The sequence below is a fragment of the Actinomadura sp. B10D3 genome (assembly GCF_039871695.1).
GTDB classification, from domain to species: Bacteria; Actinomycetota; Actinomycetes; order Streptosporangiales; family Streptosporangiaceae; genus Spirillospora; species Spirillospora madurae.
The window spans coordinates 1-57,671 of sequence record NZ_JBDPLY010000019.1; the positions used below are offsets into that span (position 1 = coordinate 1).

Sequence of the window (57,671 nt, forward strand, 5' to 3'; positions counted from 1 at the left end):
ACGACCCCATCTCGGTCGGCGTCACCTGCGCCGACCACCGGTCCAGCCCCTCACCGACCTCGGCCATCCGCCGCGGCGGCAGCTCCTCGCCGTCCGGCGTCCGCAGCACCACCGCCGCACCCAGCATTTCGTGTCCCTCGCGGAACACCGTCGCCGACACCTCGACGGTCTCGCCCACCACCGCCTTGGCCGGCCACCGTCCGCACCCCACCACCGGCGCCTCATCCAGGATCGGAATGCGACCGAGCCTCGGAATGCCGGTCGAACTGGACGTTCCGGACTCGACGTGCATGTGCCACCCCTACCCGTTCGAGACATACAAAACGTGCATGCCCGGGATCCGGCGGGTCCCGTCCTTCGACCGCCGGTAACTTTGCGCTGCACGCCGGTCACCGCTGGTCTGCGGAAGGTCGAGATTGGGCAAACGCTCGCCCGCGGGCCTCGGCCGGGCCTGCGCGGAGGCGGCGGGCGAGGCGGCGGGAGCCCGTGCGGGGACGGGGTTTGCGCGGTTTCCCGGGCGCGACGGCGGCCGGTCCGCGAGGTGAGGGTGTGGTCCCCCGCCGTCGCGCGCACGGCCCCGCACCGCATAGCGTGACGTTGCGTGAAGGCAATCCGACGATTCACGGTCCGCACGGTCCTTCCCGAGCCGCTGCGGCAGCTTGAGGAGCTCGTCCTCAACCTGCGCTGGTCCTGGCACCACGAGACGCTCGACCTGTTCCGCGCCGTGGACCCGGCGCTGTGGAGGGCCGTCCACCACGACCCGGTCCGGCTGCTCGGCGAGGTCGCCCCGGAGCGGCTGGAGCGGCTCGCGGAGGACCGGCGGTTCCTGCGCCGCCTCCAGGACACCGCGGAGGACCTGCACGAGTACCTGACGGCGCCCCGCTGGTACCAGAAGCGCTTCACAGGCGGCGACGCGCCGGCGTGCATCGCCTACTTCTCACCCGAGTACGGGATCACCGCCGCGCTGCCGCAGTACTCCGGCGGCCTCGGCATCCTCGCCGGCGACCACCTGAAGACCGCGAGCGACCTCGGCGTCCCGATCCTCGGCGTCGGGCTCCTGTACCGCCACGGCTACTTCTCCCAGTCGCTGTCGCCGGACGGCTGGCAGCTGGAGCGCTACCCGCCGATCGACCCGAACGGGCTGCCGCTCACGCTGCTCCGCGAGCGGGACGGCTCCCCGGTCCGCGTCGCCATCGGCCTCCCGAAGGGGAACGAGCTGCGCGCGCAGGTGTGGATCGCGCACGTCGGACGCGTCCCGCAGCTGCTGCTCGACTCCGACGTCGAGGAGAACGACCAGTCCGCGCGGGACGTCACCGACCGGCTGTACGGCGGCGGCGGCGACCACCGGCTGCTCCAGGAGATGCTGCTCGGCATCGGCGGCGTGCGCGCGATCCGCGCGTACTGCCGCATCACCGGGCATCCCGGGCCGGAGGTCTTCCACACCAACGAGGGCCACGCCGGCTTCCTCGGCCTCGAACGCATCCGCGAGCTCGTGTCGGAGTCCGGCCTGACGTTCGACGAGGCGCTGGAGGCGACCCGGGCGGGCACCGTGTTCACCACGCACACCCCCGTCCCGGCCGGGATCGACCGGTTCCCCCGCGATCTGATCAGCCGCTACTTCGGCGGCGCCAACGAGGAGGAGCAGGTCCCGCTGGACCGGGTCCTCGCGCTCGGCACCGAGGACTACCCCGGCGGCGACCGCACCGTGTTCAACATGGCCGTGATGGGCATGCGGCTCGCGCAGCGCGTCAACGGCGTCAGCGAGCTGCACGGCGAGGTCAGCCGGGAGATGTTCGGGGGGCTGTGGGGCGGGTTCGACACCTCCGAGGTCCCGATCGGCTCCATCACCAACGGGGTGCACGCCGGGACGTGGGTCGCCCGCGAGGTGCTGGAGTTCACCGCGCGGGAGCTGCCGACGGTGATGGAGTCCGGGCGCGGCTGGGAGGGCGTCCGGAACGTCTCCGGGGCCGAGATCTGGCGGATGCGCGGCCTGCTGCGCCGCCGCCTCGTGCTGGACGCCCGGCGCCGCCTGCGCGAGTCGTGGCGGCAGCGCGGCGCCAGCGAGGCCGAGATCTCCTGGATCGACGAGGCCCTCGACCCCGACGTGCTGACGATCGGGTTCGCGCGGCGCGTCCCGTCCTACAAGCGGCTCACGCTGATGATGTCCGACGAGGACCGGCTCCGCTCGATCCTGCTGAACCCCGAGCGGCCGGTGCAGATCGTCATCGCGGGGAAGGCGCACCCGGCGGACGAGGGCGGCAAGCGGCTCATCCAGGACATCGTGCGGTTCGCCGGGTCCGAGGACGTCCGGCACCGGATCGTGTTCCTGCCCGACTACGACATGGCGCTCGGGCAGCTGATGGTGCAGGGCTGCGACGTGTGGATGAACAACCCGCTGCGCCCGCTGGAGGCGTGCGGCACGTCCGGGATGAAGGCGGCGCTGAACGGCGGGCTGAACCTGTCGATCCGCGACGGCTGGTGGGACGAGTGGTACGACGGCCAGAACGGCTGGGCGATCCCGTCCGCCGACGGCCTCGCGAGCCCCGACCGGCGGGACGAGCTGGAGGCCGCCGCCCTGTACGAGCTGATCGAGGACCACGTGTCCGTCACGTTCTACGACCGGGACTCCTCCGACCTCCCGCGCCGCTGGCTGGAGATGGTGAAGCACACCATCGCCACCCTCGGCCCGAAGGTGCTCGCGTCCCGGATGCTGCGCGACTACGTCGAGGACCTCTACGCCCCGGCCGCCGCGTCCGAGCGGGCCATGGTGGCCGACAAGTTCGCGGGCGCCCGGGAGCTGGCGGCGTGGAAGCGGCGGGTCCGCGCGGCGTGGCCGCGCGTCGCCGTCGAGCACGTCGAGTCCAACGGGGAAGAGAGCCCCCAGGTGGGGACGCGGCTGGCGGTCCGCGTCGTCGTCGACCTCGGGGGCCTCGACCCGGAGGACGTGGCCGTGGAGGTCGCCTACGGCCGGGTGGACGACACCGACGCGCTCGTCGAGCCGTCCTACCTGGACCTGGAGGAGGACGGGCCCGTGGAGAACGGGCGGCGCCGCTACACCGGCGAGGTCCCCCTCGGGCGCAGCGGCGCCTTCGGCTACAGCGTCCGCGTGGTGCCGGGCCATCCGATGCTGCCGGGGCGCGCCGAGCTGGGCCTGGTCGCGCTGCCGCCCGCACCGCAGGGCATGACGAACGGCGACCTGCGCTAGGCCGCGGTCGCGCCGGGCTCCTCGTGCTCGTCCTCGTCGGCCGGCGGGTCGGCCGTCTGCCAGGCCGCGACGACGAGGGGCAGGAGGGCGTGCGTCACGAGCAGGGCGAACAGGATCAGGAAGAGCGCGGCGCCGGGGATCTGCGAGTCGCGGCCGTCGCGGTCGGCGACCGACACCACCAGCAGCACGGCGATCATCACGGCCGTCGTGGCCCGGTGCGCGGTGGCGAAGGCGCGGAGCCGCGCGATGAGCTGGCGCTCGTCGAGCTCCCGCTCGCGCTTGGACGTCAGCCCGCGGGTCACCGCGATCAGCTGGCCGGCCAGCGGGACGCCGACCACCACCAGCACGCCCAGGATCACGAAGTTGGTGATCATCGCGGTGTCGCTGGGCGCCAGCGCCCACGAGACCGCGGCGTCCACCCAGAACAGGCCCAGCGTGACCGCGCCCGCCCCCGCCAGGATCCGGCGTGGGCGCCGGCGGGCGTAACGGGCGGGCAGCCGGCGCTCCAGCTCCTCGTCCAGGGCCGCCAGGCGGTCCGCGCGCCTGCGGCGGGAGCGCTCCAGCCATCCTGCTGCGTCGTTCGTCATGGCGTGTCTCCGATCCTCGGGAACGGTTTCAGGGAGAAGACGACTTCGACCGGCACCTCGAAGTACTCGGCGATCCGCAGGGCGAGGTGCAGGCTGGGGCTGTACTCGCCGCGCTCCAGGTAGCCGACCGTCTGGTAGTGCACTCCGAGGGCGGCGGCCAGGTCGCGGCGCGAGATGCCGCGTTCGGCCCGCAGCACCGTGATCCGGTTGTGGACGATCTCCTTGTCGGCGGGCACCGGGTCGCTCTTGCGGGTCACCGCCCGGCCCTCCGCGTCGCCCGCGGGCTCATCCGACGCCCTGCCACTGTACGGGCTCTTGCATATCTCGTCGCATCCTTGCCTCGAGTGATAGTAGAAGTACTACACATCGTCGCAGTCATGCAAGTGGGTGGATCCTGGCAGGATGGGCACGTGCGACTAGGGAAGCGACGTCCACGGCCGGTTCCGCGGCTGCCGCAGGGGCGCACGGCGGACGCGCTCCTGGCCGGCGGCTGCTTCGCCGTCCTGGCCGTGATGACGCTCGTCTCGACGCATACGGGCCCGCCCACGCGGATGCCGCTCTACAGCTGGGCGCTGCTGGCCGCCACCTGCGGGGCCCTGTACTTCCGCCGGTCCCATCCCGTCGTGGTGGCGGCCGTCACCCTCACCGCCTGCGCCGTCTACTACCCGGTCACCGATCCCGACGGGCCCGCCCTGATCACGTTCGTCATCGCCCTGTACACGGCGGCGGCCGAGGGCCACCTCGTGGCCGCCGCGGCGCTCGCGGGCGTCTCGGTCGTGGCGACCGTGGCCGCCGACCGGCGCGACGACGTCAACCATCTCGCGGACGCCGCCGGGTTCCTGCTCGTCGGATGGTTCGTCGCGGTCGTCGCGATCGGCGGCGTCGTCCGCAACCGCCGGGCCTACCTGCGCGAGGCGGAGGAGGGCGCCCGGATCGCCGAGCGCGGGCGCGAGGCCGAGGCCCGCCGCCGCGCCATCGAGGAGCGGCTGCGCATCGCCCGCGAGCTGCACGACATCCTCGGCCACAACATCTCGCTGATCAACGTGCAGGCCACCGCCGCGCTGCACGGGCTGCGCCGCGAGCCGGAACGCGCCGAGGACGCCCTCACCGCGATCAAGCAGGCCAGCAAGGACACCCTCCGGGAGATGCGCGCCACCCTCGGCGTCCTGCGCCAGGTCGACGAGGCCGCCCCGGTCGCGCCCGCGCCCGGCCTCGCCCGCCTGGACGAGCTCACCGGCCGGATCGCGGCCGCCGGGATCGGGATCCGCACCGAGGTCGAGGGCGACCCGCGCCCGCTGCCCGCCGAGGCCGACCTCGCCGCCTACCGCATCGTCCAGGAGGCCCTCACCAACGTGACCCGTCACGCCGACGCGAGTTCCGTCCTCGTCCGCATCGGGTACGGCGACGGCGCCGTGACCGTCAGCGTGGAGAACGACGGTGCGCACAAGGACAGGGCCGCCGCCGCGCCGTCGGCGGACGGCAGCGGCATCCGCGGCATGCGCGACCGGGCCACGGCCCTCGGCGGCACCCTCGACGCGTCCCCGCGCCCGGACGGCGGGTTCATGGTCCGCGCCCACCTGCCGCTCTAGCCGTCATCATCCCCGGCGAGGGCCTCGTAGACCGGGGCCAGGACGTCCGGCAGGGGGCGGCGGCGGATCCTGACCGGCGGGGGAGTGGCCACCTGGAGGACGAACCCGGGCGGGACGGGCGGAGCGGGCGGACGGTCGCGCAGCCGGGCCAGGCCGGTCGGCGGCGTCCAGAAACCGGCGGCGGTGAGGGGCTCGTCCTCGATGTCGAGGGGGTCGGGCTCGGTCGCCGTCCCGCGCCGCAGAGCCGCCAGGAGCTGGTCGCGTCCCCTCCCGTTCCACTGGAGGATGAGGAACGGGTCGTCGTCGAACGCCTCGGCCAGCAGGTACAGGACGGCCGCCGCGTGCTTGCACGGGTCGCCCCAGTCGGGGCAGTCGCACATCAGGTGCAGGTCGGAGGCCGAGCCGGGGAACAGGGTGAGGCCCATCTCGGCGAACACCCACTCGATCTCCGGGGGCATCTCCCCGGCGAGCAGCCGCGCCCGGAACACCGCGCGGGACGCCAGCTCCTTCTCCACGGCGCGCCAGTCGTCCGCGCCGATCGCGTCGATGGTGAGCGCCACCTCGTACGGGTCGGGCGCCGAGCCGTGCACCTTCGCGGTCACCTCGTACGGCTCGACCTTCAGGTCGACCACGGTGCCCTTGCGGGCGTAGGTCCGGCCGCGCTGGAGGCGGCCCGGGTCGGCGAACGACTCGACGAGGTCGATGAAGCGCCGCGACCACCACTGCGTTCCGATCGAGCCGCGCTTGGTGCGGGCCCGGATGCCCTCACCCGTCCGCTCGGACATCAGTCGCTCACCGCCTCGGGCGACAGCCGCAGGACGTCGCGCAGCTCGGCGACCGACAGCTCGGTCAGCCACTCCTCGCCGGTGCCGACGATCGACTCGGCGAGCGCCTTCTTGCGTTCGATCATCTCGTCGACGCGCTCCTCCATCGTCCCGACGCAGATGAACTTGCGGACCTGGACGTTGCGGGTCTGGCCGATGCGGAACGCGCGGTCGGTCGCCTGGTCCTCGACGGCCGGGTTCCACCAGCGGTCGACGTGCACGACGTGGTTCGCGGCCGTCAGCGTCAGGCCCGTCCCGGCCGCCTTGAGGGACAGCAGGAAGACCGACGGCTCGTCGTCCCCCTGGAACCGCTGGACCAGGTCGTCGCGCTGCTGCTTGGACGTCCCCCCGTGCAGCCACAGCACCGGGCGTTCGAGCCGCGCCGCGAGATAGGGCCGGAGCATCGAGCCGAACTCGGCGTACTGGGTGAAGACCAGCGCCTTCTCGCCCTGCTCCAGGACCTCGGCGCAGATCTCCTCCAGCCGTTCGAGCTTGCCGGAGCGGCCGGGGAGGCGCGAGCCGTCCTTGAGGAGCTGCGCCGGGTGGTTGCAGACCTGCTTGAGCTTGGCCATCGTCGCCAGGACGAGCCCGCGCCGCTGCGTCTCGTCGGCCTCGGCGATCTGCCGGAGCATGTCGTCCACGGTCGCCTGGTAGAGCGACGCCTGCTCGGTGGTGAGGTTGCAGTAGACCTTGATCTCCTGCTTCTCCGGCAGGTCGGAGATGATCGACCGGTCGGTCTTGAGGCGGCGCAGGATGAACGGCTGCGTCGCCCGCTTCAGCGCCAGCGCCGCCTGCTCGTCGCCCTCCCGCTCGATCGGAATCGCGAACCGCCGCCGGAACTCGGCGCGCGGCCCGAGCAGCCCCGGGTTCGCGAACTCCATGATCGACCACAGCTCGGTCAGATGGTTCTCCACCGGCGTGCCCGTGAGCGCGATCCGGCTCCGCGCCGGGATGCTCCGCACCGCCCTGGCCTGCCGCGTCCCGCTGTTCTTCAGCGCCTGCGCCTCGTCGCAGACGACGCGCCCCCACTCGATCGCCGCGAGCATCTCGGCGTCGCGCGTGGCCGTCCCGTAGGTGGTCAGCACCAGGTCGGCGCCCGCCACGGCCTCGGCGAGGTCCTCGCCGCGATGCCGCCCCGTCCCGTGGTGGACGTAGACGCGCAGCTTCGGCGTGAACCGCGCCGCCTCCCGCTGCCAGCTCCCCACCAGCGACATCGGCAGGATCGCGAGGGTCGGGGCCGGACGCGCGCCGTTCTCCCGCTCGTGCACCAGCAGCGAGAGCACGGAGATCGTCTTGCCGAGGCCCATGTCGTCCGCCAGCAGCGCGCCGAGCCCCAGGCCGTCCATGAAGGCCAGCCAGGCCAGGCCCCGCTCCTGGTAGGGGCGCAGTTCGGCGTCCAGCTCGTCCGGAGTGCGCATGGGGGTGAGGCGGCGGTCGGCCTCGCCGGACAGCAGGTCGCCGAGGGGGCCGCCCGCGTCGACGCCGGTGAGCGGGAGGGTGTCGTCGCCCGCGTGGACGATCGCGCGGATCGCCTCGGCGGCGGTCATGCGCCCCCGGCGCGGGTTGCGCAGGAAGTCGAGCGCGGCTTCGAGTTGCTCCTCGTCCAGCTCGACCCACCGGCCGCGCAGCCGGACGAGCGGGGTCTTCAGGCGGGCCAGCTCTTCGAGCTCGGCCTCGTCGATGCTCTCGTCGCCGATGGCCAGGTCCCACCGGAAGTCGACCATGGCCTTCAGGTCGAAGCCCGACGGCGCGGCGGCGCCGGAGGACGCTTCGGGATCTTCGGGGCGGGCCGTCAGCTTCATGCCGAGCTTCGCCTTGCCCGCCCACTGGGGGAGCAGGACGCCGAACCCCGCGGCGGCGAGCATCGCTGCCGTCTGGCGGAGGAACCGGAACGCCCCCGCGGTGTCGAGCAGCAGCTCGGTGGGCGACGGACCGTCCAATGCGGGTGCCAGGTCGGGGAACAGGCGCAGCGCGCGGCCGAGCCCGCCGAGGAGGGTCTCCTCGGCGTCCGGGATCGAGGTCGCCTCACCGCCCCAGACCATGGACGCCGGGACGTAGAGGCTCGGGTCGTCGGTGCCCTGGAGGGCGAACTCGACCCGCCAGGAGCCGTCGTCCGGTTCCTGATCGCCGTCCCCGGACTCCTCGTCCTCGAACTTCTCCGCCCCCGGCTCGGCGAGGCGGAAGCAGACGCGCAGCGGGCCGGACGGTCGGCGCGCCGCGGCGGCCCAGGCGTCCAGCTCGGCGATCAGGTCGTCCGGGTCGTCGCGGGGTTCGCGGGCGACCGCGGCGGACGGGCCGGTCAGCGCCATCACCCAGCGTTCCGCGAGCGGCAGCCGGTCGGGCTCCTTGCGCCGCGACACCAGCAGGGGATGCGGCACCACGCCCCGGACGGCGGTGTCGACCAGCCCGGACAGCGCCTCGCGCAGCACCTCCGCGGCGGGACGCCCGCCGCCGGCCGCGCGGCACGCGGCGGGCATCGCGCGGGCCAGCGCCCGGAACCGCGCGGGGTCGTCGATCACCGGACGCCAGCGGGCGACGAGGTCGCCGTCCTCGCGCAGGAGGGCCGGGAGGACGTGACCGCGCCCGGTGAGGCTCACCGCCTCGTCCGCGAGCATGCACAGGAACCGCAGGTCGGTGCCCGGGACCACGTCGGCGCTGTGCTCGGCGGCCTGGAGCAGCGCCATCGCGGGGAACGGTTCGAGGACGAGCGCCGGGACCCGCCACGGCCGCAGCTCGGGCTCGTCCGCCACCGGCTGCGGGCCCAGCTCGGCGGACGGCAGCGGGCCGCCGCCCAGGGTCGGCAGCGACATCGCCAGCTCGACGCGGAACGCCGTGCGGACGAGCGGCTCGTAGGACGTCCCCGAGAAGTCGCAGGTCGCGAACGGGTGGACATCCGGAGAAGGCTCGTGCGGGCCGGTGCGTTCGGCCCACAGGCAGAGCGCACCGCCATGCCAGGTGGCGTGGGCGACGAGCATGGTCCCCGAAGCTACCAGCAGCCCCTGACGTTCCCCGGCACCACAGCGGTCGCGCCGCCCGGCACCGGCCACTCGGGCGGCTCCGCGCCGCACTCGCCCCGCCCGGCCGCGGACGCGTCCCGGCCCTCTGGTTAGGCTCGGGAGGTCCGCCGCCGAGTGTGCACAGGAGGAACGCCGTGGGCGAGTTCGTACGGGTCGAGGTCGAGGACGGGGTCGCGACGATCAGGCTGGACCGCCCGAAGATGAACGCCCTGAACGCCCAGATGCAGCGGGAGCTGATCGACGCCGCCCGGGAGGTCACGCAGGACGAGGCGGTCGCCGCCGTCGTGCTGTACGGGGGCGAGCGGGTCTTCGCGGCGGGCGCGGACATCAAGGAGATGGCCCCGATGTCGTACGCCGAGATGTCGGCGGGGCACTCGCGGCTGCTGCAGGACTTCGCCAAGGCGCTCGCCGGGATCCCGAAGCCGGTCATCGCCGCGATCACCGGATACGCGCTCGGCGGGGGCCTGGAGGTGGCGCTGACCGCCGACTTCCGCGTCGCCGGCGAGGGCGCGAAGGTCGGGCAGCCGGAGATCCAGCTCGGCATCATCCCCGGCGCGGGCGGCACGCAGCGGCTGGCCCGGCTGATCGGCCCGGCGCGGGCCAAGGACCTGATCTTCTCCGGCCGGCACGTCGCCGCGCAGGAGGCGCTCGCGATGGGCCTCGTCGACCGGGTCGTCCCGGACGACGCCGTCTACACCGCCGCCAAGGAGTGGGCGGCCACGTTCGTCGGCGGCCCCGCGATCGCGCTGCGCGCCGCCAAGCAGGCCGTCGACCGCGGCATGGAGGCCGACCTCGACACCGGGCTGGAGATCGAGCGGACGCAGTTCGCCGCCCTGTTCGCCACCGAGGACCAGGCGGCCGGCATGAAGAGCTTCATGGAGGAAGGCCCCGGCAAGGCGAAGTTCACGGGCCGCTGACCGCGGCGATGTTCACGGGCCGCTGACCGCGGCGCGGTTCACCGGCCGCTGAGCGCGGTGGGGGGCGCGGGCGGGCCGTCCGCGCGGTCCTGCGCGTCCAGCACCTCGTCGGCGTAGCGCTCGGTCCAGCGGCCGAGGGCGGACAGGGGTTCCAGCAGCCCGCGTCCCGGGCCGGTCAGCGCGTACTCGACGCGCGGCGGCGCCTCGGCGTAGCGGTGGCGGGTGACCAGCCCGTTCCGTTCGAGGTGGCGCAGTGTCCCGGTCAGCACCTTGTGGCTGATGCCGCCGATCCGCTCCTGGATCTCGCTCGGCCTCAGCGGGCCGCGCCGCAGCGTCCAGACCACGACTCCCGTCCAGGTGCCGGACAGCAGGTCGAGGCCGAGCCGCGTCTGGCAGTCGGCGAGGAATTCGTGTTCGTCCATGGATCCGACCGCCATCCTGCCTCTCCCGATACGCACCGGATGGTGCGCGACGGCCCGCCTAGCGTCCCGTCCGAAGGTAATCGAACGGGAGGACGACATGCGGATCGGAGTCTTGGGCGCGGGCGCCATGGCGGACGCGCTCGCCACGCAGTGGGCGCGCAAGGGGCATGAGGTGCGGATCGGGGCGCGGACGCCGGCGAAGGCGGTCGCGCTGGCCGGGCGGATCGGGCACGGCGCGTCCGGCGGGACGCTGCGGGAGGCGGCGGAGTTCGGGGACGTGGTCCTCCTCGCCGTCTGGCACGAGGGCGTCCCGGACGTGCTGCGCCAGGCGGGCCCGCTGGAGAGGCGGGTACTGATCGACTGCACCAACCCGATGGAGCCGCCGTTCGAGCGGCTCAAGACCGGCGACGGGCCGTCGGCCGCGCGCCGCATAGCGGACGCCACCGGAGCACGGGTCGTCAAGGCGTTCACCATGTGCCACGAGAGCGTGTGGCGCATGGCGCCGCCGGTGTTCGGCGGGCGCCCGCTCGGCGTCCCGCTGTGCGGGGACGACGAGGAGGCGCTGGCCCTGGTCCGGGCGCTCGTGACCGACCTCGGCTGCGCGCCGATGGACGGCGGCGGCCTGGCGAGGGCCGGCCTCCTGGAGGCGGCCACCGCGTTCGTGGTCGGGCTGTGGGTCGCGGGCGAGGACCCGGCGGCCATGCTGCCGCCGCCCGAGGCCGCCGCCGGCGCACCGCGCCGCACGTCGGAACCGGCGCACTAAACCGTTATTCATGTTTTTGAGTGTGCTGCCCGGGGTTGTGAAGAACGACGGATAGCATCTCCCGCCATGCGACACGCGTACCGGACCGCGCTCGTGACGGGCGCGTCCAGCGGCATCGGGGAGAGCTTCGCCCGCCTCCTGGCCGCCCGCGGCGCCGACCTGGTGATCGTGGCGCGCCGGGCCGAGCTGCTGGACGGGCTGGCCCGCGAGCTGGTCGAGCGGTACCGGGTCGCCGTGGAGGTGCTGGCGGCCGACCTCGCCGACCCCGGGCAGCGCGCCGAGGTCGAGGGGCGGCTGCGCTCCGAGCCGGTCGAACTGCTGGTCAACAACGCCGGGTACGGCGCCTTCGGAGCGTTCGCCGACGTCCCGCTCGACGAGCATCTCGCGCAGATCGAGCTGAACGTCGCCGCGCTGGTGCGGCTCACCCACGCCGTCCTGCCGGGGATGGTCGCGCGGGGCCGGGGCGGAGTGCTGAACGTCGCGTCCATGTCGGGTTTCGCGCCGTCGCCGGGCAGCGCGACCTACGGCGCGACGAAGGCGTACGTCGCGTCCTTCTCCGAGAGCCTGCACTCCGAGGTCGCGGGACGGGGCGTTCATGTCACGGCGCTGTGCCCCGGGTTCACCCGCACGGAGGACGACGTCCCGCCGAGCCTCATGTGGCTGCGCCGCGACGATGTGGCGCGCGCGGGCCTGGAGGCGGTGTCGGCCGGACGCGCACTCTGCGTGCCGGGCGTCCAGTACAAGGCCGCGCTGCCCGCGCTGAAGCTGGTGCCGAGGCCGCTGCTCAGAGCCGCGGTGAACCGCATGTGGCAACAGGCGGCCGGAACCCGGTGACGAAGGGTCACCCACCGTCTTGTGCTCAGGTCTACAAAAGTTCCCGCGCGTTGCTTGTAACGGGGGTTACTTGACGGGGGTACCGAGGAGTGGCGACGATCGAACCTACGCTTGAGTAGGTTGTGAGTACGGCCTGCTGGGCGCCCTTCCGAGCCCGCCCGCGCGGCGGGGAACGTCCGGCAGAACCACGTCGTCCAGTGAAGGAACCGCATGTCCGTGACCCCCGAAGAGAAGTTCCAGACCGGCCTCATGCTCGACCTGGAGCCTGTGGTCGAGAAGGAACTGAACCGGCACCTGTCCATGGCCAAGGAATGGTTCCCGCACCAGTACGTCCCCTGGAGCCAGGGGACCGACTTCGACGGCCCGCTCGACGGCGAGGCGTGGTCTCTGGAGCAGTCGAAGCTGAGCCTGGAGGCGCGCGAGTCGCTCATCGTCAACCTCCTCACCGAGGACAACCTCCCCGGCTACCACCGCGCCATCGCCACCGTGTTCGGCCGAGAGGGCGCCTGGGGCACCTGGGTCAACCGCTGGACGGCGGAGGAGAACCGGCACGGCATCGTCCTGCGCGACTACCTGACGGTGACCCGCGCGGTCGACCCGATCGCACTGGAGCGCGCCCGCATGCACCACATGGAGGCCGGCTACGAGGCCGACCACGGCGACTCGTTCCTGCACGGGACGGCGTACGTGTCGTTCCAGGAGCTCGCCACCCGCGTGTCGCACCGCAACACCGGCCGGGCGTCCGGCGACCCCGTCTGCGAGCAGATGATGACCCGCATCGCCGCCGACGAGAACCTCCACATGATCTTTTACCGGAACCTGATGGCTGCCGCGCTGGAGGCCAGCCCGAACGAGACGATGCGGGCGATCACCGACGTGGTGACGACGTTCCACATGCCCGGGCACAGCATCGACGGGTTCATGCGCAAGTCCGTCGTCATCGCCAACGCCGGCATCTACGACCTGCGCCTGCACCATGACGACGTGCTCGTCCCGGTGCTGCGCAAGTGGGGCGTGTTCGACCGCACCGACCTGAGTGGCGACGGCGAGAAGGCCCGCGAGGAGCTCGTGGAGTTCCTGGAGCAGGTCGACGCCTCCGCCACCAAGTTCGAGACCCGCCGTGAGGAGCGCCGCGCCCGCCAGGCGGCCCGCAAGGGCTGAGCCCCGGGCCCTGCCCGCGGGCCGAAGGACGGGAACGCGAGGTCGTTTTCCGGCGTCAAAAGGAGCATGGGGACGCATCGGCGACTGGGCGGGTATCGGTTGCTGGACGAGATCGGCCGGGGGAGCACGGCCGTGGTGTACCTGGCCATGGACGCCCACGGCCGCGAGGTCGCGGTCAAGGAACTGATTCCGGAGCTGACGGGGGAGCCGGAGGCGATCAGCCGGCTGGCGCGGGAGATGTCGGCGCAGGCGCGGGTGCGCAGCGCCTACGTCGCCCGGCTGCTGGACGGCGCCGTCTCGGCGGAGCGACCGCACGTGGTCATGCAGTACGTGCCGGGCTGCCCGCTGAGCGATCTGGTGCCGGCGTACGGGCCGCTGCGCGGCGACCGGCTCGTCCGGTTCGCGCGGCGGCTGGCGCTCGCGCTCGGGGACGTCCACGACGCGGGCGTGCTGCACCGCGACGTGTCGCCCGGCAACGTGATGGTGATGGGCGACCGGCCGACGCTGATCGACTTCGGCATCGCGCACGAGTCGGGCGCCGAGCAGCTCACCAAGCGCGGGCTGGTCGTGGGGACGCCCGCCTACCTGGCGCCCGAGCTGATCGAGGGGGAGCGCGCCACCACCGCGTCGGACGTGTTCTCGTGGGCGGCGACGGTCGCGTACGCGGCGACGGGGCGGCCGCCGTTCGGCCGGGGCTCGCTGCACGGGGTGTGCTTCCGGATCCTGCGAGGTCAGGCCGACATCGACGGGGTCCCGTCCCCGCTGGCCGGGTTCCTGCGGGCGGCGTTCGCCCGCGTCCCGTCCGAGCGGCCGCCCGCGCGGTGGTTCGCGGGCGCCCTCGCCACGAAGCGCGACGGGGTGGCGGCCTGATGCCCGCTCGAACCGCCCCGGCCCGATCCGCGAGGGTAGGGTTTCGGAAACGATGAAGGGAGCTGTCACGTCCGGGGACCGAATCGGCCACTACAGCGTGCTCCAGACCCTGGGGGAAGGGGGCATGGGCGTCGTCTACCTCGGCGCCGACCCCGAGGGGCGCAACGTGGCCATCAAGGTGCTGCGGCCCGCGGTCGCGGGCGACGCCACGGCGCGTCGCCGGCTCGCCCGCGAGGTCGACTCGATGCGCAGAGTGCACAGCCCGCACGTCGCGGAGATCCTCGACGCCGACGTGACCGCCGACCGCCCCTACATCGTGACCCAGTACGTCCCCGGCCGGACGCTCGAGGAGATCGTCGAGGAGTCCGGGCCGATCTACGGGCAGGGCCTGCAGCGGCTCGCCGTGGGGCTGGCGGCGGCGCTGTCGGCCATCCACGGCGCCGGGATCGTGCACCGCGACATGAAGCCCGGCAACGTGATGCTGGTGGACGGCGAGCCCGTCGTGATCGACTTCGGCATCGCGCAGGCCGCCGACGCCACCCGGCTCACCGCGACCGGCATGGTCATCGGCACCCCCGGCTACCTCGCCCCCGAGATCATCGAGGGTGAGGACGCGGGCCCGCCCTCGGACGTGCACGCCTGGGCGGGGACGGTCGCCTACGCCGCGACCGGCCGCCCGCCGTTCGGCTCCGGCACCTTCGAGTCGATCTTCTACAAGATCATGCAGGGCACGCCCGACCTGGACGGCGTGCCCGACGCGATGCTGCCCGTGCTGCGGTCGGCGATGGCGCGGCACCCGGCCGAGCGCCCGACCGCGGTCAGCCTGGTGCAGCTCACCCGGCGGATCCACCTCGAAGCGACGATCACCGACCAGACCCGCGTCGACCGGCACTACCCGTCGCCGGGCACGTCGCAGCCGGTGGACGACCCCGCCGCCGACCACTCCCGGCAGTTCTCGATGCCGGTGCCGAACCCGCAGGACTCCGCGCAGCCGCCGGCGCCCGCGCAGGGCGGAACGGCGATCCCGGCGCCCGCGCCCGTCCCGGCGCAGCCGAAGGACTTCGTGGGGCAGCTGCCGCCCGCCGCGCCGCCGCCCGTCCCGCCGCCCGCGCCCGCGCCGTTCAAGGCCGGGGAGCAGTTCGCGCAGCGCGGCTACGCGCAGCCGCAGCAGCAGGGCCAGCAACAGCAGGGCCAGCAGCAGGGCCCGCAGCAGCAGGGCCCGTACCAACAGGGCGGATACCCGCCGCAGTACGCGCCCCCGCCGAACCAGCCCCCGCCGGGCGCGCTCCAGCGCGGCCCCTACGACCCGCAGGCGCAGGACGCGCAGCGGCGCGTCGCCGACCAGGCCCGCGCCGACCGCGAGCGCGCCGACCGGGAGCGGCGCAAGCCGTACGGCTGGTACCGGGTGCTCAGCTTCCTCGTCCTGGTCGCGCTGCTCGGCTTCGCCAACACCGCGCCGCTGCTCGCGCTCGGCGTCACCGTCGCCGGGGTGCTCGTCCTGCGCATGGCCGACAAGGCGGCCAAGGGGATGGAGGGCCGGCAGACGCGGCGCGGCCCCCGCACGGGCGACGCGGTCGCGGCCGCGTTCCGGACGCCGCTGCACCTGCCGGGCGCGTTAATGTCCACCGTCCTGTGGACGTCGCTCAGCGTTTTCGCGGGCGTGATCCTGCTCGGCGTGCTGATCTTCGCCAAGCCCGACATGACCGCCTCGAAGGCCATCGCGTACTCGGCCATGGCGGTGATCGGGCTGCTGTGCCTCGCGCCGGGCAGCGGCGCGCCCCGCCGGCAGCTCGCCCGCATCTGGGGCGCGCTGCTTCCGAGGGCCGAGGCGGCCCTCGCGGGCGCGCTGATCCTCGGCATCTTCGCCACGGTGCTGGTGGTGATGTCGCAGAAGCAGCCGCCCGACACGACGCCCGTGGACGGCATGAGCCAGAGCCTGGAGGGCCTGCGCAACGACGTCCGCGACCTCGTCACCCGCATCCCCGGCGCCTGACGGCCCCATCCGTTCCGGACGGGCCCGGCCGGGCGCCGTCGCTGGGTAGGGTGGCGACCCTTATGAGCGGTGAGACGAGCCACCAGGCGTACATCGGCCCGTACCGGCTGCTGTCCAGGCTGGGCGGCGGCACCGGTGACGTCCATCGCGCCACGGGGCCCGACGGCGGCGACGTGGCGATCAGGATGCTCCCGGAAGGCGCCGCACCCGACGTGGAGCGCATGCGCGAGGTGATCAGCCCGCACGTGGTGGACGTTCTGGACGGCGAACCCGCCGGCCCCCGCCCGTACGTCGTGACCCGGTTCGTGCCCGGCAGGCCGCTCGGGGAGACGATCGCCGCCCGGGGACCGATGTCGGGGGACGCGCTGCGCCTGCTGGCCCTCGGGCTGGCCCGGGCGCTCGCCGCCATCCACCGGGCCGGTCTCGCGCACGGCGGGCTCGGGCCGGAGACGGTCCTGGTCGTGGACGACGCGCCCGTGGTCGTCGACATCGCACTGACCGCCGGCGCCGGCCCCGCGGACGACGTCCGGGCGTGGGCCGCGACGGTGACCTTCGCGGCGACCGGCCGTCCCGATGCCCCGGCCGGATCACTGCCGGCCGCGCTAGGCCCGCTGGTGGCCGCCGCAACGCATCCCGACCCGCAGGCACGCCCAGCGGCGGGGGAGCTGGCGGAAGCGGCGTCCCGCCTGGACCTCCCACCCGCCTCCGACCCCCGTCCCGCCACGCCGCCGTCCCACCAGGCCCCGTCCCCGCCCGCCCCCACGAACGTCGCCCCGCCCACGGAGGTCGCGCGTGGGCGTGAGAGCGCGGTGGTGCGGGGGTGGGCCCGGCTGCTGGCGGCCATGGTCGCGGTGATCGGGGTCGGCGTGGTGGTCATGGCGCCGATCGCGGGGCTGGTCCTGACGCTCGCCGCGGTGACGCTGCTGCGCGTTGCGGGCACGGCGGCGCGCGGCTGGGCGTGGGCGTTCGGGCGGACGCTGCTGACCGTCCCCTACGCGGCGGTGTTCGCGGTCGCGGTCCCGCTGTGCCTCGCGGCGGCGTCGGTGGCCGGCGTCCAGGTCGACCCGCTCGCCGCCTGCGCGTTCGGGGCCGGGGCCGGCGCGGCGGCGCTGTGGACGGCGCCGGGCGTGAGCGCCCCGGTGCGGCGGCTGGAGCGGATGTTCCTGCCCGTGGCGCGGCGGCCGCGGGCCGTCGCCGCCGTGGCGCGGCGGCCGCGGGCCGTCGCCGCCGCGGCCCTGGGGCTCGGCGTGCTGTGCCTGCTCGCGGGCGTCGGCGCCGTCTCGCTGACGCCGAGCTTCTCCCCGATGTACGGGCTCCAGCAGACGCTGGAGAGCGCGGTCCACCGGTTCCAGCACGCCGTCGACCGGTGGTGAGGCGATTTTGCCATGAGGCTACCCACGAGTAACATGGGGATGCACGGCCGAAATCAGGGACCCGGCTCCGAAGCACGTTCGGGTGTTTGGCAGGCTGTGACCACGAAAGCGCATGTCCGCGTCGACCCGTCATGGGCGGCGCCCCTCTGCCGCTTACCTCAGCGGCCAACTGAGTGCAGGGAGGTCGGCCACCGGCCATGAACATCGTCGTCCTGGTGAAGCAGGTTCCCGATACGGAGAGCCCGCGCAAGCTGAAGTCCGATGACAGCACGCTGGACCGCGCCGCGGCGGACGGTGTGATCAACGAGCTCGATGAGTACGCGATTGAAGAGGCGCTGCGCATCAAGGAGGCCCACGGCGGCGAGGTGACCGTCCTGACCATGGGCCCCGACAAGGCCACCGACTCCATCCGCAAGTCGCTGGCCATGGGCGCCGACAAGGCCGTCCACCTCAACGACGAGGGCCTCGCCGGCTCCGACGCGCTGCAGACCTCCTACGCGATCCAGCAGGCGCTCGGCCGCACGGGGTTCGACCTGGTGGTCCTCGGCTCGGAGTCCACCGACGCGCGCACCGGCGTGCTCGCCGCGATGCTCGCCGAGCGGCTCGGCGTCCCGCAGCTGTCGCTCGCCAACAAGGTCGAGATCGACGGGACGTCCATCACGGTGCAGCGGCAGACCGACTACGGCTTCGACCGCGTCGAGGCGAGCCTGCCCGCGGTCGTGTCGGTCGTGGAGAAGATCAACGAGCCGCGCTACCCCTCCTTCAAGGGGATCATGGCGGCCAAGAAGAAGCCGGTCGAGACGCTCGGCCTCGGGGACGCCGGAATCGACGCCTCCCAGGTCGGCCTGGCGAACGCCGCGACCGAGGTGGTCGACTTCGCCGAGGCGCCGCCGCGCGCCAAGGGCGAGATCGTCACCGACGAGGGCGACGGCGGCGCGAAGATCGCCGAGTTCCTCGCGTCGAAGAAGTTCGTCTGAGCGGGGAAGGGGATTAGGAACCGATGGCTGAGATTCTCGTCCTCGTCGACCATGTCGACGGTGAGGTCAAGAAGGTCACGCTCGAACTGCTGACGCTCGCGAACCGGCTCGGCGAGGCCGCCGCCGTGTGGGTCGGGCCCGGCTACGAGAACGCCAGGGACAGGCTCGGCGAGTACGGCGCCGGCAAGGTCTACGTGGCCGCCGACGAGGAGCTGACCGCCTACGTCGTCGCCCCGAAGGCCGCGCTGCTCGCCCAGCTGGTGAAGGAGAAGTCCCCGGGCGCGGTGCTCGTCGCCGCGACCGCCGAGGGCAAGGAGATCGCCGGCCGCCTGGCGGTCAAGACCGGCTCCGGCGTGCTCACCGACGTGGTGGACGTCGCCGACGGGTTCGTCGGCGAGCACTCCATCTTCGGCGGCGGGATCATCGCGCACGCCCGGGTGAAGACCGGCACGCCGATCATCGCCGTCCGGCCGAACTCGGTCGCCCCCGAGGCGTCCGCGGCCACCCCGGCCGAGGAGCAGGTGTCGGTCGCGCTGTCCGACGCCGACAAGGGCGCGAAGATCGTGGAGAAGGTCGTCCAGGAGAAGGGCGAGCGCCCCGACCTGACCGAGGCCGCGATCGTGGTCTCCGGCGGCCGCGGCGTCGGCGGCGCCGAGAACTTCTCGATCATCGAGGGGCTGGCCGACTCGCTCGGCGCGGCCGTCGGCGCCTCCCGCGCCGCGACCGACGCCGGCTGGTACCCGCACTCGTTCCAGGTCGGCCAGACCGGCAAGACCGTGTCGCCGCAGCTGTACATCGCGGTCGGCATCTCCGGCGCCATCCAGCACCGGGCCGGCATGCAGACCTCGAAGACCATCGTCGCCATCAACAAGGACCCCGAGGCGCCGATCTTCGAGCTCGTCGACTACGGCGTCGTGGGCGACCTCTTCCAGGTCGCGCCGCAGCTCACCGAGGAGATCGACAAGCGCAAGTGATCTCCCGCGCACGGCCCCGGCGACGCCCGTCGCCGGGGCCGCCGCATGCTACGAGCGCTTCGGCCGCGGGTACGGGACGGCCTTGAGCAGTGCGGGCTTCACCATGTCGCGCACCTCGGCGTAGGGGACGACCGTGTCGAGCAGCCCGCACGCGGACTCGTAGCCCAGGATCGCGCCGTAGAAGGCCACCCGCAGTCCCGTGGGGGTGAGGGCCATGGTGACCTCGCCGGACTTGACGAACCTCGACGGATCGTCGGTGCCGCGCACGACGACCGCGCCGGGCGAGGGGGTCCGGGGGCCGCAGTAGGAGCCCTCCGGCAGATGCGCCTTGATCTTCGTGTCCAGCGGCTTGAGGCCCTGGTCGGTCGGGACGCGGAACAGGTCGAGCGGCCGGTAGGCCGCGCCCGTCCGCAGGTCGACGGTCGCGGCCTGCGACTGGTCCCAGCCGGATCCGCGCTCGCCTCGCAGCACGACCGTGTACCAGACCGACAGCAGCCGGTCGTTGCGCATGAGGATCTGCGGGGTCACGACGTCGGTGTAGGCGCCCGACCCGATGTCCCGCAGGCCGTTGCGGGCCTTCGCCCAGCGCTGTTCGAGCGGCGCCCGGAGGGCCTGGTTGATCTTCTTGGTGAGCGCCGGGTCCCCGCCGGAGACGCGCACGATGCGGCCCTGCGCCTGGAACGTCTTGCCGCCGCCGATGCTCTGCGGCGGCTCGCTGAACGCGGCCAGCCGCGCCACGATCGGCTTGGGCGCCTCGTCCGCCGTGGCCACGTAGACCGCCGCGCCGCCGCCCACGGCCACCGCGGCGGCGCCGCCCGCGACGGCCACCGCCCCCTTGGCGCCGAGCGTGCCGATGACGCCCTTGCCCGCCGCGCCCGCCGCCGTGCCCGCGCCGCCCGCGCCTCCGGCCCCGGCGGCTCCGCCCGCCCCGGCGGCGCCCGCTGCGCCCGCGGCACCGGCGGCGCTCGCCGACGCGCCGCCCGAGCCGAGGCCGAGCGCGGTCAGCGGGAACAGCATGGACAGCGCGGCGGCCGTCCCGGCGAGCGTGCGGACGCCGCGCCCCTCCCAGTCGGTCCCGTACGCGCCCGCCGCGACCGACTCCAGCTCGGCGACGAAGGCGGCGGCGCCCATCGGGCGGTCCCAGGGGTTCTTGGCCAGCCCCCGCTCGATCAGCGGCCGGAGGGGTTCCGGGACGTCCTGGACCGGGATCGGCGCCGTGAGATGGCGGCCCATCAGCCCGACGGGGTCGTCGGCCGTGTACGGGCGGCGCCCGGTCACGCACTCGTAGAACACGCACGCCGCCGCGTACACGTCGGTCGCGGGGGAGGCGGGCTCGTCCCGCCACTGCTCGGGCGCCATGTAGACGGGCGTCCCCGATCGCCCCGACGCGCCCGCGTCCACCGCGATGCCGAAGTCGATCAGCTTGCTCAGCCCGTCGCCGCGCACGATCACGTTCGCGGGCTTGTAGTCGCGGTGGACGATGCCGAGGCCGTGCGCGGCGGCCAGGCCGAGCAGCGAGCCCTTGAGCAGCGCCAGCGCCGCCTCCGGCGCCAGCGGGCCCCGCTCGGCGAGCACCTCCTTCAGCGGCGCCCCGTCCACCGCCTCCATGACGATCGCCGCGCCGTCCGGCGTCTCGACCAGCCCGAACAGCTGGGCGACGAACGGGTTGCGGAGCCGGCTGAGCAGATCGGCCTCGCCGCGGAACCGCTCCCGGAACCCGGCGTCCCCGAGCAGCGCCTCGGCGAGGTACTTGATCGCCGCCGGACGCCCGGTGGCGTCGTGCCGGGCGAGGACGACCCGGCCCTGCGCGCCCTCGCCGAGCAGCTTCAGCTCGCTGTACCCCGGAACCCGCCATCCGCCCATGAATCCGCCCCCAGCGCCAACCGATGGTCCGAAGGGGTTATATCGGATCAGGCGTCAGGCGGCGACCGGCGCGGGCCGGGTGTCGCCGGGATCCGCGGCCCCGGCCTCCGCCGGGGCCTCGGCCGGGGCCGGGACGGCGGCCCTGGCCGGGCGCAACGGGACGAAGCGGGCGCCGGTGGCGATGACCAGAGCGAGCACGACGACGGTGCCCACGCCGATGCGCAGGGACGTGGCGTCCGAGAGGAAGCCGACCACCACCGGGCCGAGCAGCAGCCCGCCGTAGCCCATCGCGCCGACCTGGGCGACGGCCGCGGCCGGGCGGTCCGGCGCCGCGGTGCCCGCCAGCGAGATCGTCGTCGGGACGATCGTGCAGACCACGAGGCCCGTCACGAAGAACCCGGCGATCGCGACCGGCGGGACCGGTGCCAGCACGACGACCGTCATGCCGGCCGCGGTGCCGAGCCCCGCGCCGATCATCAGCCGGCGGGTGCCGACGTACATCCGGATCCGGTCGCCGGCCAGCCGCCCGAGCAGCATCGCAAGCTCGAACACCGGGTAGCCGGCCGCGGCGACGGCCTCGGTGGCGCCCATCTCCTCGTGCAGGAGCAGCCCGCTCCAGTCGGCGATCGACCCCTCGGTCATGAACGCGATGAACCCGAGGGCGCCGATGAGGTAGACGGCGGCCGGCATGCGGCGCGCGCGGCGCCCGGTCCCGGACGCGGCGGGCGCCGGCGGGTCGGGCAGGTAGGTGCGGCCGAGCGCGAGGGCCGCGGGCAGCGACAGCAGCGCGGCGGCCAGCACGGTCCCGGTGAACCCGAGCCCGGCCGCGGCCGTGAGGACGCCGAACATGCCGCCGCTCATCGCGCCCGCGCACCACCCGGCGTGCATGCCGCTCAGGACGGGCCGCCGGTATCGCTGCTCGACGACGCTGCCCTGCGCGTTCATGGCGATGTCGGTGATCCCGAACGTCATGCCGAACAGCGCGACGGCGGCGAGCAGCAGGCCGTAGGACGGGGCGAGGGCGACGGCCGCGTAGGACAGCGCCGTCAGCGGCAGCGCCGCACGCAGGGCGGCGCGGCTGCCGGCCCGCGCCATCAGGCCGCGCAGCGCCTGCATGGCCGCGATCGCACCGACGCCCCAGACGAGGACGACGATGCCCATCTCGCCCTCGCTCGTCCCGAACTTGCCGGCCAGTGCGGGCATGCGGGCCACCCACACTCCGGTCAGCAGGCCTGCCAGCGCGAAGGTCAGAGACGTCCCCCAGCGGGCACGCGACAGCATCGTTCACCTCTCTCCAGGCTCGGCGGGGCGGCGCCCCGATCGTGTGACGGACGTCATGGAACGGTCCAGACCCGTGCGAGTCCGGACCGTCGAACAGTGCGGTGGGGGCGCGGGGCCCCGGCGTCAGCGCTCCAGCAGGCCCAGCAGCCGCTGCTTCAGCGCGTCGAGCCGCCCGGCGTCGTACAGCCCGGGATCATGGCTGACCACCTCCCAGAGACCTTCGGCCGCCAGCCGGACGACCATCGCCATGCCCGGGTCGGGGTCGTCCCCGGAGTCGCGGCCGTGCCAGCGCCGCATCGCCTCGTTCAGCGGCTCGGCCTGCTCCGGGTCGGCGGCGGCGGCCGTGATGGCCGACCATCGCCGGTACGCGCGGGCCTCCCCGGTCAGGATCTCGAAGGTGGCCTCGACGTACGCCCGGGTGTAGGCGCCCGGTGCGCCCTCCCCGGAGGAGTTCATGTAGGAGGCGATCAAGTCGTCGAACTCCTCGATGACCCGCGCCACCATCGCCCGGACGAGCGCCTCCTTGGTGGGGAAGTGGTAGAGCAGCCCGCCCTTGCTCACGCCGGCGCGCTCGGCGACGGCGGTGAGCGTCAGCGCCTGCGTCCCCTGCTCCGAGAGCACGGATTCGGCGGCGTCGAGGAGGGCTTGCTTCTTCATGGCGGCTCCACTGTACCGGCTGGACGGTATAGAGGCCAACCGCAGGTCAACGTGAGGTATTCCACGCAGGCGCGGCGGGTGCCGGGCCGCCGGCCGGGCGCTGCCGGGGCAACCCTCCGGGCGCCCGAAGGGAACACCCGCCGCGCGGCTAATGTTGAGCGCGTGGTGACCTACCTCGACCATGCGGCCACGACCCCGATGCTGCCCGAGGCCATCGAGGCGATGACCGCAGAACTGCACGAACTCGGGAACCCGTCCTCGCTGCACGCGGTCGGACGGCGGGCGCGCCGCGTCGTCGAGGAGTCCCGCGAGATCATCGCCGAGGCGTTCGACGCCCGCCCGAGCGAGGTCGTGTTCACCTCCGGAGGCACCGAGGCCGACAACCTCGCCGTCAAGGGCCTGTACTGGGCGCGCCGCGCCGCCGACCCGTCCCGCACCCGCGTGCTGGCCGGCGCCGTCGAGCACCACGCCGTCCTCGACGCGGTGCAGTGGCTCGCCGACCATGAGGGCGCCCGGGTCGAGTGGGTCCCGGTGGACGGGCTCGGCCGGGTGACCCCCGAGGCGCTCGACGCGGCGCTCGGCTCCGGCGACGACGTGGCGCTCGCCACCGTGATGTGGGCGAACAACGAGGTGGGCACCGTCCAGCCCGTCGCCGAACTCGCCGCCGCCGCCCGGGAGCGGGGCGTTCCGCTGCACACCGACGCCGTCCAGGCCGCCGCGCAGCTGCCCGTCGGGTTCGCGGCGAGCGGGGCGCAGGCCCTCACCATCACCGGCCACAAGCTCGGCGGCCCCCTCGGCGTCGGCGCGCTGCTGCTGGCCAAGCCGAAGCCGCCGGTCTCCCTGGATCCGGTGCCGCTGCTGCACGGCGGCGGCCAGGAGCGCGACGTGCGGTCCGGGACGCTCGACACCCCCGCCATCGCCGGGTTCGCCGCCGCCGTCCAGGCCACGGTCGCGCGCCGGGAGGCCGAGGCGCGCCGCCTCGCCGAGCTGCGCGACCAGCTGATCGACGCCGTCCGCGCCGCGGTGCCCGAGGCCGTCCTGAACGGCGACCCCGACGACCGGCTGCCCGGCAACGCGCACTTCTCCTTCCCCGGCTGCGAGGGCGACGCCCTGCTCATGCTGCTGGACGCGCGCGGCATCGCCTGCTCGACCGGCTCGGCGTGCTCGGCGGGCGTGTCGCAGCCCAGCCACGTCCTGACCGCCATGGCCGCGAGCCCCGAGCGGGCCCGCGGCTCGCTGCGCTTCTCGCTCGGCCACAGCAGCACCGAGGCCGACGTCAAGGCCCTCGCGGACGCGATCGGCCCGGTCGTCGAGCGCGCCCGCCGCGCCGGTCTCAGCTGATCTGCCGTGGTTTGACCGTCCCTTGAACGGGGACAGCGTGGCCGTGGCAACGGACGTGAGCGACGGAATCAAGCAGGCGGCGGGACATCCCTGGTTCCACCACATGTCGCGCGTGGGGCTGGTCGCGCGCGGCGCCCTCTACCTCCTGATCGGCTGGCTGGCCCTCCAGGTCGCCTTCGGCGGCGGGCAGGAGGCCGACCGGAAGGGCGCGCTGCAGGAGGTCGCCGAGAAACCCGGCGGCGGCGTCATCGTCTGGCTGATGGCGGTGGGCTTCGCCGCCCTCGCTCTCTGGCAGTGCGCCGAGGCCGTGTACGGGCGTCCCGTCCCGGACGGCGACAAGCCCACCAAGCGCCTCGCGTCCGCCGCGCGCGGCGTCGTCTACACGGCCGGGTTCGCGGCGACCCTCGCGTTCGCGTTCGGCTACCAGGGCCGGTCGAGCGACCAGCAGTCCAAGACCATCACGGCGCGGCTGATGGGCGAGCCCGGCGGCCGGTGGCTCGTCCTGGCGGTCGCGGCGGGCTTCGTGGTGTGGGGCGGCGTCGTGATCGTGCAGGCCGTCCGCCGCACGTTCATGGAGGAGCTCCGGAGGGGCGAGATGGGCCGCGTCGCGCGCCGCTCCGTCCAGCCGCTCGGGGTCGTCGGCAACGGCGCCCGCGGCCTCGTCGGGGCCGCCGTCGGCGCGTTCCTCGCCTACGCGGCCATCACCTTCCAGCCGGACAAGGCCCAGGGCCTCGACGGCACCCTGCGCGAGTTCGCCGACACCCCCGCGGGCCCCTGGGGCCTGGTCGCGGTGGCCTTCGGCGTCCTCACCTTCGGCCTCTACAGCTTCTGCGAGGCCCGCTACCGCAAGGTCGACACGACCCGTCAGGGCTGGTAGGGCGCGAGGGCCTTCCAGCCGGGGTCACTGGTCGAGGCGACCTTGGCCTTGCCCTCCGGCCATCCCGCGGCGAGCTGGTCGAGCTCGGAGATGACGCCGGAGTCGGGGTCGGCGTACAGATGGAAGACGCGCAGCCCGTCGCCCGTCTCCTGGACGGCGAGGACCGCCCGGTCGCCGAGCTTGGTCAGCTTCTTCTCGAAGGCGCGCAGGGCGCCCGCCGACGGTTCGACGGGGAGCCGGTCGGGATTGCTGTTGGCGTACGGGACGGTGATCGCCACATGCAGGTCGCAGAGCGGGTAGTCCTGCCGGTGCAGCGGGAACCGGGCGCCGAGCCGGGCGGGATGGCCGCGCGGGGTGCGGCCCTCGCCGGTCAGCCAGGCGGGCTCGGCGAACGGCTCGGCCACCTGCTCGACCACCGCGGCGAGCATCGACGGCGGCAGCGCGTCGATCGGCGCCTCCGTCGCGATGGTGACCTCGCCCACCCAGCGGGCCACGTCGTCCTCGCCGAGCGCCCAGTGCAGGACGTTCAACGCCACCTGGAGCTGCTGCTCCTCGGCGACGAACAGGAAGTCGGGGTGGTAGGCGGTGATGTGCACGCGGGCGCGGTCGGCGTCGGCGCGCATGCCGAGCCGGACGTACTCCAGGTCGAACTCGTGGTCGCCGAGGACGAGGTCCTGGGAGAGCATCTCCGGGTCGGGCTGGCGCGCCGGGTGGAAGGTCCACCCGCCCGCCGCCGCCCCGGCCGGCGCGGCGCGCGCCCAGCGCTCGGTCAGGCCGCGCAGCTCGGGGTCGCCGCCGCCGGTCACGGTCAGCGACGGGGACCGGTCGTCGGCGCCGCCGATCTCCCACTGCAGCCCGGGGTGGATCTTGTGGACGCGGTGGGACAGCTCGCCGATCGTGTCCGCGGACAGGCCCTCGCCCGGCACGATGGCCTCGCCCGGCACGGTGGCCTCGTCCGACACGGTGGCCTCGTCCGACACGGTGGCCTCGCCCGGCGCGGCCTCCTCCGGACCGGCGGCCAGCGACGCCTCGATCGTCGGGCGGGCCTGCGCCCACCACTCCCAGAATTCGCTGATGGCGGGCGGTACGACGGCGGACGCCTCGCGCGGACGGCGGAAGATTCCCATAGCGGCCCCAATCGTACGCGGAAATGACGCCGGGGGACCGGGCCACGCCGCGTACGCTCGAAGGACTATGACTCTGCGCGTTCTTGCCGCCATGTCCGGCGGCGTCGACTCCGCCGTGGCCGCCGCCCGCGCCGCCGAGGCCGGGCACGACGTCACCGGCGTCCACATGGCCCTGTCCAGCAACCCCCGGTCCTACCGGACGGGCGCGCGGGGGTGCTGCACCCTGGAGGACTCCCGGGACGCGCGCCGCGCCGCCGACGTGATCGGCATCCCGTTCTACGTGTGGGACCTCGCCGAGCGCTTCCACCGGGACGTGGTGGAGGACTTCGTCAGCGAGTACGCGGCGGGCCGCACCCCGAACCCGTGCCTGCGCTGCAACGAGAAGATCAAGTTCGCCGCGCTGCTGGACCGCGCGATGGCGCTCGGCTTCGACGCCGTCTGCACCGGCCACTACGCGCGGCTGGACGCCTCCGGCCCGGTCCCCGTCCTGCGCCGCGGCGTCGACGCGGGCAAGGACCAGTCGTACGTGCTCGCCGTGTGCACGCCCGAGCAGCTCGCGCACGCGCTGTTCCCGCTCGGCGACACCGCCAAGGCCGACATCCGGCGGGAGGCCGAGCGGCGGGGCCTCCAGGTCGCCGACAAGCCCGACAGCCACGACATCTGCTTCATCGCCGACGGCGACACGCGCGGCTTCCTGGCCGAGCGGCTCGGGTCGGCGCCCGGCCCCATCGTCGACACCGACGGCAACGAGGTCGGCGAGCACGACGGCGCCTACGCCTACACGATCGGCCAGCGCAAGGGCCTGCGCCTCGGCACGCCCGCGCCGGACGGGCGCCCGCGCTACGTCCTCGACATCTCGCCGGTGTCGAACACCGTGACGGTGGGGCCTCGGGAGTCGCTGGACGTCCACGAGATCACCGGCGAGCGTCCGGTCTGGCTGAGCGAGCCGCCCGGCGGCCCGTTCGGCTGCCAGGTCCAGCTCCGCGCGCACGGCGAGGTCTACGACTGCACGGCCGAGCAGGTCGGCGACGAGCTCCGCATCACCCTGGCCGCCCCCGCCCGCGGCGTGGCGCCGGGGCAGGCGGCCGTCCTCTACAGCGGCGACCGCGTCCTCGCGTCTTCAACGATCGCCGACACCACCTGCGTCAGGGCCTGACGAGGGGTGAACGCGGCGCGATCACTCGGCCTTCGATCTCGTCTTGCAGACCCCGACCTCGACTGTCGACGACCGTTGACGTTGCGATCGCGTGCGAAGCCGGGTTCGAGCTTGCGAGAACCTGATCGCGCAGCGAGCCTCTAGGCGAGCCGGAGCGATGCAGCGATCGCCGTAGTGCCCGCCGAAGGAGGACCCCCAGGGCCCGACGCCAAGGGCGCTACAGTAAGCACAGTGAAGTTCGGTATCTCGACCTTTGTGACGGATGACGGGATCGCCCCGGGGGCGCTCGGGCGGGCGCTGGAGGAGCGCGGGTTCGAGTCGCTGTACCTGGCCGAGCACACGCACATCCCGGTGAAGCGGGAGACGCCGTGGCCGGGCGGGGCCGAGCTGCCGCGGCACTACTACCGGACCCTCGACCCGTTCGTCGCGCTGACCGCCGCCGCGGCGACGACGGAGCGTCTGCGCGTCGGGACGGGCATCGCGCTGGTCGTCCAGCGGGACCCGATCCTGCTGGCCAAGGAGGTCGCCTCGCTCGACCTGGTCTCCGGCGGGCGGGCCGCGCTCGGCGTCGGCGCGGGCTGGAACCGGGAGGAGATGCGCAACCACGGCACCGACCCCACGACCCGGATGCGCCTGCTTCGCGAGCGGGTGCTGGCCGTCAAGGAGCTGTGGACGAAGGACGAGGCGGAGTTCCACGGCGAGTTCGTCGACTTCGACCCGGTGTTCTCCTACCCCAAGCCCGTCCAGGATCCGCATCCTCCCGTGCTGGTCGGCGGGGCGGGCCCGACGACGTTCGACCGGGTCGTGGAGTTCGGCGACGCCTGGATGCCGATCTACGGGCGCGGCACCGACCGGCTCGCGGCGCAGATCGCCGAGCTGCGCGAGCGGGCCGGCCGGCGCGTGCCGGTCACGGTCTTCGCGACGCCGCCGAAGCGGGAGGCGGTCGCCGGCCTGGAGGAGGCGGGCGTCGACGAGGTGCTGTTCAACCTGCCGACCGAGCCCGAGGACGACACGCTCCGCGTCCTGGACCGGCTCGCGGAACTGGCGTGATCGCGCGCCGATAGGGTTCTGCGCGTGACCGACTACCCCTGGCAGCCCGGGACGGCGACCGGCGTCGGGTCGTATCCCGGCGAGGACCCGGCCGAGGCGCTGCGGATCGTCCTCGGCGAGCTGCCCGGCCTGCCGCACCTGCCGGAACTGCCCGCGCGCGGCCCCGGCGCGGACCTGGCGGGCCGGACGGCCGGGCTGCTGATCGACATGCCGGTGCACCTGGAGCCGTCGGGCTGGCGGTTCTCCGACCGCCCGGGGCGCGACACCCTCCGCTCGCGCGACCACCTGGCCCGGGACCTGGACGTCCTGGAGGAGGTCGCGGGCGGCCACGACGGGCCGTTCAAGATCCAGGTGTGCGGGCCGTGGACGCTGGCGGCGTCGATCGAGCTGCGGCACGGCGACCGGGCGCTCAAGGACCCGGGCGCCGTCCGCGACCTGGCCGCGTCCCTTGCCGAGGGCGTCGCCGCGCACGTCGCCGGCGTCCGGCGCCGGCTGCCCGCCGCGACGATCGTCCTGCAGCTGGACGAGCCGGGCCTGCCCGCCGTCCTCGCCGGGACGGTCCCGACCGCCAGCGGCTTCTCCCGGCTCCGGGCGATCGAGGAACCGGTCGCCGAGGAGACGCTGCGCAGGGTCATCGAGGCGGCGGAGGCGTACCCCGTCGTCCACTGCTGCGCCCGGGACGTCCCGTACGGGCTGCTGCGCGGGGCGGGCGCGAAGGCCATCTCCGTCGATCTGCGGATGGTGCCGAGACGCGACGACGACGCGGTGGGGGAGGCGATCGACGCGGGCACGGGCCTGTTCCTCGGCGCGGTTCCGGCGACCGACGCCGCCCTGCCGTCCCTCCGGGCGACCGCCGAGCCGGTGCAGGACCTCTGGCGGCGGCTCGGTTTCCCGGCCGCGCACCTGGGGCGGCAGGTCGTGATCACGCCCGCGTGCGGGATGGCGGGGGCGTCGCCGCGGTACGTCCGCCAGGCGCTGGAACGCTGCCGGGAGACGGCCGGGATGCTTTACGAAGCGGCCGACTGAGCGGGGTGTGGCGGGCGGTCGTATTGTCGGCCCCGTTGGCGACAATGGGGGCATGACCATGAGCGACGTTCCCGCCGAGGCGCGGCAGCGGCACCTGGAGCTGAGCGAGGAGCTGGAGGACGCCAACTACCGGTACTACGTCCTCGACCAGCCGACGCTCAGCGATGCCGACTACGACCGGCGGATGCGGGAGATCCGCGAGCTGGAGGAGCGGTACCCCGAGCTCGTCACCCCCGACTCGCCGACGCAGAAGGTCGGCGCGCCGATCGTCACCGACTTCGCGACCGTCCAGCACCTGGAGCGGATGCAGAGCCTCGACAACGCGATGAGCGCCGACGAGCTCCGCGCGTGGGACGAGCGGGTGGTCAAGGAGGTCGGCACGGTCGCCGGCTACCTGTGCGAGCCCAAGATCGACGGCCTGGCGATCGCGCTGACGTACGAGAAGGGGCGGCTGGTCCGCGCGGTCACCCGCGGCGACGGGCGCACCGGCGAGGACGTCACGAACAACGTCCGCACGATCTCCGACGTCCCCGGCAGGCTGTCCGGCGACGGCTGGCCGGACGTGCTGGAGGTCCGCGGCGAGGTCTTCCTCCCCGTCGAGGGGTTCGAGCAGGTCAACGCGGCGCAGGTCGAGGCCGGCAAGGACCCGTTCGCCAACCCGCGCAACGCCGCGGCCGGGTCGCTGCGGCAGAAGGACCCGCGGGTCACCGCGCACCGGCCGCTCGGCATGCTCGTCCACGGGTTCGGCGCGTGGCGCGGCGGGAAGCAGCCGGAGAGCCAGTCGGGCGCGTACGAGCTGATGCGCGGCTGGGGCCTGCCGGTCAGCGACCGCTACAAGGTCGTCGACGGGCTGGACGCCGTCCAGGAGTACATCGCCGAGTACGGCGAGAACCGGCACGGCACCGCCTACGAGATCGACGGCGTCGTCGTCAAGGTCGACCAGTTCTCGCTGCAGCGGCGGCTCGGCTCGACCAGCCGGGCGCCGCGCTGGGCGATCGCGTGGAAGTACCCGCCCGAGGAGGTCAACACCAAGCTCCTCGACATCAAGGTCGGCGTGGGACGCACCGGGCGCATCACCCCGTACGGCGTGATGGAGCCGGTGAAGGTCGCCGGGTCCACGGTCGACCGGGCGACGCTGCACAACGCGGGCGAGGTCGAGCGCAAGGGCGTGCTGGTCGGCGACACGGTCGTGCTGCGCAAGGCCGGCGACGTCATCCCGGAGATCGTCGCGCCGGTCACCGCGCTGCGGGACGGCTCCGAGCGCGAGTTCCAGATGCCCTCCCACTGCCCCGAGTGCGGCACCGAACTGGCGTACGAGAAGGAGGGCGACGCCGACATCCGGTGCCCGAACGCGCAGTACTGCCCCGGGCAGCTGCGCGAGCGGGTGTACTTCGTCGCGAGCCGCAACGCCCTCGACATCGAGGCGCTCGGCTACGTCGGGGCGACCGCGCTCACGCAGCCGCTGGAGCCGGCCGACCCGCCGGTCAAGAACGAGGGCGACCTGTTCCACCTGACCGTCGAGCAGCTCCTGCCGATCCGCAGCGTCGTGCTCGACCCCAAGACCGGCACCGCCAAGATCGATCCCAAGACCGGCGAGCCCAAGATCGTCTCGTTCTTCGCCACCAAGGACGGCGAGCCGAAGAAGACGGTCGAGATCCTCTTCGACGAGCTGGAGAAGGCCAAGCGGCAGCCGCTGTGGCGGGTGCTGGTGGCCCTGTCGATCCGGCACGTGGGGCCGTCCGCCGCGCGCGACCTCGCCCGCGAGATGCGCTCGATGGACGCGATCGCGGAGGCGACCGAGGAGGAGCTCGCCGCGGTCGACGGCGTCGGGCCGACGATCGCCGCGTCGATCAAGAACTGGTTCGCCGTCGACTGGCACCGGGAGATCGTCGACAAGTGGCGGGCCGCGGGCGTCCGGATGGAGGACGAGGGCGCCGCGGGCCCGCGCCCGCTGGAGGGCGTCAGCGTGGTGATCACCGGCTCCCTGGAGGGGTACAGCCGGGACTCGGCGACCGAGGCGGTGCAGCGCCTCGGCGGCAAGGTGTCCGGGTCGGTGTCGAAGAAGACGGGCTTCGTGGTCGTGGGCGACAGTCCCGGGTCCAAATACGACAAGGCCGTCAAACTAGGCGTACCGGTCCTGGAGGAGGAGGGCTTCCGCGTCCTGCTGTCCGAAGGGCCGGATGCGGCCAAAAACGTGACTATGCGCGCCGACGGATAACACGGTGTGCTTTCGGGGGTTGCGACCAGGGTTGCGTTACTCAGGGGTACACTTCAACTACCCAACGGCGAGGGATGGGTGCGGAATGGGCATAACGGAACGTACGCAACCGGTTTCGCGAAGTTGAGCAAAGGCCGTACTCTCCCTCTCATCACGACCCACACCTGAATCGCCGGACGTCGCACCCGGGGGGCGTCCCCCGAGGTCGGGGGCGTCCGGTGCCGGGGGACGGCCCCCCGAACCCCCCGAGGATGTGATGAAGGACCCGAACAACACGCGGAACACGGCGCCACGCCGTGGCTCCCCGTTGTGGACGTACTTCCTCGTCGTCATCCTGCTCGGCGTCGCCGCCGGCGCCACCGCCTTCTTCGGGCTGGGCCGCGCCGACCTCGACGCGCTCGTCAGCACGCCGGTCTTCTGGATCCTCGGCGGCTTCATCATCTTCGGCGAGCTGCGCCCGATCATCACGCCCGGCTCCACCGAGAACAACGGCGCCACGACCTCCACCACGTTCTCGTTCGCCGCGCTGCTGTACGCCGGCCTGCCCGTCGCCGCCGCCCTGCAGGCCATCGCCGTGATCACCTGCGGGATCCTGCGCGGCCGCGCCCCGCACCGCATCGCCTTCAACGCCGCGCAGTACACCCTCAGCCTCGCCGCCGCCCAGCTCGTCCTCGCGCTCTTCGGCGACCTCGCCACCCCGTCCGACCGCTGGGTGCCGGACGGCTCCGACCTGCCCGCGATCGCGCTCGCCGGCGCCGTCTACTTCGCCTGCAACGACACCCTCGTCGGCGCCGCCGTCGCCCTGCACTCGCGCGTCCCGCTCCTCAAGGCGCTCCGCTGGGACCTCGCCTACCAGGTCCTCGTCCACCTGGCGCTGCTCGGCCTCGCCCCCCTCATGGTCGTCGCGATGGACCGGTCGGCCCTCTTCGTGCCGCTGATCGTCCTGCCGTTCATCGCCGTCTACATGAACGCGTCCGTCTCCGTCCGCCGCGAGCACCAGGCCCTGCACGACGGGCTGACCGGCCTGCCGAACCGCAAGCTGCTGATCGTCCGCACCGAGGAGGCGCTCGCCGAGGCGCGGGGCGCGGAGAAACGCGGCGCCGACCGCCGCCGCCCGCGCGCCGCCGGCCTGGCCTCCCGCCGCCGCAGGACCGCCGAGCCGCCGAGCCACCGGGCCGGGCTGTTCCTGCTCGACCTCGACCGGTTCAAGGAGGTCAACGACACCCTCGGCCACCCCACCGGCGACCGGCTGCTGCAGCTCGTCGCGCACCGGCTCACCCACAGCGTCCGCCCCGGCGACCTCGTGGCGCGGCTCGGCGGCGACGAGTTCGCGGTGCTGCTGCCCACCGTCCGGGACGAGGCCGCCGCCCGCGAGGTCGCCGCCCGGCTGCGCGCCGCGCTCAGCGAACCCGTCCGGCTGGACGGCATGTCCTTCGACCTGGAGGGCAGCGTCGGCATCGCGCTGTTCCCCGACCACGCGCCCGACTTCGAGCTGCTCCTCCAGCGCGCCGACGTCGCCATGTACAACGCCAAGGAGGCCCGCTCCGGCGTCGAGATCTACTCGCCCACCAAGGACCGCAACTCCCCGGCCCGCCTCAGCATGCTCGGCGACCTGCGCCGCGCCATCGACCGCTCCGAGCTGGAGCTGTTCTACCAGCCCAAGGTCGCGCTGCGGGACGGCCACCTCGTCGGCATGGAGGCCCTGCTGCGTTGGCGCCACCCCGACAAGGGCGTCCTCGAACCCGAGGCGTTCCTGTCGATCGCCGAGCAGACCTACCTGATGCGCTCGATCACCCACTACGTCGTCGAGGCCGCGCTCACCCAGACCGCCGCCTGGTGGCGCGAGGACCTCGCCGTCCAGGTCGCGGTGAACGCCTCCGGCCGCGACCTGCTCGACACCGGCCTCACCGAGACGATCGAGGAGGGCCTGCTCGCCCGCGGCCTGCCCGCCGCCGCGCTCCAGCTGGAGATCACCGAGCGGATCCTGATGAACGAGCCCGCCTACGCCTCCGACACCGTCGGCGCCCTCGCCGACCTCGGCATCCCGCTCAGCCTCGACGACTTCGGCACCGGCTACTCCTCGCTCGTCCGGCTCAAGCGCCTCCCGGTCGAGGAGATCAAGATCGACGCGTCGTTCGTGCAGCGCCTCGGCGACTCGCCCGACGACGCCGTCATCGTCCGCTCCATCGTCGACCTCGTCCGCACCCTCGGCCTCCGCTCGGTCGCCGAGGGCGTCGAAGACCCCGCCACCGCCGACGCCCTCCGCGAGATGGGCTGCGACGCCGCCCAGGGCTGGCACTTCGGCCGCCCCATGGACGCCGACACCGCCACCAAATGGCTCCGCCGCCAGGCAAGAAGGGCCCCCGAACCGGCCGCGTAGTCGTCAGTAGGGGCGGCGGTCCTCGTAGTAGTGCTCTTCGTGGACGGGTGGGGGTGCGGGGCGGCGGTCCACGGTGCGGCGGGCGGACATGATCCGGAACAGGCCGATGACCAGGCCGATCAGGCCGCCGACCATCAGGATCACACCGACCAGCCGGAGGTCGATGCCGCTCAGGTCGTAGTTGACTGCATAAGCCAGGATCGCGCCGATGATGATCAGGGCGATGCTGCCGCCGATGGTCACGGCGGTCTCCTCTCGTCGTCCCTGGGTGGACGACCAGAGGGTTCCCCACCAGGTGAAGCTAAACAATCCTTGGGAATTCCTGGGGGTTCGCCTGGCGGTGGCGGCGGCTTGCCGGGGTGGTAAATCGGTCGGGCGGAGCGGGTGCGGCCCATAGGATGGCCGGGAACCCACTTCATCGCAGGAACGGTTTCTCATCATGTCCGCCATCACCCGTGACGAGGTGTCGCATCTCGCCCGGCTGTCCCGGCTGGCGCTCGGCGACGATGAGCTCGACCATCTCGCCGCCCAGCTCGACCAGATCATCTCCGCGGTCGCGCGGGTGCAGGAGGTCGCGGCGGAGGACATCCCGCCGACCTCGCACGCCCTGCCGCTGACCAACGTCTACCGCCCGGACGAGGTGCGGCCGTGCCTCACCCCGGAGCAGGCCCTCTCCGGCGCGCCCGCCGCGGAGGAGCAGCGCTTCCGGGTGCCGCGGATCTTGGACGAGGAGGCCTGACCGGTGACCGGAACGGAGCGCAGCGGAGTGCAGGGCACCGGTCAGGCGGCACGTGCCGGGGGGTCTGGGGGGTCGTCCCCCCAGCAGGTCACGGTGAGCGAGCTGGTCGGGAAGAGCGCGGCGGAGCTTGGAGAGCTGCTCGGCGGCGGCGAGGTGTCGGCGGTCGAGGTCACCGAGGCGCACCTGGACCGCATCGCCGCGGTGGACGGGCAGGTCAACGCGTTCCTGCACGTCGACCGCGAGACGGCGCTGGCGCAGGCGCGGAAGGTGGACGAGCGGCGCGCGGCGGGGGAGGAGCTCGGCCCGCTGGCCGGCGTCCCCGTCGCGCACAAGGACGTGTTCACCACGACGGACATGCCCACCACCGCCGGATCGAAGATCCTTGAGGGGTGGCGCCCCCCGTACGACGCGACCGTCACGGCGCGGCTGCGGGCGGCCGGGCTGGTCATCCTCGGCAAGACGAACATGGACGAGTTCGCGATGGGCTCGTCCACGGAGAACAGCGCCTACTTCACGTCCCGCAACCCGTGGGACCTGGAGCGGGTTCCGGGCGGGTCGTCCGGCGGGTCGTCGGCGGCGGTGGCCTCGTACCAGGCGCCGCTGTCCACGGGCACCGACACCGGAGGCTCCATCCGGCAGCCCGCCGCCGTCACCGGCATCGTCGGGATGAAGCCGACCTACGGCGGCTCGTCCCGCTACGGGGTGATCGCCTTCGCGTCGTCGCTCGACACGCCGGGCCCGTTCGCCCGGAACGTGCTCGACGCGGCGCTGCTGCACGAGGCGTTCAGCGGCCACGACCCGATGGACTCCACCTCGGTGCCCGAGGCCGTCCCGCCGGTCGTGGAGGCCGCCCGCCACGCCGACGTCAACGGCCTGCGCGTCGGCGTCGTGAAGGAGTTCGCCGGCGAGGGCTACGAGGCGGGCGTCTCCGCCCGGTTCGCCGAGGCGGTCGAGCTGCTGGAGTCGCTCGGCGCGAAGGTCGTCGAGGTCTCCTGCCCGCACTTCACCTACGCGCTGCCCGCCTACTACCTGATCGCGCCGTCGGAGTGCTCGTCCAACCTGGCCCGCTTCGACGCGATGCGGTACGGGCTGCGCGTCGGCGACGACGGCACCCGCAGCGCCGAGGAGGTCATGGCGCTGACCCGGGCCGAGGGCTTCGGCGCGGAGGTCAAGCGGCGCATCATGCTCGGCACGTACGCGCTGTCGTCCGGCTACTACGACGCCTACTACGGCAAGGCGCAGCAGGTCCGCACCCTGATCAAGCGCGACTTCGAGGCGGCGTTCGAGCAGGTGGACGTGCTGGTCTCGCCGACCACGCCGACCACCGCGTTCCCCATCGGCGAGCGCGCCGACGACCCGATCGCGATGTACCTCGCCGACCTGTGCACGATCCCGGCCAACCTCACCGGCAACGCCGCGATCTCCGTGCCGTGCGGGCTGTCCGACGGCCTGCCCGTCGGGCTGCAGGTCATGGCACCCGTCCTCGGCGACGACCGCGCCTACCGCGTCGGCGCCGCCGTCGAACGCGCCCTCGAAGACCGCTGGGGCGGTCCCCTGCTGGCGAAGGCCCCGGCCCTCTAGGCGACCACGGAACGGCGGTACGTCAGTGCTCACTCGGATCGAGATCGACGGCTTCAAGTCCTTCCTGGACTTCGAGCTGGACGTCCCGCCGTTCCTCGCCCTCGTCGGCCCCAACGCCAGCGGCAAGTCCAACCTCTTCGACGCGATCCAGTACATGCGGGATGCCTTGGCGTCCCCGTTCGAGGCGCTCCTGGCCTCACGCAGGGGTCGTCCGCAGGAACTCTTTCATCGGGACGTGGACGGCAGCCCCGTGGACGAGTTCACGGTCATAACGCGTCACCTGCTGAACCTGCCGGACGGAATCGCGGGGGTCGACGTCGCGGACGGAGCACGGCTGAGGGCCGGGGTGCCTGCGGCCAAGACCCCGTACCGGCAGGCTTTGGATCTGGACACGGAAGTTGGTTTGCCCGAGGCGGTGCGGGCGCTAGCTTCCCGGGAAGTCGGCGATGCCTTCGCCGTCGGCGACGGTCTCAGAGTCAAGGACGTCGTTGACGCAGCTGGAGCCGAGATCTTCCAGGTTCGCCAATATGTGACCGAACCGTCGGCGATGAGGGCCGTCGCGAGCAGGGCCGATGTACGGCCGCTGCTGACCGATGGCGGCAACCTTGCCGCTGTGCTCGGCCGGATGAGTTCGTCCGAGGAGCTGGACGATCTCATGGTCGATCTCGCGGCTCTGGTACCGGATGTGCGGGAGATCAGGACCGAACTGGACGAGAAGCGCCAGGAGTGGTCGTTCGATCTCGTCTTCGAGGGGCAGGGGAGCGTCCCCAGCACTCTGCTGTCGGACGGGACGCTGCGCATCCTCGGCCTCCTTGCCGCGCTGCACGACCCGGATCATTCCGGGGTCCTGATGGTGGAGGAGATCGAGAACGGGCTTCATCCGGGGCGGCTGGCCGAACTGCTGCGGCGGATCCAGGAGCGGGTGACCGACCTCAACGACCCCGAGTCGCTGGCGCGGCCGTTGCGGCAGGTCATCATCACCAGTCACTCGCCCGTGGTGGTTTCCGAGCTGTACAGGACGCGGCCCGAGTCGCTGGTGTTCATGGACACGGCGGTCCGTGTCGATCCGGACAAGGAGCGAGTGTCCCGCGTCACCGTGGCCAAGCCCGTCCGAGACGAGGGCGAACCGGGAACATTCGTGTCACCTCGGCAGGTGCGGAAGTATCTCGGCACCGTTAGACAGGACGAGCTGTGAGCCGTCCACTGGTCCCCGGGCTCGTGGCGGAGAACACCACCGACGAACAGTTCCTCGGCGCGGTAGTGTTCCGCCAGCTCAGAGCGTTGACAGAAAAGGGAACTCGGCACGTCGTGGACGTCGGCAAGACTGAGATCGGCGAGTGCTGGACGATCAAGGACGCCGACCGGGTCTGCCGGGCAGTGGTGGAGTTGGCAGAGGAGTGCCACCTGATCTGCGTCCACAACGACCACAACGAGCGCGGCAAGGCCGAGAAGATCGTGGAGGTGCTGCGCGAGCGGGGCCTGACCACGCCGGTGATCCCGCTCGTGCCGGTGCGCGAGACGGAGGCGTGGCTGCTCGCCGACCGCGAGGTCTGGGCCGGGCTCCGCGGAAGCGATACCTCCGTCCTGCCCGTGCGCCCGCGCGATGTCGAGAAGATTCACGACCCGAAGCCCGTGCTGGACGCAGTGCGCCCCGGGAGCGGCCGGCGCTCGCGGGCCGACTACTTCGATTACATAGGACAGAACGTCGATCTCGACGTGCTCGCGCAGATACCGGCGTACGCCGCGTGGGTGGCCGAGACGGAAGAGGCGTTGAAGGGACTGGGATACCTGTGAGCGTGGAAACGCCGATGAAGTACGACGAGGCGCTGGCGCGGTTCGAGCCGGTGCTGGGGATCGAGACGCACATCGAGCTCGGCACCGCGTCGAAGATGTTCTGCGGGTGCCGGACGGAGTTCGGGGCGGAGCCGAACACGCAGGTGTGCCCGGTGTGCCTGGGGCTGCCGGGGGCGCTGCCCGTCACCAACCACGCCGCGATCGAGGGCATCATCAAGATCGGCCTCGCGCTGAACTGCGACATCGTGGAGTGGTGTAGGTTCGCCCGGAAGAACTACTTCTATCCGGACATGCCGAAGAACTTTCAGATCTCCCAGTACGACGAGCCGCTCTGCGTCGACGGCCACCTGGACGTCGAGGTCGACGGTGAGACGTACCGGATCGAGATCGAGCGCGTCCACATGGAGGAGGACACCGGCAAGTCGCTGCACGTCGGCGGCGCGACCGGGCGCATCCACGGCGCCGAGTACTCGCTGGTCGACTACAACCGGGCCGGCATCCCGCTGGTGGAGATCGTCACCAGGCCCATCGCGGCGACCGGTGACCGGGCGCCGCTGGTGGCGCGGGCCTACGCGACGGAGCTGCGCGAGCTGGTCCGCTCCCTCGGCGTGTCGGACGTCCGCATGGAGCAGGGCTCGATGCGCTGCGACGTGAACGTGTCGCTGATGCCGCGCGGTGCGGGGGAGTGGGGCACTCGGACCGAGACCAAGAACGTCAACTCGCTGCGGTCGGTCGAGCGGGCCGTCCGGTCGGAGATCGAGCGGCAGGCGGGCGTGCTTGCCGCCGGCGGGCGCGTGGTTCAGGAGACCCGCCACTTCCACGAGGACACCGGCACCACCACCAGCGGGCGCAGCAAGGAGGAGGCGCAGGACTACCGCTACTTCCCCGAGCCCGACCTGGTGCCGATGGCGCCGTCGCGGGAGTGGGTGGAGGAGCTGCGCGCGTCGCTGCCGGAGCTGCCGGCCGCGCGGCGCCGCCGCATCCAGGCGGAGTGGAACCTGTCCGACCTGGAGCTGCGGGACGTCGTCAACGCCGGCGCCGTCGACCTCATCGAGGCGACGGTCGCGCAGGGCACCGACGCGGCGGCGGCCCGGAAGTGGTGGATGAACGAGCTGTCCCGCCGCGCCACCGAGCAGGGCGTCGAGCTGGCCGACCTGCCGATCACGCCGGAGCAGGTCGCCCGGGTGCAGGCGATGATCACCGCCGGGGAGCTGAACGACAAGCTGGCCCGCACGGTGTTCGAGGCCGTGCTCGCCGGGGAGGGCACCCCGGACGAGGTCGTCGCGAAGCGCGGTCTGAAGATCGTCAGCGACGACGGCGAGCTGAACTCGATCATCGACGAGGTGATCGCCGGCAACGCGGACGTGGCCGACAAGGTCCGCGCCGGGAAGGTCGCCGCCGCCGGGGCGCTGGTCGGGGCCGTGATGAAGGCCACCCGCGGCCAGGCCGACGCCGGCCGGGCCCGCGAGCTCATCCTGGAGAAGCTCGGCGCGTCGTGACGCGTGCCGCCGTCCCGTGGCACGCCACGGGACGGCGGGTCAGCGCGGCTGGATGCTGAGGATGCGGTCGTCGTCGGCGGCGGGGTCGCCGCGGCCGTCCTCGTTGCTGGTGGTGAACCAGAGGGACTTGTCCGGCGCCTGGACGACGGCGCGCAGCCGCCCGTACTCGGACTCGAAGTGGGCGACGGGACGTCCCACCTTGCCGTCGGCGAGGGGGACCTCCCAGAGCCGTTCGCCGCGGAGGGCCGCCGCCCACAGCGAGCCGCCCGCGTAGGCGAGGCCGGACGGGGACGCCTGGTCGGTCGTCCAGGTCAGGAGGGGATCGGTGAAGCCCTTCTTCTCGCCGATGCCCTCGACCTCCGGCCAGCCGTAGTTCTTGCCCTTCTGGATCAGGTTGACCTCGTCGAACCGGTTCTGGCCGAACTCGGTGGCGTAGAGGCGGCCCTTGCCGTCCCAGGCGAGGCCCTGGACGTTGCGGTGCCCGTACGTCCAGACGCGGGAGCCGAAGGGGTTGCCGGGCGCGGGCGCGCCGCCCGGGGTGACGCGGAGGATCTTGCCGCCGAGGGAGCCCTTGTCCTGCGCCTGGCCGGTGTCTCCGGTCTCTCCGGTGGTGATGTACAGCATCTTGTCCGGGCCGAACGCGAGCCGCCCGCCGTTGTGGATGCCGCCCTTCGGGATGCCGGTGACGATCGGGTCCGGGGTACCGAGACGGCCGTCATAGGTGGCGCGGACGACACGGTTGTCGGACGCCGCCGTGAAGTACAGGTAGACGAGACGGTCGGTGGAGTACGACGGGGACACCGCCACGCCGAGCAGGCCGCCCTCACCCTGCGCTTCCACGCCCGGCACCGTCCCGACCACGGTCTTCTGCCCGGACGGCGACACGCGCACCAGCCGGGCGGTGTCGCGCTCGGTCACCAGGGCGTCGCCGCCCGGCAGGAACGCCACCGCCCACGGCACCTTCAGATCGCCCGCGACGGTGCGCGGCTTGCCCGGCCCGCCGGTCCCCGTCGCCGGCGATGTGCTGGACGAGAGCGGCGCCGGGGTACGGCCCCCTTCACCGCCGTCGCCGCCGGACGTCGAGGACGAGCAGGCCGCGAGGAGCAGTGCGGCCGAGGCCAGGGCGGCCGGGACGAGGATGGTCGTGTGCTGTCGCATGAGCGCCTCCCGTAGGTAGTACGGATCCGGGAGGCCTCCCGTTCCCGGTCACTGAGCGTGACCCCGGGCGCGGAGCGCAATCCGTGACGATCCACTTTCGGACGTCCCAAAACGGATTCGCGACTAGGTCGTTCGTCGCCGGGAGGACGCTGAGCCTCAATCGCTCCGTGACCTACCGAACGTACAGTGAGCGACACGGTGATCCCGTTGTGCAGCAGTGTCGCTGATCTTCGGCAGGCGAGGCCGGCGCGCTCGCCGCCGGTCCGCGCCGATCCCGCGCGGGCACGGTCCGCGACCTTCCGGCCGTCACCCGTACGGCGAAGGTCCTCGGCCCGACTCTTTCCCCCGGCGTGACGTGGCGTCCGCGGGGCCGATTCGCTCCACCGGGGCAGGAAGGGACACGGCGAGATGAGCGGCGACTACGCGAGGCGGATACCGCCGCGTGCGCTGCCGGTCGCCATGGCCGCGGTCGTCGGGGTGCTGTACGCCACCGGCTCGCTGCTCGGCTGGGGCGGCCGCGCCTTCATCGCCTGGGCCGAGGTGGGCGCCGCCGGCGCCGCCGCGGTCTCGCTGCTGCTGTCGTCGCGGATGCCCGACGGCGTCCCGGCCGACGGCGCCGGGAGCCCGGGCGGGATCTGGCGCGCCTCCTGGCGGTGGTTCGGGATCGCCGCCGCGTCCTGGTTCGTCGGCGCACTCGGCAGTGCCCTGTCCGACGGGCACGTCCGCAGCGCCCTGTCGCTGTCGGTGCCCGACCTGTTCTACCTGGTCGCGCTGGGCGCGCTGGTCACCGGACTGGTCGCCCCGATCAGGCTGCCCCGGGACGCGGGGACGTGGCTGCGCTACGCCGCCGACACCTACGTCTGCGCCTGCGCGCTGTTCGTGCTCGGCTGGGTCGCGCTGTTCGGAGGCCTCTACCACCGGTCGGGGGAGGCGCCGTCGGAGTTCCTGCTGGAACTGCTGTACCCGCTGATCGACATCGTGTTCGTCTGCGGCGCGCTGCCGTTCGTCCTCGGCGCCGCGCGCGGGCACCGCCGCCTCGCCTGGATGGGGTACGGCGCGCTGACCGCCATCGCGGTCGCCGACCTCGTGACCACGTTCGTCCGGCTGGACGGCGGCGGCCCGTCCGACGACCCGTCCGACATCCTGCGCCTCGCCGGGCTGCTGCTCCTGCTGCTGGTGCCGTGGACGGGCCCGGCCGCCGAGCCGGACCTGCCCGTCGACGACATCCCGCCCGACGTCGAGGTCGCCGGCGAGCAGTGCGGCCGGATGATCGGGCCCGGCATCGCGCCCGCCGCGGTGGCCGCCGCGGCGGCCCTGTTCATCGCGGGCCACTCGCTCACCGGCCACAACGGCCTGGAGCCCGGCATCTCGATCGCCGCGGGCTCGGCCGCGCTGGTGCTGATCGGGCGGCTCGCCGGGCTGCTGCGGGAGAACGAGGCGCTGCGCCGGGCCGTCGGCACCGGCGAGGAGCACTTCCGCGCGCTGTCGGAGAGCATCAACGACGCGGTGCTGATCTGCGACCTGGACGCCACCGTCCGGTACGCGAGCGCGGGCGCCCTGCGGACCTACCACTACACGGCCGACGAGCTGCTCGGCCGCCCGCTGAACGAGATCATCCACCCGGAGGACCTGCCGCGCGTCCAGGACGTGTTCACCGAGTTCCTCGACGAGCAGGCCGACGACGTCGGCCCGCAGGACGCGCTGCGCGTGTCGTGCCGGCTCCGCGCGGCCGACGGGACGTGGGTGCCGACCGAGTCGACGATCTCCCGGTACAGCGGGTCGGACGGGGCGCCGTCCCGGCTGCTGGTCACGACCCGCGACCTGAGCGAGCAGGCGGCGCTGCAGCGCCAGGTCGCGCACCTGACGTTCCACGACGGGCTCACGGGCCTGCCGAACCGGTCCTACTTCGAGGAGCGCACCCGCGAGGTGCTGTCGCGGCAGCCGTCCGGCGGCCGCGCCGCGGTGGTGTTCGTCGACCTGGACGGGTTCACCGCGGTGAACGACTCCGACGGGCACGCGGCCGGCGACCAGGTGCTCGCGCAGGCGGCCCGGCGGCTGCGCGCGACCGTCCAGTCCGACGACACGGTGGCGCGGTGGGGCGGCGACGAGTTCGCCGTCCTGGTCCAGCTGCCGCCGGACGACGGTGAGACGCGCGCCACAGTCGAACTGGCCGGTCGGCTCCTGCGCGTGCTTTCGGTCGACCCTTACCAGGTCGGCAGCAAGCACATCGTGCTGACGGCGAGTGTCGGCATCGCGTTCGCCGGGGACGAGGAGCGGCCGGACGCCGGGGCCGACGCGGGGCGCCGCATCCGCCGCAGCGCCGCCGACCTGATGCGCAACGGCGACCTCGCCATGGCCCGCGCCAAGGAGCTCGGCGGCGGGCGGGTCGAGGTGTTCGCGCCGCACATGCACGCCGACGTCGTCCGGCGCCTGGAGCTGGGCAGCGACCTGCAGGCCGCGCTCGCCGAGGAGCAGTTCTCCGTCGAGTTCCAGCCGGTGGTCGACCTGTCGACGTCCCGGGTGACCGGGGTGGAGGCGCTGCTGCGCTGGCGGCGGGACGGCGAGGCGGTGCCGCCGGAGGAGTTCATCGGCCCGGCGGAGGAGTCCGGCCTGATGATCCCGCTCGGCGACTGGGTGCTGCGGGAGGCGTGCCGGGAGGTCGCCCGGTGGCGCGGCGACGCGTGGGACGTCGGCCTGTCGGTCAACTTCACCGCCCGGCAGATCGCCGCGCCCCGGTTCGTGGAGTCGGTCGCGGCGGCGCTGGCCGAGACCGGGCTGCCGCCGCAGGCGCTCACGCTGGAGGTGCGCGAGGAGGTCCTGGTCGAGGACGCGGGCCAGAACGTGGCCCGGCTGTCGGAGCTGCGCGACCTCGGCGTCCGGCTCGCCATCGACGACTTCGGCACCGGGTACGCCTCGCTCGCCTACCTCGGGCAGCTGCCCGTCGACGTCATCAAGATCGACCCGTCGTTCGTTGCGGGGCTCGGCTCGGACGACACGCTGACGCTGCTCACCCGGACGATCGTGCGGCTCGGCAGCGACCTCGGGCTGACCGTGGTGGCGGAAGGCATCGAGCGGCCCGAGCAGCTGGAGCTGCTGCGCGAGATGGGCTGCCCGCGCGGCCAGGGGTTCCTCGTGGCGCGCCCGATGGAGGCCAGGCGGGTCGAGTCGCTGGTCCGGACGAACCTCGCCGGGCGGGACCGTCCGGGCGACGTCGCGCTGCCGCTGCCCGGCTGACCGCCCCGACACGGCGTCTCGACATTTGAGACAATGCGTCCAAGGATTTGACCGGCGGGCGCACATCGGCGAAAGTAAGGCTCGTGCAGAGCACCTTCACCATCATCGTAGTACTTGGTCGGCGCGCAGGCTGACCAAGCTTTACGTCCTGCGCGCCTCCCCTCGACCGCTTCCCGGCGGCGGGGGTTTTTTGTTGCCCGGCGAGCCAGACTCACTCCCCAAGGAACCGCAGAATCATGACGACCGAACAGATGACGGGAGCCCAGGCGCTGGTCCGCGCCCTGGAGAACGTCGGCGTCGACACGGTGTTCGGCATCCCGGGTGGCGCGATCCTCCCGGCCTACGACCCGCTGTTCGACTCCGCGAAGCTGCGCCACATCCTCGTCCGGCACGAGCAGGGCGCCGGCCACGCCGCCCAGGGCTACGCGATGGTGACCGGCAAGGTGGGCGTGTGCATGGCCACCAGCGGGCCCGGCGCGACCAACCTCGTCACCGCGATCTCCGACGCCTACATGGACTCGGTGCCGCTGGTGGCGATCACCGGGCAGGTCGCGTCCTCCCTCATCGGGACGGACGGCTTCCAGGAGGCCGACATCGCCGGCATCACGATGCCGATCACCAAGCACAACTTCCTGGTCACCAAGGCCGGGGACATCGCCCGCACGATCGCCGAGGCGTTCCACATCGCCGGCACCGGGCGGCCGGGCCCCGTGCTGGTCGACATCGCCAAGGACGCTCTGCAGGCCACGGTCGCGTTCGAGTGGCCCGTCCCGCTTCAGCTCCCCGGGTACCGGCCCGTCACCCGGCCGCACTCCAAGCAGGTCCGCGAGGCGGCACGGCTGATCGTCCAGGCGCAGCGCCCGGTGCTGTACGTCGGCGGCGGGGTGCTGAAGGCCGGCGCGTCCGCCGAGCTGAAGGTGCTCACCGAGCTGACCGGCGCGCCCGTCGTCACCACGCTGATGGCCAAGGGCGCGCTGCCCGACAGCCACCCGCAGCACATGGGCATGCCGGGCATGCACGGCGCGGTCGGCGCGGTGGGCGCCCTGCAGCGCGCCGACCTGCTGGTCACGCTCGGCGCCCGGTTCGACGACCGCGTCACCGGGAAGCTGGACGGGTTCGCGCCGGGCGCCAAGGTCGTGCACGCCGACATCGACCCGGCGGAGATCTCCAAGAACCGGCACGCGGACGTGCCGATCGTCGGGGACGCCCGAGAGGTCATCGCCGATCTGATCGTCGCCGTGCAGAACGAGCACGAGGCGGGCCGCAGGGGCGACTACACCGACTGGTGGCGGCAGCTCGAAGCATGGCGCGAGACATACCCGCTGGGCTACGACACGCCCGGCGACGGCTCGCTGTCCCCGCAGTACGTCATCGAGCGGATCGGGCAGATCGCCGGTCCGGACGCCTACTACGTCGCGGGCGTCGGCCAGCACCAGATGTGGGCAGCCCAGTTCATCAAGTACGAGCGTCCCGGCGCGTTCCTGAACTCCGGCGGCGCCGGGACGATGGGGTACGCCGTCCCGGCGGCGATGGGCGCCAAGGTCGGCGCGGGCGACACCACCGTCTGGGCGATCGACGGCGACGGCTGCTTCCAGATGACCAACCAGGAGCTCGCGACCTGCGCGATCGAGGGCATCCCGGTCAAGATCGCCGTGATCAACAACGGCAACCTCGGCATGGTCCGGCAGTGGCAGACGCTCTTCTACAACGGGCGCTACTCCAACACCGACCTGCACTCGGCCAAGCGGATCCCCGACTTCGTCAAGCTCGCCGAGGCGTACGGTTGTGTCGGCCTGCGCTGCGAGAAGGCCGAGGACGTCGACGAGGTCATCGCCAAGGCCATGGAGATCAACGACGCGCCCGTCGTGATCGACTTCGTCGTGCACCAGGACGCCATGGTGTGGCCGATGGTCGCGGCCGGCACCACCAACGACGACATCAAGATCGCGCGGGACCTGGCGCCCGACTGGGAGAACGGAGACTGACCCCGATGAGCCTGCACACCCTCTCGGTGCTGGTGGAGAACAAGCCCGGCATCCTGGCTCGGGTCGCGGCGCTGTTCTCCCGGCGCGGTTTCAACATCGAGTCCCTCGCGGTCGGCACCACCGAGCATCCGGAGATCTCCCGGATGACGATCGTGGTGAACGTCGCCGACCTGCCCCTGGAGCAGGTCACCAAGCAGCTCAACAAGCTGATCAACGTGCTGAAGATCGTCGAGCTGGACCCGTCGGCGTCCGTCCAGCGCGAGCTGGTGCTGGTCAAGGTGCGCGCCGACGCCGAGACGCGGTCGCAGGTCCTGGAGACGGTGACGCTGTTCCGTGCCAAGGTGGTGGACGTCGCGCCGGACGCCGTCACCATCGAGGCGACCGGCAACCGCGACAAGCTGGACGCGTTCATCAGGGTCCTGGAGCCGTTCGGCATCAAGGAGCTGGTGCAGTCGGGCATGGTGGCCATCGGCCGCGGCGCCCGGTCCATCACCGACCGCTCGCTGCGGGCCATCGAGCGCAGCGCCTGACCCCGCCACGTACGGCCGCCCCGCGGGCGACACGAAACCCATATCAACGAAAGGCAACAGCACTGTGGCTGAGATGTTCTACGACGACGCCGCCGACCTGAGCGTCATCCAGGGCCGGCACGTGGCGGTCATCGGCTACGGCAGCCAGGGGCACGCGCACGCGCTCTCGCTGCGCGACTCCGGCGTCGACGTGCGGGTCGGGCTCCGCGAGGGGTCGGCCAGCCGGGAGAAGGCGGAGTCGGAGGGCCTGCGCGTGGTCACCCCGGCGGAGGCGGCCGAGGAGGCCGACCTCATCATGCTGCTGGCCCCCGACCACCACCACCGGGAGATCTTCGAGAAGGACATCAAGCCCGCCCTCGTCGAGGGCGACGCGCTGTTCTTCGGGCACGGGTTCAGCATCCGCTACGACCTCGTCCAGCCGCCGGAGGGCGTGGACGTGGCGATGGTCGCGCCGAAGGGGCCGGGGCACCTCGTCCGGCGCCAGTTCGTCGCCGGGCGCGGCGTGCCGGTGATCGTGGCCGTGGAGAAGGACCCGTCCGGCAACGCCTGGCCGCTGGCCCTGTCCTACGCCAAGGCCATCGGCGGCCTGCGCGCGGGCGGCATCAAGACCACCTTCACCGAGGAGACCGAGACCGACCTGTTCGGCGAGCAGTCGGTGCTGTGCGGCGGCGTCTCCGAGCTCATCAAGACCGGGTTCGAGGTGCTGACCGAGGCCGGCTACCAGCCGGAGGTGGCCTACTTCGAGGTCCTGCACGAGATGAAGCTGATCGTCGACCTGATGTACGAGGGCGGCGTCTCCAAGATGTACTGGTCGGTGTCCGACAACGCCGAGTACGGCGGCTACAGCCGCGGCCCGCGCGTGATCACGCCGGAGACCAAGGCCGCGATGAAGAAGATCCTCGGCGAGATCCAGTCCGGCCAGTACGCCAAGGAGCTGGTGGACGAGTTCGAGGGCGGCCAGAAGCAGTTCCAGCAGTACCGCGAGGAGCTGGCCGCGCACCCGATCGAGAAGACGGGCGCCGAGCTGCGCCCGATGATGAGCTGGCTCAACGACTGAGCTCGTTCTTCCAGGCGGCGCGGGTCCCGGGGCGGGTCCCGCGCCGTCGTGCTTTCGAGCTCCGCCGTGCTCTGTCAGCGGCGGAGGGCGCGGAGGATCCGGGCGCCGAGTGAGGCGGGGGGCGGCGGCTCGGCGACGACGAGGGCCAGGTGGCCGCCCTTGGTGAAGTAGACGGCGACGTCCTTCGGCCCGGCCGTCCGCCGCTGCGGCGCCGTCCGCACCCCGCCGGCGCGCATGGAGCCGAAGCGGGCCTCGCGGGTCACGCCGAGGGCGGTCGCGGTCACGTGCACGTCCCAGCGCCCCGGCTCGATGGCGGCGGGGTCGGCGACGGCCTCGAACCGCCCGGCGCCGCCGTCGCGGGGGTCGGCGGGGAAGCCGTGCTCCTTGCCGGACGTCCGCTCCCGCAGGATGACGTCGACGGCGGTGCGGTTCGTCTCGACGCGCTGGAGCCTGGCGGAGCCGCGGATGCGCACCTTCCTGCCCTGCCAGGCGACCGACTCCAGCCGGTGGTCGACGCCGACCTCGGTGGTGATGTCGGCGTCCTGGCGGGGGACGCCGCGCAGGTAGGGGTACATCGCGTAGATCCGGCCGCCGACCACGACCGCGCCCGCCGGGCTGCCCTCGACCTCGTCGCGGATCAGCCGCTCCAGCTCCTCGCGCAGGCCGTGCTGGATGCAGAACGCCCGGAGCCGCGCGGACGCGGGCATGGCGGCGCGGGCGGCGTCGCTCAGGCCCTCCTCGCCGAGGACGCGGCGGGTGCCCTCGACGAGGCGGTCCCGCTGGTGCCGGTCGAGGCTCAGGTAGCGGTGGTCGTACACGCGCAGGACGTCGCGCAGGACGCTGATGGTGCTGTCCGAGCTCACGGGTCATCTCCTGATCGGCCGGGGACATCGGTCACGTTAAGGCTCCGTGCGGTCGCGCACAGTGAAATCCCGGCGGTGTGTCCTCCTGGATGCATACTCGGTATTGCCATGACCATACTCGGTATGCATACTTGGTAGGCATGTCCATACGTCACGGCCTGCTGGCACTGCTGTCCCAGGGGCCTCGCTACGGCTACCAGCTGCGCGCCGAGTTCGAGTCGTCCACCGGCGCCACCTGGCCGCTCAACATCGGCCAGGTCTACTCCACGCTCTCCCGCCTCGAACGCGACGACCTCGTCACCCGCGTCGGCGCCGACGACGAGGGCCGCTTCGTCTACCGGATCACCCCGGAGGGGGAGGCGGACGTCCGGCGGTGGTTCGCCACCCCGATCGCCCGGTCCGACCGTCCCCGCGACGAGCTGGCGATCAAGCTGGCGATGGCCGTCACCACGCCCGGCGTGGACGTCGCGCGGGTCGTGCAGACCCAGCGCACCGCCACGCTGCGCGCCCTCCAGGACCTCACCCGGCTCAAGGCGGACGGGCCCGCCGTCCCCGCCGACCAGGGCGACCGCGCCTGGCGGCTGGTCCTGGAATCGATGATCTTCCAGGCCGAGGCGGAGGTGCGCTGGCTGGACCACTGCGAGTCCTACGTCACCCGCGCCATGCCCGCCGCCCCCGCCGCCCCCGCCGCGCCCGCGCAGGCGCCGGACCGGACCGACGAGGAGGCGCGGCGATGAACGTCCTGTCCCTGCAGGAGGTCTCCCGCGACCACGGCAACGGCCCGTCCCTCGTCCACGCGCTCCGCGAGGTGAGCCTGGACGTCGCCGGGGGCGAGTTCGTCGCGGTCATGGGCCCGTCCGGCTCCGGCAAGTCGACCCTGCTGACGCTCGCCGGGGGCCTCGACACCCCCACCTCCGGCCGGATCACCGTGGCCGGAACCGACCTCGGCTCGCTCGGACCGGCCGGCCGGTCGGCCCTGCGCCGCAGCAGCATCGGCTACGTCTTCCAGGACCTCAACCTCATCCCGAGCCTCACCGCCGCCGAGAACGTCATGCTGCCGCGCGAGCTGGACGGCGTCCGCGCACGCCGGGCCCGCCAGGAGGCGCGGCGGGCGCTGGCCGAGGTCGGCGTCGAGGACCTGGCCGGCCGGTTTCCGGACGAGATGTCCGGCGGCCAGCAGCAGCGCGTCGCCATCGCCCGCGCGCTGGTCGGCGAGCGCCGGCTCGTCCTCGCCGACGAGCCGACCGGGGCGCTCGACAGCCACACCGGCGAGGACGTCATGCGCGTCCTGCGCGGCCGCTGCGACGCGGGCGCGTCCTGCCTGATGGTCACCCACGAGTCCCGGCACGCCGCCTGGGCCGACCGGATCGTGTTCCTGCGCGACGGCCGGATCGTCGACGCCACGCCGGCCCCGTCCGGCCCCGAGACCCTTCTCCAGGAGACGACGTGAACCGCTACGCCTTCGCCCTGCGCATGGCCCGGCAGGACGCGCTGCGCGCGAAGGGCCGCACGGCGCTGGTGCTGTGCATGATCGGGCTGCCGATCTGCGTCGTGGTCGCGCTGGCCGTGATCAGGAAGACCGCGAGCGAGCCCGGCGTCCAGGCGACGGCCGCCCCCGCCGAGTCGGCGATCCTGGCGATGATCGTCGCGATGGCCGTCCTCCAGGTCGTCCTGCTCGCCGGCCCCGCGTTCGTCGTCGACGTGCGGCGGCGGCGCCGCGAGCTGGCGCTCGTCGCGGCGTCGGGCGGCGCCGGCCGGCACCTGCGCGCCGTCGTCCTGGCGAGCGGCCTGCTGCTCGGCGGCATCGCCGCCGTCGCCGGGACCGCGCTCGGGATCGTCGCCGCGGCGGTCACCATGCGGGTCGCCGAGGCGAACGGCGCCGAGCCGTTCGGCCCGTTCCGGGTGCCGTGGTCCGCGGTCGCCGTGACGATCCTGGTCGGCGTGGTCACCGGGCTGCTCGCCGCCATGATCCCCGCGCGGCAGGCCGCGCGGATGGACGTCGTCGCCGCCCTCGCCGGGCGCCGCGAGCCGCCCGGCCGCGCCCGCCGGGGCTGGCCCGCCGTCGGCGGCGTCCTCGTCCTCGCGGGCGTCGTGGGGTCGCTGGCGGGCGTCCGCTCGCTGCACGAGTTCGGCGCCGCGCTCGGCGCCGCCGCGATCATCTTCGGGCTCGTCCTCGCCTGCCCGTGGCTCGTCGGGGCGACCGGGCGGCTCGCGCACCGGCTCCCGCTGCCGCTGCGCCTCGCCGTCCGGGACGGGGCCCGCAACCGGGCCCGCACCGCACCCGCCGTCGCCGCGATCACCGCGGCCGTCGCCGGGATCACCGCGCTGGCCATCGGGGGCGCCAGCGACTTCCGGCAGGAGCAGGTGGACTACCGGGCGGAGCTGCCCATGGGATCGACCGTGATCAGGCCGCCGGCCGACAAGGCGGACGCGGTCGGCCCGGCGCTCCAGGGCGCCCTGCCCGGCGTGCCCCTCATCACGCTGCGCGCGCTCCCCGGGGAGGGCTCGACCTGCATGGACCCCGACACGTCGCGGTGCAAGAGCGTGGCCTTCACCCCCGACGACGACGAGATGTCCGGCTTCAACATCGTGGACAACGTGGTCGGCGGCGCGAGGGAGGCCCGGATGCTGCTCGGCCGCGACGACCCCGCGGTGACGGCGGCGCTGGGCGAAGGGAAGATCGTCCTGTTCGGAGCGCGTCCACCCGCCGATGGGAAGGTCACCGCCACGATCAGCTACTGGGCCGACGACCAGGAGCAGACGGCGGGCACGGTCGAGGACCTGCCGGCCGTCGCAGCCGAGGGCGACCCGAACGTGGCGGCGATCGTGCCACCCAAGGTCGCGGAGCGGATCGCCGAGCGGGCGGACCTCGCCGTCCGGACGGAGGGGTACGGCATCGACCGCGCCGACCACCGCGTCACCCCGGCCGAAGAGGCGCGGCTGAAGAAGACGCTGGCCGCCTTCACCCCCCACGACGACCTGTTCTACGTCGAGCGGGGGTTCACCGACTCCTACGACAAGCCCACCCTGCTGCTCGGTGCGGCCGCGGCCATCATGGCCCTCGGCGCCTCGCTGATCGCGACGAGCCTCGCGGCCGCCGACGCGCGTCCCGACGTCGCGACGCTCGCCGCGGTCGGCGCCCGGCCGCGCACCCGCCGGCTGCTGACGATGGGCCAGGCCGCGTTCATCGCCGTGCTCGGCTGCTGGCTCGGCATCGCGGGCGGGCTCGTGCCCGGCCTCGCGGTGACGCGGCCGCTCACCGAGAGCCCGGGGGACTCCGGCGTCCCGGGCCACGGGGCGATCGTGGACGTCCCCTGGCTGCTCCTCCTGGCGATCGGCTTCGGGATCCCGCTCGTCGCCGCCTGCTTCGCGGGGGTCGTGACCGGCTCCCGGCTCCCCATGGGACGGCGCGTCCAGGCCTGAAACCCGCCCGGCTCGACGAAACCCGCGGCGGATCTTGGTAAACGCGCGGCGGGCGGATCGGCCACGCGCCGGCGCCGGTGGTAGCGTCCGGCGCGTGGCTGAGGCGGTTGCGGTGGAGGGGCCGGCGGGCGCGGCCCCCGCCGGCCACGAGGGTCCGGACCGGCGCGGCGCCGCGCTCGCGGCGCTGGTCGCGGCGAGCGCGCTGCTGTACGCGGCGTACTCGCTGATGCGGCTGCACGCCTTCCGGAGCGGCAGCTACGACCTGGTGATCTTCGACCAGGCGATCCGCTCCTACAGCCGGTTCGACCTGCCGGTCGCCATGGTCAAGGGCGTCCACAACGACTTCGGCCCGGGCTTCTCCATCCTCGGCGACCACTTCTCCCCGATCCTGGCGCTCCTCGCGCCCCTCTACTGGATCCACGACGGCCCGCAGACCCTGCTCATCGCGCAGGCCGTCCTGCTCGCGCTCGCCATCCCGCCGGTCTGGCGCTACACCGAGCGCAGGCTCGGCGCCGGAGCCGCGTACTGCGCCGCCGGCGCCTACGCGCTGTCGTGGCCGATCGCCGAGGCGCTCGCGTTCGACTTCCACGAGGTCGCCTTCGTGCCGCTGCTGTCGGCGCTGATGGTCGAGCGGCACGACGCGGGGCGGCGCGTCCAGGCCGCGCTGGCCGCGTTCCTCCTGCTGCTGGTCAAGGAGGACATGGGGCTGCTCCTCGCCGGCTTCGGCCTCTACCTGCTGGCCCGTCCCGACCTGCGGGAGCGCCGGACCCTGCGCGACCTGCTGGCCCCCGGCGACCGCCGGGAGGGCCTCGCCTACCTCGCGGCCGGCCTGGCCGCCACCTGGGTCTGCTCCCGCGTGCTCATCGCCGCGTTCGGCGGGGACAACGACTACTACTGGGCGTACGGCTCCCTCGGCCCCGACCTGCCGCACGCCGCCGTGCACGCGCTCACCCACCCGTGGGACGTCGTGACCGTCCTCGGCACCCCGCCGCGGAAGCTCCTCACGATGGCCCTGGTCGTCCTGCCGCTGCTCCTGCTGCCGCTGGCCTCCCCGCTGACCCTGACCGCCGTCCCGCTGCTGGCCGAGCGCATGCTCGCCAGCGGCTTCAGCAACTGGTGGGAGCCGCACTACCACTACAACGCGTTCATCATCGCGGTGCTCGTGCTCGCGGCGGCCGACGGCGCGGCCCGGCTGCGCGGCAAGGTCCCCGCCGCCGGCCGGCTCCCGTCCGCGCTGCCGATGGGCGGGGTGCTCGCCGCGGTGCTCGTCTGCGTGCCGTTCTTCGCCTACCGGCATCTGGCCGACCCGGCGCTGTGGCGGCAGAACGAGCGGGCGCGGGCGGCCTCGGCGGCGGCCTCGAAGATCCCGGACGGCGCGCTCGTCGAGGCGGCCAACGGCGTCGGCCCGGCGCTGACGTCCCGCGCCCGCGTGCTGCTCTGGGACGACCGGTCGCACGGGGCGCCCTGGGTGATCGCCTACGTCGGGCGGCTGGAGTTCCCCTTCGGCTCGCCCGCCGAGCAGCGCCTGCGGGTGGCGGAACTGAAGGCGGAAGGCTATGCGGAGGTCTTCCGGCAGGACGGGTACATCGTGCTGTACCGGGACGTCCCCGACCCATGGTGAGACATATCGCGATCGTTTGGACAATGTCCAGTGACCGATCATCGGGGCGCAGGTCAGAATGCCGGTGAAGATGCCTTGGGGATAAATATCCCTGTCGTTTTCGGGTACCTTAGCGGATACTTGAAGAAAGCCGTGACGGCCGCGGCAGGTGCGGGAGAACCTGCGCGAACACTCACGTTACCGCCGCCGGAGCGGCCCTTGGGGCGAGCGATGGACCGTGTGAGGCCGATCGGCGGCGACGGAAGGTCACCGGCCGGAGACGGGCGGGATTTCATTGCCGGGGCGGCAATGCGGCGGGCAGGTAATTCCCGGGCCCGGGCGGCGGGCCGGGAAACGAATTGCGAGGAGCCGTGACATGCCGGCGGGAGAGGACAAGGACGTCCGGCGCTGGGAGACGTGCGGGCAGGCGTGGATCGGCGTGCTGCGGCACGTCTGGACGGCCGGCGAGGCCGGGCTGGAGGACGGCGGGCCCATCATCGAGGGCCCGCCGCTGCTGTTCGAGGTCGCCTCGCTCAGCTGGGAGGACCCGATCCTGCGCGAGCACGGCGACCGGGCGCGGCTCGTCCGGCGCGCGCAGGAGCGCACCCGCAGCGTCGTCCGCGGGCGGTACTGGCCCCGGTTGCACGACCTGGACGGCCACGACCAGGTCCGCTGGGTGGTCGACCTGCTGCGCGCGCGCCCGTGGACGACGAGCGCCTGGATCTCGCTGACCATCCCCGGGGAGCCGGCCGACGGGCTGCCGGCCCTCACCGCGCTGTCGTTCCGCATCCGCGGCTACCGGCTCATCATGACCGCGATGTTCCGGTCGCAGAACGTCCACCGCGCCTACCTGATGTACATCCCGCTGCGCGAGGTGCAGATGCAGGTCGCGGACGAGCTCGGGCTGCCGGCGGGGCCGCTGCGCGTGTTCGTGGACGTCCCGCACGTGCACGTCTGCGACGCCGAGCGGGTCGCGTCCGTGCTGGCGTCGGTGCCCGAGCCGAACGCGGCGTGACACACGACATATCGGAGTTACCGGTGGGTGTTTCCCCGCCGCGAACCCCGGTCGCCTGCGGGTTATAGACTCCCCGACGGGGCGAGGGCACGACGAGGTGACTCGCGACTTCACCTGCAGATCACACGAACATCCACTTCCGAAGGACTGTTTCCTTGAGCAAGCCCGTCGTCCTCGTCGCAGAAGAACTCTCCCCGGCCGGCATCGCCGTGCTGGAAGCCGATTTCGATGTCCGCCACGTCGACGGCAGCGACAAAGAGCAGTTGCTGCCCGCCGTCGCCGATGTCGACGCGCTGATCGTGCGCAGCGCCACCAAGGTCACCGCGGAGGTGTTCCGGCACGCGGCGAAGCTGCGCGTCGTCGCCCGCGCCGGCGTCGGCCTCGACAACGTCGACGTGGAGGCCGCCACCAAGGCCGGCGTCATGGTCGTCAACGCGCCGACGTCCAACATCGTCACCGCCGCCGAGCACGCGGTCGCGCTGCTCCTCGCCACCGCGCGGAACGTTCCGCAGGGCCACGCCGCCCTCAAGCAGGGCGAGTGGAAGCGGTCCAAGTACACTGGCGTCGAGCTGCAGGGCAAGACCGTCGGCGTCCTCGGCCTCGGCCGGATCGGCGTCCTCGTCGCCCAGCGCCTCGCCGCCTTCGACATGAACGTCATCGCGTTCGACCCCTACGTGCAGGCCGCCCGCGCCGCGCAGCTCGGCGTGAAGCTCGTCACGCTGGAGGAGCTGCTCCGCGAGAGCGACTTCATCACCGTCCACCTGCCGAAGACGCCCGAGACCCTCGGCCTCATCGGCGACCGCGAGTTCCAGCAGGTCAAGCCCACGGTACGGATCGTCAACGCCGCCCGCGGCGGGATCGTCGACGAGGCGGCCCTCGACCTCGCCCTCAAGGACGGCCGCGTCGCCGGCGCGGGCATCGACGTGTTCAGCACCGAGCCGTGCACCGAGAGCCCCCTGTTCCACCACGACAGCGTCGTCGTCACCCCGCACCTCGGCGCCAGCACCCACGAGGCGCAGGAGAAGGCGGGCACCCAGGTCGCCCGCTCGGTGAAGCTCGCGCTGTCCGGCGAGTTCGTCCCGGACGCCGTCAACGTGCAGGGCGGCGCGGTCGCCGAGGACGTCAAGCCCGGCCTGCCGCTCGCCGAGAAGCTCGGCCGCATCTTCACCGCGCTCGCCGGCGGCGTCCCCGTCCGCCTCGACGTCGTCGTCCGCGGCGAGATCGCCGAGCACGACGTGAAGGTTCTGGAGCTCGCCGCCCTCAAGGGCGTGTTCGTGGACGTCATCGAAGAGGCGGTGACCTTCGTCAACGCGCCGCTGCTGGCCCGCGACCGCGGCGTCGAGGTCACCCTCACCACCAGCGAGGACAGCCCCGACTGGCGCAACGTCGTGCAGGTCCGCGGCACGATGGCCGACGGCTCCATCGTCTCGGTCTCCGGCACGCTCACCGGCCCCAAGCACGCCGAGCGGATCATCGAGATCAACGGCTACGACATGGAGCTCGTGCCGACCGAGCACATGGCGTTCTTCTCCTACGTCGACCGCCCCGGCATCGTCGGCGCCGTCGGCAAGCTGCTCGGCGACGAGCAGGTCAACATCGCCGGCATGCAGGTCGGCCGGGACGCCAAGGGCGGCAAGGCGCTCATCGCGCTGACCGTCGACTCGGCCATCCCGCCCCAGCTCGTCGACGCCATCACCCGTGAGGTCGGCGCCGACATGGGCCGCCGCGTCGACCTCGAAGGCTGACCGGAACCGCGGGCGGGCGACCGCCCGCGGTCATCTCAGATGGTGAGATTATCCGCCACGGGCCGGGACAACCCCGCGGAGGCGGAGGTAATCTCACAGATAGTCATGCGGCGCTTCGTGGTAATCCTTCGCTGCCGCAGCGGGGCCTGATCATCGGCAGGCCGGCACCCGCTGCGGAGGCTCTGCCTGGCCGTGAGTCCGATGCCCGCGCCCGGACCGTGCGAACCACGGCATCCCGGCCGCGCCCCTCTGGCCGAAGCCACAGCGACTCTGGAGCAACCTCATGAACGACACCTGGACCAACACGCCCGCCGACGACGACGCCCAGGAAGAAGCAGCCCGCGCCCTGCAGACCGCCCTGGACAGAAGAGCCGATTAGCTTCTGTGTTCATTGCAGTGCCCTCCTCCTTCGGGCGCTGGGCGCCCTCCATCGTCGGGCACCGCGGGCGATCGCCGGCATCGCTCCGGCTCGCCTTGCGGCTCGCTGCGCGATCAGGTTCTCGCTTCGCTTGAACCTGCCTTCGGACGCGATGGCAACCTTTGAGGTCGCTGCGTGGTTGCGGCGATGGCTGATGCCTCCGCGCCCCCAGGGTTTTGGGCGTGTGGCGTTGGTGCTTTGGGCGTGATCGTGGCTTGGTGGTGGGTGCCAGACTGGGGGGATGGGGGTTGAGGTCGGATCGGGCGAGGTTGCGGGGGTTCTGTGGGAGGTTGCTCGGATCGGGCCCTATTTCGACGTCAGCACTTCGCTGGTGGGCTCTGGGTGGTGTGTCTTTCCTGGGGACGGGGTGCTGCTGGCGGAGTTGACTGACGACTACGCCCAGCGGCTCGGGACGGGCGAGCAGCGGGTGGCCGCTTCGCTGGTGTTCCAGGGGCTTGCGGCTCGGTTGTGGTCGCCGGTCGTCGCGGCGGCGGCTCGGGGGATTGTCTCGGATCTTGGTGGGCTGCGCTGGCGGTGGGCCGCTGGGG

The 57,671-nt window shown here is 73.1% G+C and carries 46 protein-coding genes and 1 pseudogene (1 of these 47 running past the window's edge); 34 read left to right on the top strand and 13 right to left on the bottom strand.

From position 1 onward, the window contains the following. Positions 1-211, bottom strand: a 211-nt coding sequence (locus ABGB11_RS25825) for a maltotransferase domain-containing protein (protein ID WP_347636655.1), incomplete at its 3' end; no start/stop codon positions are given. 390 nt (positions 212-601) lie between these two features. On the opposite strand from ABGB11_RS25825, the gene glgP reads away from it, so the two are divergent. Then, positions 602-3,205, top strand: a complete 2,604-nt coding sequence (glgP, locus tag ABGB11_RS25830) for an alpha-glucan family phosphorylase (protein ID WP_347636657.1) — start codon at positions 602-604, stop codon at positions 3,203-3,205. Here the strand turns inward: glgP and ABGB11_RS25835 are convergent. Then, entirely contained in the window at positions 3,202-3,792 is a 591-nt protein-coding gene (locus ABGB11_RS25835; RefSeq protein ID WP_347636658.1) for a hypothetical protein, read from the bottom strand. The two genes, glgP and ABGB11_RS25835, sit on opposite strands and share 4 nt — an antisense overlap. Beyond that, complete coding sequence (locus ABGB11_RS25840; protein WP_347636659.1) at positions 3,789-4,049, bottom strand: helix-turn-helix transcriptional regulator; 261 nt, start codon at positions 4,047-4,049, stop codon at positions 3,789-3,791. The genes ABGB11_RS25835 and ABGB11_RS25840 overlap by 4 nt, the downstream gene beginning before the upstream one ends. Before the next feature lie 153 nt (positions 4,050-4,202). Between ABGB11_RS25840 and ABGB11_RS25845 the strand changes: the two genes are divergently transcribed. Next, entirely contained in the window at positions 4,203-5,381 is a 1,179-nt protein-coding gene (locus tag ABGB11_RS25845; RefSeq protein ID WP_347636661.1) for a sensor histidine kinase, read from the top strand. On the opposite strand, the gene ABGB11_RS25850 is transcribed toward ABGB11_RS25845, so the two are convergent. After that, a complete protein-coding gene (locus ABGB11_RS25850) occupies positions 5,378-6,166 on the bottom strand; it encodes an SWIM zinc finger family protein (protein ID WP_347636662.1) in 789 nt (262 codons plus the stop codon). The two genes, ABGB11_RS25845 and ABGB11_RS25850, sit on opposite strands and share 4 nt — an antisense overlap. Next, entirely contained in the window at positions 6,166-9,180 is a 3,015-nt protein-coding gene (locus ABGB11_RS25855; RefSeq protein ID WP_347636663.1) for a DEAD/DEAH box helicase, read from the bottom strand. The genes ABGB11_RS25850 and ABGB11_RS25855 overlap by 1 nt, the downstream gene beginning before the upstream one ends. A 176-nt stretch (positions 9,181-9,356) precedes the next feature. On the opposite strand from ABGB11_RS25855, the gene ABGB11_RS25860 reads away from it, so the two are divergent. Beyond that, a complete protein-coding gene (locus ABGB11_RS25860) occupies positions 9,357-10,139 on the top strand; it encodes an enoyl-CoA hydratase-related protein (protein WP_347636664.1) in 783 nt (260 codons plus the stop codon). Positions 10,140-10,177: 38 nt separating this feature from the next. Here ABGB11_RS25860 and ABGB11_RS25865 read toward each other — a convergent pair whose 3' ends face one another. Beyond that, entirely contained in the window at positions 10,178-10,561 is a 384-nt protein-coding gene (locus ABGB11_RS25865; RefSeq protein WP_347636666.1) for a helix-turn-helix domain-containing protein, read from the bottom strand. A gap of 97 nt (positions 10,562-10,658) precedes the next feature. On the opposite strand from ABGB11_RS25865, the gene ABGB11_RS25870 reads away from it, so the two are divergent. The 8 genes from ABGB11_RS25870 (at position 10,659) to ABGB11_RS25905 (ending at position 19,506) form a co-directional block, all read left to right on the top strand. After that, positions 10,659-11,324: an NAD(P)-binding domain-containing protein gene (locus ABGB11_RS25870; RefSeq protein ID WP_347636667.1), complete on the top strand. Its 666-nt coding sequence runs from the start codon at positions 10,659-10,661 to the stop codon at positions 11,322-11,324. 66 nt (positions 11,325-11,390) lie between these two features. Further along, on the top strand, positions 11,391-12,158 hold the full coding sequence (locus ABGB11_RS25875; protein ID WP_347636668.1) for an SDR family oxidoreductase: 768 nt from the start codon (positions 11,391-11,393) through the stop codon (positions 12,156-12,158). A 210-nt stretch (positions 12,159-12,368) separates the two neighbouring features. Next, on the top strand, positions 12,369-13,319 hold the full coding sequence (locus tag ABGB11_RS25880) for an acyl-ACP desaturase (RefSeq protein WP_347636670.1): 951 nt from the start codon (positions 12,369-12,371) through the stop codon (positions 13,317-13,319). Between the two features lie 66 nt (positions 13,320-13,385). Further along, positions 13,386-14,189 carry a serine/threonine-protein kinase gene (locus ABGB11_RS25885; RefSeq protein ID WP_347636671.1) on the top strand — a complete coding sequence of 268 codons (804 nt, stop codon included), beginning with the start codon at positions 13,386-13,388 and terminating at the stop codon, positions 14,187-14,189. Between the two features lie 52 nt (positions 14,190-14,241). Continuing rightward, positions 14,242-16,182 carry a serine/threonine-protein kinase gene (locus ABGB11_RS25890; protein WP_347636672.1) on the top strand — a complete coding sequence of 647 codons (1,941 nt, stop codon included), beginning with the start codon at positions 14,242-14,244 and terminating at the stop codon, positions 16,180-16,182. A gap of 62 nt (positions 16,183-16,244) precedes the next feature. Then, complete coding sequence (locus ABGB11_RS25895) at positions 16,245-17,555, top strand: hypothetical protein (RefSeq protein ID WP_347636674.1); 1,311 nt, start codon at positions 16,245-16,247, stop codon at positions 17,553-17,555. A gap of 197 nt (positions 17,556-17,752) precedes the next feature. After that, positions 17,753-18,532, top strand: a complete 780-nt coding sequence (locus ABGB11_RS25900) for an electron transfer flavoprotein subunit beta/FixA family protein (protein ID WP_347636675.1) — start codon at positions 17,753-17,755, stop codon at positions 18,530-18,532. 23 nt (positions 18,533-18,555) lie between these two features. Beyond that, a complete protein-coding gene (locus ABGB11_RS25905) occupies positions 18,556-19,506 on the top strand; it encodes an electron transfer flavoprotein subunit alpha/FixB family protein (RefSeq protein ID WP_347636676.1) in 951 nt (316 codons plus the stop codon). Between the two features lie 48 nt (positions 19,507-19,554). Here the strand turns inward: ABGB11_RS25905 and ABGB11_RS25910 are convergent, their stop codons facing one another. The 3 genes from ABGB11_RS25910 to ABGB11_RS25920 form a co-directional block, all read right to left on the bottom strand. Beyond that, positions 19,555-21,369, bottom strand: a complete 1,815-nt coding sequence (locus ABGB11_RS25910) for a serine/threonine-protein kinase (protein WP_347636678.1) — start codon at positions 21,367-21,369, stop codon at positions 19,555-19,557. Positions 21,370-21,423: 54 nt separating this feature from the next. Next, the gene (locus tag ABGB11_RS25915) at positions 21,424-22,650 is read right to left on the bottom strand and encodes an MFS transporter (protein WP_347636679.1); all 1,227 of its coding nucleotides are present in this window, start codon (positions 22,648-22,650) and stop codon (positions 21,424-21,426) included. Positions 22,651-22,773: 123 nt separating this feature from the next. Then, entirely contained in the window at positions 22,774-23,307 is a 534-nt protein-coding gene (locus ABGB11_RS25920; RefSeq protein WP_347636681.1) for a TetR/AcrR family transcriptional regulator, read from the bottom strand. 165 nt (positions 23,308-23,472) lie between these two features. On the opposite strand from ABGB11_RS25920, the gene ABGB11_RS25925 reads away from it, so the two are divergent. Continuing rightward, a complete protein-coding gene (locus tag ABGB11_RS25925) occupies positions 23,473-24,648 on the top strand; it encodes a cysteine desulfurase family protein (RefSeq protein WP_347636888.1) in 1,176 nt (391 codons plus the stop codon). Between the two features lie 55 nt (positions 24,649-24,703). Then, positions 24,704-25,525 carry a DUF1206 domain-containing protein gene (locus ABGB11_RS25930; RefSeq protein ID WP_347636682.1) on the top strand — a complete coding sequence of 274 codons (822 nt, stop codon included), beginning with the start codon at positions 24,704-24,706 and terminating at the stop codon, positions 25,523-25,525. On the opposite strand, the gene ABGB11_RS25935 is transcribed toward ABGB11_RS25930, so the two are convergent. Continuing rightward, entirely contained in the window at positions 25,513-26,652 is a 1,140-nt protein-coding gene (locus tag ABGB11_RS25935; RefSeq protein WP_347636684.1) for a DUF695 domain-containing protein, read from the bottom strand. The genes ABGB11_RS25930 and ABGB11_RS25935 overlap by 13 nt on opposite strands. Before the next feature lie 67 nt (positions 26,653-26,719). On the opposite strand from ABGB11_RS25935, the gene mnmA reads away from it, so the two are divergent. From mnmA to ABGB11_RS25960, 5 genes are all read left to right on the top strand, one after another. Next, complete coding sequence (mnmA, locus tag ABGB11_RS25940) at positions 26,720-27,808, top strand: tRNA 2-thiouridine(34) synthase MnmA (RefSeq protein ID WP_347636685.1); 1,089 nt, start codon at positions 26,720-26,722, stop codon at positions 27,806-27,808. Positions 27,809-28,039: 231 nt separating this feature from the next. Then, entirely contained in the window at positions 28,040-28,858 is an 819-nt protein-coding gene (locus tag ABGB11_RS25945) for an LLM class F420-dependent oxidoreductase (protein ID WP_347636687.1), read from the top strand. Positions 28,859-28,882: 24 nt separating this feature from the next. Next, the gene (locus tag ABGB11_RS25950; RefSeq protein WP_347636688.1) at positions 28,883-29,884 is read left to right on the top strand and encodes a methionine synthase; all 1,002 of its coding nucleotides are present in this window, start codon (positions 28,883-28,885) and stop codon (positions 29,882-29,884) included. Between the two features lie 52 nt (positions 29,885-29,936). Further along, the gene (ligA, locus tag ABGB11_RS25955) at positions 29,937-32,102 is read left to right on the top strand and encodes an NAD-dependent DNA ligase LigA (protein WP_347636689.1); all 2,166 of its coding nucleotides are present in this window, start codon (positions 29,937-29,939) and stop codon (positions 32,100-32,102) included. A 256-nt stretch (positions 32,103-32,358) separates the two neighbouring features. Further along, entirely contained in the window at positions 32,359-34,482 is a 2,124-nt protein-coding gene (locus ABGB11_RS25960; protein WP_347636691.1) for a bifunctional diguanylate cyclase/phosphodiesterase, read from the top strand. A gap of 3 nt (positions 34,483-34,485) precedes the next feature. On the opposite strand, the gene ABGB11_RS25965 is transcribed toward ABGB11_RS25960, so the two are convergent. Continuing rightward, positions 34,486-34,725, bottom strand: a complete 240-nt coding sequence (locus tag ABGB11_RS25965; protein ID WP_347636693.1) for a DUF6458 family protein — start codon at positions 34,723-34,725, stop codon at positions 34,486-34,488. Positions 34,726-34,921: 196 nt separating this feature from the next. Between ABGB11_RS25965 and gatC the strand changes: the two genes are divergently transcribed. The 5 genes from gatC (at position 34,922) to gatB (ending at position 40,095) form a co-directional block, all read left to right on the top strand. Further along, a complete protein-coding gene (gene gatC / locus ABGB11_RS25970) occupies positions 34,922-35,221 on the top strand; it encodes an Asp-tRNA(Asn)/Glu-tRNA(Gln) amidotransferase subunit GatC (RefSeq protein WP_347636694.1) in 300 nt (99 codons plus the stop codon). Between the two features lie 93 nt (positions 35,222-35,314). After that, complete coding sequence (gene gatA / locus ABGB11_RS25975) at positions 35,315-36,802, top strand: Asp-tRNA(Asn)/Glu-tRNA(Gln) amidotransferase subunit GatA (RefSeq protein WP_347636890.1); 1,488 nt, start codon at positions 35,315-35,317, stop codon at positions 36,800-36,802. Positions 36,803-36,827: 25 nt separating this feature from the next. Beyond that, positions 36,828-37,997, top strand: coding sequence for an AAA family ATPase (locus ABGB11_RS25980; RefSeq protein ID WP_347636696.1), 1,170 nt, complete (start codon positions 36,828-36,830; stop codon positions 37,995-37,997). A 23-nt stretch (positions 37,998-38,020) separates the two neighbouring features. Further along, on the top strand, positions 38,021-38,596 hold the full coding sequence (locus ABGB11_RS25985) for a hypothetical protein (protein WP_347636697.1): 576 nt from the start codon (positions 38,021-38,023) through the stop codon (positions 38,594-38,596). Positions 38,597-38,610: 14 nt separating this feature from the next. Next, on the top strand, positions 38,611-40,095 hold the full coding sequence (gene gatB / locus ABGB11_RS25990) for an Asp-tRNA(Asn)/Glu-tRNA(Gln) amidotransferase subunit GatB (protein WP_347636698.1): 1,485 nt from the start codon (positions 38,611-38,613) through the stop codon (positions 40,093-40,095). A gap of 39 nt (positions 40,096-40,134) precedes the next feature. Here the strand turns inward: gatB and ABGB11_RS25995 are convergent, their stop codons facing one another. Further along, positions 40,135-41,253, bottom strand: a complete 1,119-nt coding sequence (locus tag ABGB11_RS25995; RefSeq protein ID WP_347636700.1) for a PQQ-dependent sugar dehydrogenase — start codon at positions 41,251-41,253, stop codon at positions 40,135-40,137. Positions 41,254-41,661: 408 nt separating this feature from the next. Between ABGB11_RS25995 and ABGB11_RS26000 the strand changes: the two genes are divergently transcribed. The 4 genes and pseudogenes from ABGB11_RS26000 to ilvC all read left to right on the top strand — a co-directional run bounded on the left by ABGB11_RS26000 (position 41,662) and on the right by ilvC (position 48,059). Beyond that, positions 41,662-44,487 (top strand): EAL domain-containing protein, encoded by a 2,826-nt coding sequence (locus ABGB11_RS26000; RefSeq protein ID WP_347636701.1) that lies wholly within the window; start codon positions 41,662-41,664, stop codon positions 44,485-44,487. Between the two features lie 218 nt (positions 44,488-44,705). After that, positions 44,706-46,472 (top strand): annotated as a pseudogene (locus tag ABGB11_RS26005) (acetolactate synthase large subunit); the annotation flags it as partial. A 5-nt stretch (positions 46,473-46,477) separates the two neighbouring features. Next, positions 46,478-47,002: an acetolactate synthase small subunit gene (ilvN, locus tag ABGB11_RS26010; RefSeq protein WP_021595476.1), complete on the top strand. Its 525-nt coding sequence runs from the start codon at positions 46,478-46,480 to the stop codon at positions 47,000-47,002. Between the two features lie 73 nt (positions 47,003-47,075). After that, positions 47,076-48,059 carry a ketol-acid reductoisomerase gene (gene ilvC / locus ABGB11_RS26015; RefSeq protein ID WP_347636703.1) on the top strand — a complete coding sequence of 328 codons (984 nt, stop codon included), beginning with the start codon at positions 47,076-47,078 and terminating at the stop codon, positions 48,057-48,059. Positions 48,060-48,133: 74 nt separating this feature from the next. On the opposite strand, the gene ABGB11_RS26020 is transcribed toward ilvC, so the two are convergent. Then, complete coding sequence (locus ABGB11_RS26020; protein WP_347636704.1) at positions 48,134-48,922, bottom strand: hypothetical protein; 789 nt, start codon at positions 48,920-48,922, stop codon at positions 48,134-48,136. Between the two features lie 140 nt (positions 48,923-49,062). Here ABGB11_RS26020 and ABGB11_RS26025 point away from each other — a divergent pair, with 140 nt between their 5' ends. The 7 genes from ABGB11_RS26025 to ABGB11_RS26055 form a co-directional block, all read left to right on the top strand. Further along, on the top strand, positions 49,063-49,659 hold the full coding sequence (locus ABGB11_RS26025) for a PadR family transcriptional regulator (protein ID WP_347636705.1): 597 nt from the start codon (positions 49,063-49,065) through the stop codon (positions 49,657-49,659). Next, positions 49,656-50,372, top strand: a complete 717-nt coding sequence (locus tag ABGB11_RS26030) for an ABC transporter ATP-binding protein (RefSeq protein ID WP_347636707.1) — start codon at positions 49,656-49,658, stop codon at positions 50,370-50,372. The genes ABGB11_RS26025 and ABGB11_RS26030 overlap by 4 nt, the downstream gene beginning before the upstream one ends. After that, a complete protein-coding gene (locus ABGB11_RS26035) occupies positions 50,369-52,345 on the top strand; it encodes an ABC transporter permease (RefSeq protein WP_347636708.1) in 1,977 nt (658 codons plus the stop codon). The genes ABGB11_RS26030 and ABGB11_RS26035 overlap by 4 nt, the downstream gene beginning before the upstream one ends. 94 nt (positions 52,346-52,439) lie before the next feature. Beyond that, complete coding sequence (locus ABGB11_RS26040) at positions 52,440-53,966, top strand: DUF2079 domain-containing protein (protein WP_347636710.1); 1,527 nt, start codon at positions 52,440-52,442, stop codon at positions 53,964-53,966. Between the two features lie 355 nt (positions 53,967-54,321). Continuing rightward, positions 54,322-54,960, top strand: a complete 639-nt coding sequence (locus tag ABGB11_RS26045) for a hypothetical protein (RefSeq protein WP_347636711.1) — start codon at positions 54,322-54,324, stop codon at positions 54,958-54,960. A 155-nt stretch (positions 54,961-55,115) separates the two neighbouring features. After that, a complete protein-coding gene (gene serA / locus ABGB11_RS26050; RefSeq protein ID WP_347636712.1) occupies positions 55,116-56,705 on the top strand; it encodes a phosphoglycerate dehydrogenase in 1,590 nt (529 codons plus the stop codon). Positions 56,706-57,364: 659 nt separating this feature from the next. Next, positions 57,365-57,671, top strand: partial view of a (2Fe-2S)-binding protein gene (locus ABGB11_RS26055; protein WP_347636714.1) — the 5' portion only. The gene runs 371 nt beyond the window's last position; 307 of the gene's 678 nt are visible here — the first part of the coding sequence; the start codon lies at positions 57,365-57,367; the stop codon falls past the right edge of the window.

Excerpts from the sequence above, each read along its gene's own strand:
- mnmA (WP_347636685.1), top strand. The coding sequence starts at position 26,720 with ATGACTCTGCGCGTTCTTGCCGCCATGTCCGGCGGCGTCGACTCCGCC.
- ABGB11_RS26000 (WP_347636701.1), top strand. The coding sequence starts at position 41,662 with ATGAGCGGCGACTACGCGAGGCGGATACCGCCGCGTGCGCTGCCGGTC.
- ABGB11_RS26045 (WP_347636711.1), top strand. The coding sequence starts at position 54,322 with ATGCCGGCGGGAGAGGACAAGGACGTCCGGCGCTGGGAGACGTGCGGG.
- ABGB11_RS25865 (WP_347636666.1), bottom strand. The coding sequence starts at position 10,561 with ATGGACGAACACGAATTCCTCGCCGACTGCCAGACGCGGCTCGGCCTC.
- ABGB11_RS26030 (WP_347636707.1), top strand. The coding sequence starts at position 49,656 with ATGAACGTCCTGTCCCTGCAGGAGGTCTCCCGCGACCACGGCAACGGC.
- ABGB11_RS25855 (WP_347636663.1), bottom strand. The coding sequence starts at position 9,180 with ATGCTCGTCGCCCACGCCACCTGGCATGGCGGTGCGCTCTGCCTGTGG.
- ABGB11_RS25905 (WP_347636676.1), top strand. The coding sequence starts at position 18,556 with ATGGCTGAGATTCTCGTCCTCGTCGACCATGTCGACGGTGAGGTCAAG.
- ABGB11_RS25935 (WP_347636684.1), bottom strand. The coding sequence starts at position 26,652 with ATGGGAATCTTCCGCCGTCCGCGCGAGGCGTCCGCCGTCGTACCGCCC.
- ABGB11_RS25850 (WP_347636662.1), bottom strand. The coding sequence starts at position 6,166 with ATGTCCGAGCGGACGGGTGAGGGCATCCGGGCCCGCACCAAGCGCGGC.
- ABGB11_RS25895 (WP_347636674.1), top strand. The coding sequence starts at position 16,245 with ATGAGCGGTGAGACGAGCCACCAGGCGTACATCGGCCCGTACCGGCTG.
- ilvC (WP_347636703.1), top strand. The coding sequence starts at position 47,076 with ATGTTCTACGACGACGCCGCCGACCTGAGCGTCATCCAGGGCCGGCAC.
- ABGB11_RS25880 (WP_347636670.1), top strand. The coding sequence starts at position 12,369 with ATGTCCGTGACCCCCGAAGAGAAGTTCCAGACCGGCCTCATGCTCGAC.
- gatB (WP_347636698.1), top strand. The coding sequence starts at position 38,611 with ATGAAGTACGACGAGGCGCTGGCGCGGTTCGAGCCGGTGCTGGGGATC.
- ABGB11_RS25870 (WP_347636667.1), top strand. The coding sequence starts at position 10,659 with ATGCGGATCGGAGTCTTGGGCGCGGGCGCCATGGCGGACGCGCTCGCC.
- ligA (WP_347636689.1), top strand. The coding sequence starts at position 29,937 with ATGACCATGAGCGACGTTCCCGCCGAGGCGCGGCAGCGGCACCTGGAG.
- ABGB11_RS25890 (WP_347636672.1), top strand. The coding sequence starts at position 14,242 with ATGAAGGGAGCTGTCACGTCCGGGGACCGAATCGGCCACTACAGCGTG.
- gatC (WP_347636694.1), top strand. The coding sequence starts at position 34,922 with ATGTCCGCCATCACCCGTGACGAGGTGTCGCATCTCGCCCGGCTGTCC.
- ABGB11_RS26025 (WP_347636705.1), top strand. The coding sequence starts at position 49,063 with ATGTCCATACGTCACGGCCTGCTGGCACTGCTGTCCCAGGGGCCTCGC.
- ABGB11_RS25875 (WP_347636668.1), top strand. The coding sequence starts at position 11,391 with ATGCGACACGCGTACCGGACCGCGCTCGTGACGGGCGCGTCCAGCGGC.
- ABGB11_RS25910 (WP_347636678.1), bottom strand. The coding sequence starts at position 21,369 with ATGGGCGGATGGCGGGTTCCGGGGTACAGCGAGCTGAAGCTGCTCGGC.
- ABGB11_RS25900 (WP_347636675.1), top strand. The coding sequence starts at position 17,753 with ATGAACATCGTCGTCCTGGTGAAGCAGGTTCCCGATACGGAGAGCCCG.
- ABGB11_RS25920 (WP_347636681.1), bottom strand. The coding sequence starts at position 23,307 with ATGAAGAAGCAAGCCCTCCTCGACGCCGCCGAATCCGTGCTCTCGGAG.
- ABGB11_RS25835 (WP_347636658.1), bottom strand. The coding sequence starts at position 3,792 with ATGACGAACGACGCAGCAGGATGGCTGGAGCGCTCCCGCCGCAGGCGC.
- ABGB11_RS25995 (WP_347636700.1), bottom strand. The coding sequence starts at position 41,253 with ATGCGACAGCACACGACCATCCTCGTCCCGGCCGCCCTGGCCTCGGCC.
- ilvN (WP_021595476.1), top strand. The coding sequence starts at position 46,478 with ATGAGCCTGCACACCCTCTCGGTGCTGGTGGAGAACAAGCCCGGCATC.
- ABGB11_RS25960 (WP_347636691.1), top strand. The coding sequence starts at position 32,359 with ATGAAGGACCCGAACAACACGCGGAACACGGCGCCACGCCGTGGCTCC.
- ABGB11_RS25885 (WP_347636671.1), top strand. The coding sequence starts at position 13,386 with ATGGGGACGCATCGGCGACTGGGCGGGTATCGGTTGCTGGACGAGATC.
- ABGB11_RS25915 (WP_347636679.1), bottom strand. The coding sequence starts at position 22,650 with ATGCTGTCGCGTGCCCGCTGGGGGACGTCTCTGACCTTCGCGCTGGCA.